Source organism: Mesorhizobium shangrilense (assembly GCF_040537815.1).
GTDB lineage: Bacteria > Pseudomonadota > Alphaproteobacteria > Rhizobiales > Rhizobiaceae > Mesorhizobium > Mesorhizobium shangrilense.
This window is the reverse complement of sequence record NZ_JBEWSZ010000001.1, coordinates 1,453,594-1,508,903: the sequence shown is the minus strand read 5'-3', so window position 1 is coordinate 1,508,903 and position 55,310 is coordinate 1,453,594. Positions and strand designations below refer to the sequence as shown.

The following is a 55,310-nucleotide window of genomic DNA, read 5'->3' as shown; positions in this document are numbered from 1 at the left end:
CCGCCTGTTCGACATAGTGGAAGCGCGAGCGGAATTTTTCGTTGGTGCCGCTGAGTGCGGCTTCGGAATCGACCTTGAGGTGTCGACCGAGATTGACGACGGCAAACAGCATGTCGCCGAACTCATCCTTGATCGACGCCGTGTCGCCCTTGGTCAGCGCTTCGCGCAATTCGCCGATCTCTTCCTCGATCTTGTCGAGGATGGGGGCTGCCTCGCTCCAGTCGAATCCGACGCGGGCGGCCTTCTCCTGAAGCTTCAGCGCCCGGGTCAGCGCGGGCAGGGCGACGGGCACGCTGTCCAGAAAGCCCTTGCCGTTGTCTTCGGGATCAAGCCCACGGGCGAGGCGGGCGCTTCGCTTCTCGGCCTTCTCCTCGGACTTGATCTTTTCCCACATGCCCTTGGCCATGCCGGCATTGCGGGCTTCCTCATCGCCGAAGACATGCGGATGGCGGCGGATCATCTTGGTCGTGATCGCCTGGACTACGTCGCCGAAGGCGAACTCGCCTGCTTCCTCGGCCATTTGCGCGTGGTAGACGACCTGCAGCAGGAGATCGCCGAGTTCGTCGCGCAAATCGTCGAGATCGCCGCGCGCTATGGCATCGGCCACTTCGTAGGCTTCCTCGATCGTGTAGGGCGCGATGGTCGAGAAGTCCTGCTCGATATCCCACGGGCAGCCGGTCTTCGGCGCGCGCAGCGCCGCCATGATCTCGATCAGCCGGGAGATGTCTTCCGATGGCTTCATACGCGGAATGCTATCCTGCGGCCCGTCGCACGGCCAACGCTGTCAGCCGGCGAGGGGGCCTTGTCCACAGTTGGCCTTAATCCAGCACGGACACGATCGCCTTGGCGAGCGCATCCATGCCGTCTTCCGGCAGGCCCGCCACATTGATGCGGCTGTCGCCGACCATGTAGACGCCGTGCTCGGTACGCAACCGCTCGACCTGGGCTTCGGAAAGACCCAGCCGGGAAAACATGCCGCGATGGCTCGCGACGAAATCGAAACGGTCGGAATTGGACTGACGCCGCAACGCGTCGGCGAATGCGACCCGCAGCCTGAGCATGCGCAGGCGCATCTCTTCGAGTTCCGCCTCCCAGTCGGCGCGCAATGTGGTGTCTTCGAGCACGATGCGCACGGCGGCTGCACCGTGGTCCGGCGGCATCGAATACATCGCGCGCGCCGCCGAAAGCATCTGGCTCATCGCAACATCCGCCTGGGCGCTGTCCTTGGCCATGACCATGGCCGCGCCAACACGGTCGCGGTAGACGGCAAAGTTCTTCGAGCAGCTGGAGGCGACGACCATTTCAGGAACCTTCGCAGCCAAAATCCGCAAGCCGGCCGCATCGGCGTCCAGTCCTTCGCCAAAACCCTGATAGGCGATATCGACAAAGGGCAGCAGGCCGCGCTCAAGCAGCAACTCAGCAACCTCAGCCCATTGCGCTTCGCTCAGGTTGGCGCCCGTCGGGTTGTGGCAGCAGCCATGCAGCAGCACCACATCGCCGCTCTTTGCGGTCCGCAGCGCCGCCAGCATGTCGTCGAAGCGAACGGCGCCCGAGGTGGCGTCGAAATATGGATAGTCGCGGATCTGCAGGCCGGCGGCGCGCATCACCGGCAAGTGGTTCGGCCATGTCGGGTCCGACAGCCAGACGGTCGCGTCGGAACGTGTCCGCTTGAGCAGTTCCGCCACCAGGCGCAGCGCACCGGAGCCACCTGGCGCCTGCGCCGCGCGAATGCGCGTCAAATCGGCTGCCGGGCCAAAGGACAATTTGGCCATCGCCGTGTTGAAGGCGGTGTCGCCAGCGAGGCCGAGATAGGTCTTTGTATCCTGGCTCTGCAGCAGACGCTTTTCAGCCTCGCGCACGGCGCGCATCACTGGCGTCTTGCCATCGCGATCCTTGTAGACGCCGACGCCGAGATCGACCTTGTCGGGGCGCGGATCGGCGCGATAGAGCCCGATCAGGGCGAGGATCTTGTCGGCGGGGGCTTGCTGCAGGTCTTCGAACATTGGCATGGTTCCGTTGGCGCGGCGGAGTGATACGAAAATTGGTTGCCGTTCACCAGTGCTTTCAACGGTCCCAAGCTGAAAGCGCGCGAATGTTGTTCCATCATCGTTGGTGTTTGGCCGTGGCGGCGCGACTAGCTTTGAGTCCGGCGAGGCTTTTGCTAACCTTGGTCCTCTTGCGGAACCCAATCGACCGACCCAGCGAGGACATGTGGGACAGGACAGCCAGACGCTTCACGGTGACGGCATTTCGGCGACCATAGTCGCACAGGGAGCGGAGCTTGTTTCCCTGCGAAGCGCGGAGGGGCTCGAACTCCTGTGGCAGGCAGGACCGGAGTGGAGGCGCCATTCGCCGGTGCTGTTTCCCATCGTTGGCCGGCTGAAGGGCGACCAATTGCATCATCGCGGCCGAACCTATCCGATGACGCAGCACGGTTTTGCCCGTGACAGGCAGTTTGAATGGGCGGAGAGGGGGCCGAGATCCTGCACGCTGGTTCTCACCGACGATGCCGACACCCGGTCGCACTATCCGTTCGCCTTCCGTCTGGCGATCAACTATTTGGTGGCGGATGGAGACCTTTCCATACGCTTCGAGATCACCAACACCGGCGACGAGACCCTGCCGGCATCGATCGGCGCCCATCCTGCGTTCAATTGGCCGCTGCGGCCGGACCTGGCCAAGACGGACTACAGGCTGACCTTTGCCGAAGCCGAGCGCGCTCCAATCCGCCGCCTGAAGGATGGTCTGCTGCTGGCAGCACCGCAGCCGACGCCTGTTGAGGGCAATATCCTCGAGCTTTCCGAGCAGCTGTTTGTCGACGACGCCGTCATTCTGGATCGGCGAGAAAGCGCTAGCGTGCGCTACGCCGCTGAGGTCGGTCCGGCCATCGAGATGTCGTGGCACGGATTTCAGGAACTGGGCATCTGGTCCAAGCCCGGTGGCGCGCCATTCCTTTGCATCGAACCTTGGCACGGCATTGCAAGCCCGGTGGATTTCGACGGCGAATTTCTCGACAAGCCGGGCCTGATGCTGATCGCGCCGGCGGCAAAGCATATTCTGGCTTACCAGATCCGCCTGCGGCAGACGCAGCACGGGTGATGGCGCGGACCCTTTGATGCGTGGCCTCTATAGAGGCGCCAGGCGGACTTTATCGTGGGGAGAGGCCATCCAGCAGGAAGCCGAGGCCTTTCCGGAAAATACCATCCCAATCATCATCCAACAGCAGCCGGGAGCGTTCGATCGTCGCGTAGTGTTCGCTGAGGCGTGTAAGGCGCTGCTGCGCGGCGGCCCTGTCGTCGTCCGAAAGGTCGAAGCTCGCCCTGGTGATGGTGGCGCCCATCACATAGGTCCAGAGCGACCATATCGCGACGTTCATATCCGCGGCCGCTACGCCGGCCCCGGACAAGGTCTTGCTTAGCAGTTCCAGCCGACTGAGCATGTTCGGGCCGAGTGCGCGGCGCGGCAACAGCGATACCGACCAAGGATGGCGCAGCATGCTGGCGCGCCAGTCCTCGAGCAGATACACGACTTTTCCGCGCCAGTCTTGAGACGCAACCATTTGCGGCGGTTCGCGATATTCGAGCACCGAATCGAGCGCCAGATCAAAGACATCCTCTTTGTTGTCGACATGCCAATATAGGCTCATCACGCCCGAGCCAAGTCGATCAGCCAGCCGACGCATCGTCAATCCATCGACCCCTTGAGCGTCCAGCAGTTCTACCGCGCCGGCCACGATACGTTGCCGAGAGAGAGGCGGTTCACCGGATAACTCCTTCCCGGGCTGGAGCGATCCACTTGCCCGTTGAGATCGTTTGCCTCGCGCGCCGCTACCTTTGGCTGCCATTCGTCTTACTCGGTGGTCGGAACCTCGGATTTTGGCAGGCAGCGTCAGGAATGTCGATGCCGGCTGGTTGACTCGTACCATGTACCATAAGATGACTCGTGCATCGTACGAGTCATCTTATGGTACGGGCCAGAATTCGATCATGCCGGCCGCGAGCGTACGTTGCTCGCCGTCAGCAGAGCCACGAGAAAATCATGTCTCGCTCAATCAAGCATCTGCTTATCGGAGGACTAGTCACCATGACCATGGGAGTTCCCACTGCGACGACGGCGAATGAGAATGATCGCAAGCTGACCATCGTCAATCCACAGAACCTCTACGACCCGTCGCCGAATGGCTACAGCACGGTGGTGATCACGCCCCGCGAAACCCGGGTGGCCTATATCTCCGGGCAGGGCGGCCAAGATAGCACAGGCGCCTTGTCGCCCGACTTCGCTGTCCAGGTCGAGCAGGCCTACGCAAATTTGCGCACCGCCCTCGATGCGCTTGGTGCCAAGCCGGATCAGGTCGCCAAACTCACGGTCTTCGTGGTCGATCACGATATGTCCAAGCTTGAGGTGTTGGTCAGGAACGTCAAGGAAATGTTCGGCGAGGCGCTGCCGGCGCAGACGCTGGTTCCCGTTCCCAAGCTTGCAATTGACCCCATGCTCGTCGAGGTGGAGGCAGTGGTCGTGCTTGACTAGCGGGGCGGTCCGCATCGCCTCGGTGACTGTCAGCAGCGCCAGCAAGTTAGAAATGCGACAACCTCTATGCGTTGCAGCTCGCGTTCGCTCATCAACACCAATCCCACCTACAGTCTCCCTCGCTATCGGTGCCGGGGAGAATGGCATTCAGCAAAGCGGAAGCGACATTCCTACTTTTCAGAAGTGGGACACTTTAACTTTGCGCCTACAGGAAAAAGTCGCATAAGATAGATTATGGAACTAACCGATATGGCGGCTGGTCGAAATTCTGTAGAAATGTCAGCAGCTTGATCCTGATGGCGTTGCGGCCGATATCATCAGAAGCAGCGCATCTATGCGCCATCCCTCAGGCCGACAGGTCCGCTACCACAGCCTTCGCGGCGTTGATCATTGCATACGGCTCGGCGGCAAACACCGCATCATGCGCACCGGCAGCAGCCCAGATGCGATCGAAGCCCAGCAGGACTTCATCGGCGAATGCCGGCATCACAATCAGGTGCCCGATGGGCGCGACGCCGCCAATGGCAAAGCCGGTTTCGTCGCGGATGTGTCTTGGATCGGCGCGCTTGAGCGGCTCATTGGTCAATGCCGCGGCCTTGGCAAGATCGAGCTGGTTGCTGCCGGACACCAGGAACAGAAACAGCTTTCCGCTGTTTTCTCCCTGGAAAATCAATGATTTGACGATCTGTGCCACCGTGCAGCCGCATTGCATCGCAGCTTCTTCGGCCGTGCGCGTCGAGGCACCCATGCGCTTGATCTCGATGTCGAGGCCGGCGTCAGCCGCCGCCTGGGTCACACGATCAATGCTGCCAGCCATGAACAGTTATTCCCATCACATTGATTCAAAAGGAATTTCAATGATCATGCCGTCAAAGGCCGGCTCGACGTTGGCCGGCGTCTCGGCCATGACCGTGGCATAGTCGAGCGGCACATGCATATGCGTCAGAACGGAGCGTCTGGGTGCCAGTCGTTCGATCCAGCCAAGCGCCTGGTCGAGCGACAGATGGCTTGGATGCGTCTTGTACTGCAGCGCGTCGATGACGAGCACCTCAAGGCCCTCCAGCCGCTCGGCGGTGGTCTCCGGGAAGTCGCTGATGTCGGGGCAGTAGGCCAGCCCGCCAATGCGAAATCCCAGCGATATGATATCGCCATGGATTTGAGGCAGCGGTTCGAGGGTGAGGGCACCGCCCTCTCCTTCAATGGTCACCGGCCTGCCATGGTCGATGAGATGCGGCGTGACGATGGGCGGATAGGAACTGCCTTGCGGTGTCTGGAAGCAATATCCGAACGCTTCTCGCAACCTCAGCATGGTGGCTTGGTCGGCATGGACGTTGATCCGCTCGCGCTGGTCGAGCACGAAGCCGCGCAAATCGTCGATGCCGTGGATGTGGTCTGCATGCGGATGGGTGTAGACGACACCATCGATGCGCCTGACGGACGCCAGCAGCATCTGTTCGCGAAAGTCAGGCCCGGTGTCGATGACGACCGTGGTCCTGCCACCATTCGCCGCAATCCGCTCGACGAGCGCGGCGGTGCGCATGCGCCGGTTCCTGGGGTTCGCCGGATCGCAATTGCCCCAGTCGCCGGTGATGCGCGGCGTGCCGGGCGACGAGCCGCAGCCGAGAACGGTGAGGCGCAGCCGGTCGGTCATGCTTCAGGCGACCCGCACGTCCGGGCGCGGCATTTTGCGGAACAGCCGGAAGAAATTGTCCGTCGTGGCAGTTGCGATCTCCGTCTCGGTGATCCCGATGGTTTCCGCCAGCACCTTGGCCGTATGCGCGACATAGGCGGGTTCGTTGCGTTTGCCGCGGAACGGTATCGGTGCGAGATATGGCGCGTCGGTTTCCACCAGCAGGCGGTCATGCGGCACATCAGCGGCAATGGCGCGGAGCTCGGCCGAATTCTTGAAGGTCAGGATGCCCGAGAAGGAAATGTAGCCGCCGAGCGCGACGCCCACTTCGGCCAGCCTGCGTCCCGACGAAAAACAATGCAGGATGAAGGGGAAGGCGCCCTTCCCTGTTTCGTCCGTGAGGATGCCAGCCATGTCGTCGTCGGCGTCGCGGGAATGAATGACCAGCGGCAGCCCGGTCTCTCGCGCTGCGGCGATATGGGCGCGAAAGCCCTGCGCTTGCGCATCGCGCGGCGCTTTGTCGTAGAAATAGTCGAGCCCGGCCTCGCCGATCGCCACCACCTTCGGATGGGCGGACAGGCGCACGAGATCGTCCTTCGTCACGTCCAGCTCTTCGGCGGCATTGTGCGGATGGGTGCCGACAGAGCAATAGACTTCGTCGAAAGTCTCAGCGATTTCAAGTATTTGCTGGAAACGCTTTACGCGGGTCGAGATCGTCACCATGCGGCCGACACCGGCTGCTTTGGCGCGGGCGACGATGGCCGCCCGCTCCTCAGTGAAATCTGGAAAATCCAGATGGCAGTGGCTGTCGACAAGCATCAGGCGTTCGCGTCCGGCTGTTCGACATAACGCGGAAACACGCCTTCCGGCAAAGGCAAAGCAGCGCCGGGAACCAGCGCATGGTCCGCGTGGACATGAACAAAGTCGCGGCTTTCCATCGCCACCGCTAGCAGGTCCAGCAGCTTCCTGGCCGATCCCGGAATGAAGGGCTGGCACAACAGCGCCACACGGCGGACGACTTCGGCGGTCGTCCACAGCACCGTCTCCATCCGCGCCGGATCGGTTTTCTTCAGCGCCCATGGCTCCTGCGAAGCGAAGTAGCGATCAGCGTCCGCCACGACGTTGAAGATTGCTGCCAGGGCCAGATGGATGCCCTGCTCCGACATTGCCTTGCGCGCCATGGCAAGAGCGGCCACCGCCTGATCCAGGATCGCCTTGTCGGCCTCCGTCAGGTCGCCGCGCTTCGGCACCACGCCGCCGCAGTTCTTGGCGATCATCGACAGCGAACGCTGCGCCAGATTGCCGAGGCCATTGGCAAGATCGGCGTTGGTGCGGTTGACGATCGCTTCATGGCTGTAGCTGCCATCCTGGCCGAACGGCACCTCGCGCAGGAAGAAGTAGCGCACCTGGTCGACGCCGTAATGCTCGACCATGGTGAACGGGTCGATGACGTTGCCGACGGACTTCGACATCTTCTCGCCGCGGTTGAACAGGAAGCCGTGGCCAAAGACACGCTTCGGCAGCGGGATTCCCGCCGACATCAGGAAGGCCGGCCAGTAGACGGCGTGAAAGCGGACGATGTCCTTGCCAATGATGTGCGCATCCGCTGGCCAGAAAGGCCATTTGTCAGCATTTTCATCGGGATAGCCGACAGCGGTGATGTAGTTGGTCAATGCATCGACCCACACATACATCACATGCTTGTCGTCGCCTGGGACGGGCACGCCCCAATCAAAAGTGGTGCGCGAGATCGACAGGTCCTTGAGGCCGGACTTGACGAAGCTCATCACCTCATTGCGGCGCTCGGCAGGGCCAATGAAGTCAGGCTGGCTTTCGTAGAGTTCCAGCAGTCGGTCCTGATAGGTCGACAGCCGGAAGAAATAGCTCTCTTCCTCGACCCATTCGACGGGTGTGCCCTGAGGGCCGTAGCGGATATCGTCCGCACGGACCTCTGTCTCCTCCTCGCCGTAATAGGCTTCGTCGCGCACCGAGTACCAGCCGGCATAGCCGCCCTTGTAGATGTCGCCATTGGCGGCCATCGCCTTCCAGATCGCCTGGGACGACGCATAGTGCCGCTCTTCCGTCGTGCGGATGAAATCGTCGTTGGAGGCGTTCAGGGCCGCCGCCATGCGCTTGAAATCGGCTGAATTGCGGTCGGCAAGCTCGCGCGGCGAGATGCCTTCCCGCTTCGCGGTCTGCAGCATCTTGATGCCGTGCTCGTCGGTACCGGTGAGGAAGAACACGTCCTTGCCGTCGTGGCGCTGGAAGCGAGCGAGCGCGTCGGTCGCGATCAGCTCATAGGCGTGGCCGATATGCGGCTTGCCGTTTGGATAGGAAATCGCTGTCGTGATGTAGAATGTGTCGCGTGACATGGATGAACCGTCATGAATGTCTGAATGTCAGTTGTGGCGGTGGATATCGCATCGGGACGGCGATTGCCATCCCGAGGCCAATGCATGCCGCCCGAAAGTGCCCCGGTTTGGGGCAACGGCATGTATAGGAAACCGTCACATTCGCATTGCAGAATTCAAGCGGTCGATCATGATCAGGGCGTGCTGCTTCTTGTCGAGGTTGTAGGTTTCGGTCTCAGATACCGCGTCCAGCGCCTCATGCCAAGTATCCGACAGTGTTTTCGCGCGTACAAGATCGCCGGCCAATGCGGCCTGGCTTGCCGCGTCCGACAGCAGGTCCAGCGCGCGCCGGTTGAAGATGTCGAACTGGATCGCCTGGTCTCGGCCCGCCACCGCTTCCGCCAGGCGATAGGCGCCGGCGACATCGCTCTTCCTGCCGGCCACCAGGGCGTCCAGGGTGCTGGCGATTTCCAGTCCGCCATATTGCGTCAGCAGGATCGCCGTGCGCGCGCTGCCCCCTGCCCGTTCGGCCAATGCCGCGCGTGCGGCCGGATCGTCCGGCGGCGGCGGCTCGACGGTCTCCAGGACGGTCATGAGATCCTCGGCATCGAGCGGCGCAAGGCGCACCATCTGGCAGCGCGACCGGATTGTCGGCAGCAGGGTGCCCGGTGCGTGGACAATCAGGATGAACAGGGTGCGCGGCGGCGGCTCCTCGAGATTCTTCAGCAAGGCATTGGCGGCGTTGGTATTCATGTCATCAGCCGGATCGATGATCACCACCCGGTAGCTGCCATCATGCGAGGTCATCGACAGGAAGCGGCTGACCTTGCGGATCTCGTCGACGGTGACGACGGTCTTGAAGCTCTTGGTCTTGTCATTCGCCGGCCGGGTCAGATGCAGCACCGACGGATGCGCCCCGGTGGCAATCTGGCGAGACAGCGACGAGGATGGATCCGGAACCGCGAAGGACAGCGGCGCATGTTCAAAGGCCGGATGTTTCAGCAGATGATGCGCCAGATGAAAGGCCAGTGTCGCCTTGCCGATGCCGACCGGGCCGGCGAAGATCAGCGCATGCGGCAGCTTTCCGGAGCGATAGGCGGCGGCGAGCATGTTGGCCGTCTGCAGGTGGCCGACAAGACGGGGCGTTTCCGACGGCTCCGGCACGCCGTCCAGCGTGTCATGTTGTTCTGGTGCGATGCGTTCGAAAATCATGCCGGCGCGGCCTGTCTCTTGTTGGACGGCGTTCGCGTCTCCAGCGCCGCGAACACAGCGGCGGTGACGACATTCTCGACCGTGTCGGGATCGCCGGACGCATCGATGACGATGCAGCGCTCAGGCTCGGCCGCGGCGATCGCCAGGAATGCGGCGCGGCGGCGCTGATGGATGGCCAGGGTTTCCTTCTCGAAACGGTCGGCGGCTGCTTCCGTGCCACGCCGCACTGTCGCGCGCCGCAGTCCCTCGGTCGGGTCGATGTCGAAGATCAACGTCATGTCGGGCACCATGCCGTTGACGGCCACCTTTTCAAGCGCGTCCATGAACGCAGGGTCGATGTTGCCGGTGACGCCCTGGTAGACGCGCGAAGAGTCCATGAAGCGGTCGCAAAGCACGATCGAGCCGCGCTCGACCGCCGGGCGAATGACCTGCTCGACATGGTCGGAGCGAGCGGCCGCAAAAAGCAGCGCCTCCATCCTGGGGCCGAACGGCTCGGCAGCACCGGAAAGCAGCACATGCCTGACAGCCTCGGCGCCGGGCGATCCTCCCGGTTCACGCGTAACGACGACATCGTACTTCTTGGCGCGCATCTTCCTGGCCAACCGCTCGATCTGCGTTGACTTGCCTGCTCCTTCGCCGCCTTCGAAGGTGATGAAAAATCCGCTCGACAAACGAAAAGCCTTTATCCACGCCTGCGGTGAACGTAACGCATGAGCCCGAAAATCGGAATCGGTTTTGCGTGCGCAAAATATCCTGATGGTTGCGACCTAATAGTCCGGGCCTGGCAAAAGGTCCACGCCGTTGGCGCTATCGCAGCCAGCCGACAGCCAATTCCTTGACCGCATCGAGCGCGCGCTGCGGCAGAGTGCCCGTGGCCACCGATTCTGCCGCGAACAACGGCGTTTCCTGGCTCAGCGTATCACCGATCCAGACTCGCAGCGCGCCCACCGCCTGCCCCTCCTCTACCGGTGCGGTCACCGGCCCGTCATAGACAATCCTGGCCGTCAGCTTGTCGCGGTTCGTGATAGGCAGGAATATGTTCACGGGCCCCTTTGCCTTCAAGGCCACGCCGGATTTCACGCCACCGAAAACCTGGGCCTCGCCGACCACTTCGTCCTTGGCGAAAATCTCGGTCTTCTCGAAGGAGCGAGCGCCCCAGTCGAGCAGCTTGCGTGCTTCCTCGGCGCGCTCTCGATCGCTCGCCAGCCCACTCATCGCCGCGATGACGCGGGAGCCATTGTGGCTGACGGAAGCGACGATGCCGAAACCGGCAGCTTCGCTCGTGCCGACCGCCAGGCCGTCAGCGCCGATATCCATGGCCAGAAGCGGATTGCGGTTCCGTTGCGAGATCTTGTTCCAGGTAAAATCCTTCTCGCCGAAATAGGCATAGAGATCCGGATATTCCCGCTGGATGTGCAGGGCCAGTTGCGCGAGTTCGCGCACCGTCGTCTGTTGCCCATCCGCCGGCAGGCCGGTTGAGTTGACGAAGGTCGATTTCCGCAAACCGATCTGGCGCGCGCGTTCTGTCATCTGCGCCGCGAAATTTTCTTCCGATCCGGCCATGCCTTCGGCGAGGATCATACAGCCATCATTGGCTGCCTGCACGGTGACCCCCCGGATCAGATCCTCGACCCGGATCGAGGACTTGAGTTTCGCAAACATCGTCGATGTTCCGGAGGGAGCGCCGCCTTTGCGCCACGCATTCTCGCTGACCACGAATGTGTCATCGAGCGTCATGCGCTTGGACTTGATCGCGTTGAAAACCACTTCCATCGTCATCAGCTTGGCCATCGATGCCGGTGGAAAGGGCTTGTCGGCATCCTTGGCAAACAGCACCGTTCCGGTCTCGGCGTCGACCATGAAGGCCTGTGCGGCCTTGGTCTCGAAAAGTTGTGCGCTGACCGGTGCCAACGAGAGCAGCAGAAGACCAAACCCAAAAAAACCGACCAAAGGCGCCGAAAAGCGAAATTTCATGAAGTCGACCCGTTTGCCGGTATTCAATGCATGTCGCCCACAAAAGACCTACGGCGCGCCGCATGAATCCGTTTCGACGCGACGCGCTTTAGCAGGGCAAAGCTATCAGGCTTTTTCCCGGCGGATCAACCGCGGGACGCAAATACCGGGAGACTTTCGGTGTGTCCGGATCAGTTGCGCACAACGAGCGCGTCTGGCGCACCATGCGACCATGCCGCCTGCAGCATTTCGTCCAGGCTGCGGTGGCCGTCCGGATAGAGATTGACGGAATACCAGTCCTCGCCGTCGAGTTCGGAACGCTGGATTTCGGTCTTGCCGAATTCGGATAGTTGTGCGGCCACGCGCTTTGCCTCGGCGGCATTCTCGAAGGATCCAGCGGCGACGTAGTCCGAGGCTGAACTGGCCGGCGGAGCCTGTCGCTTCCACGATTGCAGCACGTCGGCTGGTGACATGCCGGTCCCACCCAACGAGGCAAAGACGTCCGAGGCGCGATGCACACGCTCGTCCGCATAGGACAGGGACGCCATGGCAAACGGCGATTGCGCCGGCAGGCCGAATTCCGGGCGTTCCGGCACGATTGGGCCAAAATCGGGCAGTGCGAGATCGCCGAAGGCTGGCGCCTGTGCCGACATAGCAGGTTGCAGAGGAGCGGAATTCGTCAGCTGACCAGGAAACGGCACGGCCGCGGCACCTACCGGCACACTCGGCGATGGTCCATTCATGGCCACCATCACGCCGGTGGGCAACCCGTCCGAAGGGTCCGGAATCCTGTTTCCAGGATGGTAGGACGCCATCAGGTACTGGTCGTCATTGCCATCGAGCGGCGCGCGTCCGACATATTCCACCTTCACCTCGGCCGTGCCGATATTGGCATAGTCGAGCATCTGCGCGGCGCGCTCGGACACGTCGATGATGCGGCCTTCGTGATAGGGGCCGCGATCGTTGACGCGAACAATGACCGAACTGCCGGTCTTCAGATTGGTGACGCGTGCGTAGCTCGGCAACGGCATGGTCGGATGCGCCGCGGTGAGATGCGTCATGTCATAGACTTCGCCATTGGCGGTAAGCCGGCCGTGAAAGGCATCACCGTACCAGGATGCCAGGCCGACCTTCTTGTAATTCTTCTCTTCCTTGGGATAATACCACTTGCCGCGAACCTGATAGGGCTTGCCAAGCTGGTCACGTCCGCCGCCGCGCAATCCTGCCATCCGGGCGACGCGCGGGCTGGCCTTCACGCCATATTCGGATTCGGAAAAGTATTCCTTGGAGCGCGGCCTCTTGTCGATCATGGCCTTCGGCTGCGGTGTCCCGCAGGCCGACAGCATGGCGGCCGACACGACGAACAACGCGACAGCGGAAGCACGGCGAAGACGCGGGCGCGCCGTAGTCTGCATATTCCGATTGTCCCCTACAGTCTCGACAGAGACATCGCTGCTTGAACATCATCAGGGCCGATGCACTCACTTAAATGCTAACGGCGCCTGAACCCCTATCCTTTGTGCGCAGGAATTGTTTATCAGCGTATTAACCGATTGTGTCCGAAACCGGGCAAGATTGTGACGCGCCGCCACGCTGCCGACCCAATTGAAAAGTAAGGGTTTTTCGGCCATCGGCGTAGAGGCGGCAGCCGCCAACTCGCTGCAAGCCGTCTAAACCAACCATCTGCCACGGAGATATGATCCTGTCTCGTCGTTGTTACCGCGAACGCCGGACGCGTCAGCCGCCGGCGTTGAGAGCGTGAACAACACGCGGCATTCCAACGGAGCGGGCCGATGACGATCCTCGCCGGCCGAGCCTTGGTCAGTCTGAAGTCAAGTCAGCACATGACTCTTATTGCGGCGTCGATCCCGACTGGTTCGACTGCGCCGTCACCAAAGACAATTTCTCACGTTTTGTCAGAACTGGCTTTTCGTAGACTTTCTTCATGGATTCCCCCGAAAAGAACGCACGCGACCAGTTGGCCAGCACATCACTGCGCTGTCAACCGCAAGGCTTGTACGGATGGTGCCGGTTGACAGGCCTTTGCCGAGCACACTAGAGCAGTGGCGCGCGACTGATCTGAACGTGCGGGATTGCCCGCAGGCGGCCAGGGCGGGCACTCGTGATCGAACGATCACCAGGAGGAATGGCCGAGCGGTTTAAGGCACCGGTCTTGAAAACCGGCGTGGGTGCAAGCTCACCGTGGGTTCGAATCCCACTTCCTCCGCCAGGTATTTTCTTAAGAGATTGGTATCATTGGGTAAATCGTCTTACCCTAACTTGGCGCCTGACTTGTTTGTGCGGTGGGGACGACAGCTGCTAGCGCGAATATCCGCGTTTGATCATCACCATGTCCGCGCCCCCTTCTTCGGCCGCTTCGGGTTCATGAGGTGCCGGCGCTTCCAGTCAATCGATTCGCTTAAGGTCGTTGCCTCCCATGGATGCTTCGAGCGATAGCGTTTTTGAAGCTGTCGTACTGACTGTTGTCGCGACCAAGGTGGCCTTTGAGCGGCGGCAGAAGCGCGAAAAGTGTGCGTCTCATAACCATGCCCTGCCCTGCCCGGTTCGAAGGTAGGCGTTGTCGACAATGCCACTGATGACCCTTTTGTGTCGGCCCTTACCCCATTTGGGGGATGCACGGCGAAGGTTCCCGGCATACGGCGCCGGTCGAATAGCGATCATTTGCCAAGGAGTTGGTCGTGGGTGTTTTGTCTGCGGCACGCAATGCAGCGCGCGAAGTTGGACCCTCGGTAACATTTGCTGCCCTGCTTGCAGTAGCCTTTTGGGGCTTCGTCGCGTTTGAAGTGTTCGCCGCGCTTTTTGAGTAACCTGCTGCTCGGACGCTGACCGTGCTGGCGTGGCCTGCGCGAAGGGGTCCAAATGTTCCGGGCCGTTCGGATCATCGAACTGAAGGCGACGGGCACGAGCTTCCGTCCTCGCCGTGTCGACGCAAGCCTCAAAAAGTCGGATTCCATGCCGGGCGGCTATTCAGTTCGGCGAGAAGATCGCGGAGCAAAGCGGCGCACGTTGACGGTTGAGCGGTCCAAACGGGAGGACGGCTTTCAATTGTCCGCTGCCTCAGTGTGTAGCTTAGACGTCCTCATCATCGTCGGGCGCAGCCCGCGACTTCGATCTAAATCGGCAACGCTGGTTTCCACCAGCTTCCTGGCTCGAAATCACCGCTTCACCAAGGGACGGTTCGGCCGAGATAGTCGAGATATTCCAGTCCAGGCTTTCCCTGCTTCGACAGAAGGACGTTCACCAGGCTCGGCACGCTTTCCTCGATACTCAGCCGTCCATCCGGACCCCCCAGTTCGGTGCGGACCCAGCCCGGAGCCATTGTTACCATCGCACGCGATGTCCCCGAATGGCGGGCCGCGAAGCTGCGCATGAACATGTTCAAGGCCGCCTTGCTGCCCCGGTACACCTCACGCTGCCCGGTTTCATTGTTGGCAATGCTGCCCTGCCCGGATGACATCACGCCAATCAGACCCGTGGCAGGCACATATTGCTCCAGGCTCTCGATAACCCGCATGGGGCTCAGGGCATTTGTGACCATGACTCTCACGAACTCGTCGGTCGTCACATCCGCGATCGTTTCAGCCGGGTTGTTGGTCACGCCGGCGTTGACGAAAAGCATCTCGAACACCCTGTCCGACAGGCGGTCACGCAACGCCGCGACCTGATCCGGCTCGCAAATGTCCACGATCTCTATTTCGACCCGGCCTTCGAACTCGTCAGCAAGATCGTGCAGCTTGGTTCGGCTTCCGCCGCCTCGGACCGTGCCGACGATGTCCCATCCTTTCTTCAGGAATTCGGCGGCCATGGCATGGCCAAGACCGCGCGATGCGCCGATGAGAAGGATGGTACCGGCAGCAGCACTCAAAGCGGTCTTGGGCATGGACAATGTCCTCGTTGGTCAGGTTCAACACAAACATAAGCGGCCCCACGACAGGCGCCAGACGCATCAAAATCAAAATATAGTTGCACCAAACGCTGTGTCGGACGAAGCAGATGAGATAGACTCGATCGATGAACGACGCGGATGTGGATCTGAACCTTCTCGTTGCGCTGGACATATTGCTCGCCGAAGGCAGTGTCACAGGCGCTGCCCGCCGTCTTGGCCTGAGTACCTCCGCGATGAGCCGGACGCTGACACGACTTCGGTCGGCAATACGCGATCCCCTGCTCGTTCGGGCCGGGCGTGGGCTTGTGCCGACACCCCGCGCCGCCGAGCTGCGCGATCGCGTCCATGAGCTGACCCGCGATGTGCGAGCTGTTCTCCGGCCGCAAATCAATGATGCCGACATGGCCGGGCTCGAATTGACGTTCGTCATTCGCGCCAGTGAAGCGTTCCTGGAGTTCCTTTCCGGCCTCGTCGTTGCCGCCGTAACGCGAGCGGCGCCGCGCGTCCGCCTCCGTTTTGTATCCAAGCCCGACAAGGATGCGCGCCCGCTTCGGGAAGGCCTCATCGATCTTGAGATCGGCTTGCTTGGAACGTCCGCGCCGGAAATACGCACCCAGTTCCTGTTTTACGATAGATATGTCGGCGTCGTCCGGATCGGGCATCCGCTTCTGGTTGGCGCGGGCGTTACGCCAGAACGATATGCCGCCTGCAACCATGTCGTGGCGTCACGGGAAGGCAAAGTCACGGAGCCGATCGATGACGCTCTGGAGGCGCTTGGCCTTGGACGGAAGATAATGGTTATCGTGCCCGGTTATCCGGATGCGATGCGGATCGCGAGCCAATCGGAATTGGTCGCGGTCGTGCCGCTTTCATGTGTTGGCCACGCAGCCACGGCGGGGCTTGAGAGCTTCGATCTCCCGATTCCGATGCCTGAATTCAAGATATCGGCGATGTGGCATCCTCGCACGGACGCCGACCCGGCACATCGCTGGCTGCGCGACACCGTGATGTCGGTTTGCCGGGCAGCGTATCCACGGCGATGAATTTCCGTGGCATAGAAGGGCCCGCCCCTGCAGCCACAGGGTGCTGTTGCGTGGAACAGATCCGTGATCGAGGCCGCTGACGGCTTTGTGTACATCCGGACCCGGTTGATTGGATAATTCTGCAATCCATTGAAATCAAACGGGCTTTACGGTTAAGCTGCACAGATCGCTCGCTCGTTTTCTTGTCGAAGGTGAAATCGTTCAAAACAGCCCTTGGTTGATTTTTCCGACAAAATATGCTGCTTGTCTCGCCCATGAAAAAGCTTTTCATCGCCGCCCTGGCATCCACAATACTGGCTTTGCCGGCACAGGCCATGGACAGCGCTTTGCGCGCCGGCTTGATGAAACTTGATCCGCAGACCCGGCTTGAGCAGCGGTGCGATGCCGAAGTCCTCGACCGGATCACGCATGACGATCACAAATTCAAGGCGGATCGGGTCGTCGCTTACGCTTTCGCAACACCCGAAATGGGCACCGATGCAATCCGCAGCCCGGGCGCCGCGTTTCGCAGCAAGGGGCAGTGGTACCGTCTGAAATTCAAGTGCCAGACGGCTCCGGACCATATGGAGATTCTGAACCTTCGTTACCGCATCGGCGACGAGATTCCAGAAACCGACTGGTCCAAATACAATCTCTACAACTAAGATCCTGCAGTTAGATTGTTCTCGACACGATGATCTGCGATCGTGTTGGCAATGCAATTGTTTCAATCCTATTTTGCAACCGGGATAAGGTTGCAGCATTGATGCAATCTCTTGACGCGTATCAATCGTACACGGTAGGGCGTGCGCCTATCGGGCGCGGGTAATCGGCGAACAGCAAGGGGCTTCCAGTCGATGGAAATTTTCACCGCCGCAGGCATATCGGCCCTGCTCCAGGTCATCGCCATCGATCTCGTGCTTGCCGGCGACAACGCCATCGTCATCGGCCTCGCCGCGGCTGGGCTGCCGGCCGAGCAGCGCAAGAAAGCGATCCTGATCGGCGTCCTGGCGGCGACGGTGCTGCGCATCTGTTTTGCGGCAATCACCGTCAAGCTGCTTGCCATCGTCGGCCTGTTGCTGGCCGGGGGCATCTTGCTTCTGTGGGTCTGCTGGAAGATGTACCGCGAGCTGCGCACATCCCACGCCGATGAGCTGGAGGCGACCGAGGCGCTGTCGAATTCGGCTGGCGCCACTGCCAGCGCAAAGGGGCCGCGCAAGACATTGGGTCAGGCCGCATTGCAGATCGTCGTGGCGGATGTGTCGATGTCGCTCGACAATGTGCTGGCCGTGGCGGGCGCCGCGCGCGACCATTTCACGGTGCTGATCATAGGCCTGGTGCTGTCGATTGCCTTGATGGGGCTCGCGGCGAGCTTTATCGCCAAGCTGCTGCACCGCCATCGTTGGATCGCCTATATCGGCCTGCTGATCATCCTCTATGTCGCCGTGGACATGGTCTATCGCGGTGCGATGGAAGTGTGGCCGCACGTCAACAACGCGGTCAGTTGAGGTTGACCAACCATACTGGAAAAGTCGGTTTCGCAGGGCAATCGCCGTGCGTTTTGCCGCATTGAAGGCGTGACCATACCAATGCCGCAATAAGTGTGGTACTGCGCCGCCAATCCTGAAAAGCCCGGAAACCCTATATGTCCGCTCCTCGCGTGAGTTTTGTCAGTCTTGGATGCCCGAAAGCCCTTGTGGATTCGGAGCGCATCATCACGCGCCTGCGTGCCGAAGGCTATGAGATCGCGCGCAAGCATGACGGTGCCGATCTCGTCGTCGTCAACACTTGCGGCTTCCTCGATTCGGCTCGCGACGAGTCGCTCAACGCCATCGGCTCCGCCCTTTCGGAGAATGGCAGGGTCATCGTCACCGGCTGTCTTGGCGCCGAGCCCGACGTCATCCGCGAAAGACATCCCAACGTTCTCGCCATCACTGGCCCGCAGGCCTATGAAAGCGTGATGGCCGCCGTGCATGAGGCCGCGCCGCCGAGCCATGATCCCTATATCGATCTCCTGCCGCCGCAGGGCGTCAAGCTCACGCCGCGCCACTATGCCTATCTCAAGATTTCGGAAGGCTGCAACAACCGTTGCACCTTCTGCATCATTCCCGCACTGCGTGGCGACCTCGTTTCGCGCCCCGCCGCAGACGTCTTGCGCGAGGCCGAAAAACTGGCCAAGGCCGGCGTCAAGGAACTCCTGGTCATTTCCCAGGACACCAGCGCCTACGGCATCGACATCAAATATCAGACCAGCATGTTCGGCGACCGCGAGGTGCGGGCCAAGTTCCTCGATCTTTCCGAGGAACTGGGCAAGCTCGGCATCTGGGTGCGCATGCACTATGTCTACCCCTACCCGCATGTCGCCGACGTCATCCCGCTGATGGCCGAGGGAAAGATCCTTCCCTATCTGGACATCCCGTTCCAGCATGCCTCGCCACAGGTGCTGAAAAACATGCGCCGCCCGGCACACGGCGAAAAGACGCTCGAGCGCATTCGCGGCTGGCGCGACGTGTGTCCGGATCTCGCCATCCGCTCGACCTTCATCGTCGGCTTCCCCGGCGAAACCGATGATGATTTCGAAATGCTGCTCGATTGGCTGGACGAAGCCAGGATCGACCGCGCCGGCTGTTTCAAATACGAGCCGGTCAGGGGCGCCCGCTCCAACGATCTCGGCCTCGAACAGGTGCCGCAGGAGATCAAGGAGGCGCGCTGGCATCGCTTCATGCAGCGCCAGCAGAAGATCTCGGCGACACAGCTTGCCAAGAAGGTGGGCAAGCGCCTGCCTGTTCTCATCGACGAGGCGCATGGCACCTCGGCAAAAGGCCGCACGAAATACGACGCGCCGGAAATCGACGGCTCGGTCCATATCCAATCGCGCCGCCCGCTGCGTGCCGGCGACATCGTCACCGTCAAGATCGACCGCGCGGACGCTTATGATCTCTACGGTTCGGCCGTTTGAGCCTCCCTTAGTCTAGTTTTCCAAATAGCCACAAATAAAAAAGGGCGCCGCGAGGCGCCCTTCCCTTTTTGGTACTTCCGAACTGCTTACTGCGGCAGCTTGTCGTCGACGCCCTTGACGTAGAAATTCATGCCGAGCAGCGTGCCGTCATCGGCGACCTCGCCCTCCTTCAGCCACGGCGTGCCGTCCTGTTTGGCGATCGGCCCGGTGAAGGGATTCCAGCCGCCGGCGATCTTCTTCTCGGTTGCCTCGGCCATCGCCTTCACGTCCTCGGGCATGTTGGTGTAGGGCGCGAGCTTGACCGCGCCGTCCTTGATGCCAAGCCAGACATTGTCCGGCTTCCAGGTGCCGTCAATGGCTGCCTGGACCCGGCTGATGTAGTAGGGTCCCCATTCGTCGGTCAGCGACGTCAGCTGCGCTTTCGGCGCGAACTTGATCATGTCGGAGGACTGGCCAAAGCCCTGCAGCTTGCGCTCCTCGGCCACCTGCAGTGCGGCGGTTGAATCGGTGTGCTGGACGATGATGTCGGCGCCCTGGTCGAACAGCGCCTTGGCGGCGTCCGCTTCCTTGCCCGGATCGAACCACGAGTTCACCCAGACGATCTTGGCCTTGAAGTTCGGGTTGATCGACTGCGCACCGAGCATGAAGGAGTTGATGCCCATCACGACTTCGGGAATCGGAAAGGAAACGATGTAGCCGGCAACGCCAGCCTTCGATTGCTTGGCGGCGATCTGGCCGAGTACGTAGCGGCCTTCATAGAAACGCGCATTGTAGATGCCGAGATTATCACCCGTCTTGTAGCCCGTCGCGTGCTCGAATATTATCTTGGGAAACTTCTTAGCGACCTTCACTTCGGCGTCCATGAAACCGAAGGACGTGCCGAAGATGATCTTGCAGCCTTCGCGCGCCAGGCGCTCGAAGGCACGATCGGCATCGGGGCCTTCGGAGACGTTCTCCAGATACGCGGTCTCGACCTTGTCGCCGAGCGCCTTCTCGACTTCCAGGCGGCCCTGGTCATGCTGGTATGAGTAGCCGAAATCGCCGATCGGGCCAGTATAGACCCAGCAGGCTTTCAACTTGTCCGCGGCCTCGGCGGTCGCCGCCAGCGAGAGCGCGGCCGTCGTGGTCATCAGCGCAATAAGCAGTTTTTTCATTGTGTTACCTCTCTGTGTTGAGCCTTGGAGCTTCCCGTTTGTTTTTATTGTCAACGATCCGGAACGAATGGCTGCCCCAAGGAAGCCGGCGTGTTCATCATCGTAAGACGCTTGTTGCGCGAGATTAGAACAAGAACGACGACGGTTGCCAGATAGGGCAGTGAAGAAAGCAGTTGTGAAGGCACCGGAATGCCAAAAGCCTGTGCATGAAGCTGGCCGATCCACACCGCGCCAAAGATGTAGGCGCCGGCCAGCACCCGCCACGGCCGCCACGAGGCGAACACGACCAGCGCCAGCGCGATCCAGCCGCGCCCAGCCGTCATGTTCTCCACCCATTGCGGCGTGTAGACCAGCGACAGATGTCCGCCCGCGAGACCGGCACAGGCGCCACCGAAGATCACCGCGAGATAGCGATAGCGGATGACATGGATGCCAAGCGCATGGGCGGAGGTGTGGCTGTCGCCGATTGAGCGCAGTGTCAGCCCGGTACGCGTCTTGAACAGGAACCACATGACGGCGGCGGTCAGCGCGATCGAGATGTAGAAGATCGGGTCCTGGCCGAACAGCAGCTTGCCGACCACCGGAATCTCGGTCAGGCCCGGAATATAGAGATTGGGAAGTCTCTGGCCCGGCTGGCCGACGAAACTCGTCCCCATCATGCCGGAGAGGCCAAGACCGAGCAGCGTCAGCGACAGGCCGGTCGCCACCTGGTTGGTGGCCAGCGACAATGTCATGACGGCAAATAGCAGCGAGAACAGAGCGCCCATGGCAATTGCGGCCAGCAGGCCGAGCCAGGGCGACCCGGTCAGGTAGCCGGCGCCGAAGCCGCCGACCGCGCCCATGATCATCATGCCCTCGACACCGAGATTGAGCACGCCGGAGCGTTCGACCACCAGTTCGCCGATCGCCGCGATCAGCAGCGGCGTCGCCGCCGTGGCGATGGTCAAGAGGATGTTTACGGCGATATCCATCAGCGTGCTTCCTTCAACTTTGGCGCGGCTTCGAGCTTCGCCGCGCCCTGCGGTTTGGTCAGCGCCATGCCGATCAGGCGAATGCGGTAGTGAATGAGCGTGTCGCAGCCGAGCACGAAGAACAGCAGCATGCCCTGGAACACGCGCGCCACCTTGTCGGAGATGCCGAGCGCGCTTTGCACCGCTTCGCCACCGAGATAGGTCAGCGCCAGCACCAGGCCGGCCGCGATGATGCCGAGGGGATTGAGCCGGCCGAGGAACGCCACGATGATGGCGGTGAAGCCATAACCGGGCGAGATCACGGGCTGCAATTGGCCGATGGCGCCGGAGACCTCCGAGATGCCGGCAAGCCCGGCCAGCGCACCCGACAGCAGAAAGGCGAAGAACACCATGCGGTTGAGGCCGAAGCCGGCGAAGCGCCCTGCCCGTGGGCTTGAGCCGAGAACGCGCACCTCGAAACCCTTCAACATGCGGCTCATCAGGATCCAGACCAGCACGGCGGCGACCAGCGCGAAGACGAACCCCCAGTTCGCCCGGCCAGCGTCGGGCATCAGCTGCGGCAATGTGGCCGAGTCGCTGAACTGGATCGTCTGCGGAAAGCCATGGCCTTGCGGGTCGCGCCATGGGCCACGCACCAGCCAGTCGAGAAAGAGCTGCGCGACATAGACCAGCATCAGGCTGGTCAGGATCTCGTTGGTGCCGAAGCGCGTTTTCAGAAAGGCCGGGATCGACGCGTAGGCGGCACCGCCGACCATGCCGAACAGAAGCATCAGCGGCAGCACCAGCGGGCCCTCGAACTGCGGAAACAGCACCGGAATGGCCGAGCCGACGATGGCGCCGAAGATGAACTGGCCTTCGGCGCCGATGTTCCAGATGTTGGCCTTGTAGCAGACCGACAGGCCGACAGCGATCAGGATGAGCGGCGCTGCCTTGATCGCCAGTTCATGCAGCTGCCAGACCTGGCTGATCGGCTCGATGAAATAGATGTGGAAGGCGGTCAACGGATTGACGCCGAGCAGCGCGAACATGATGGCGCCGGCGATGATCGTCAGCGCGAAAGCGATGAAAGGCGACAGCGCCGAGAACAGCACGGAGCGTTGCGGGCGTTTGACGAGTTCGAGGCGCATCATGCGGTCTCCATCGTATGTTCGGCGTGGCCGGGTTCAGCGCCGCCCATCAGCAGGCCAACCTTCTCGAAGGTCGCTTCGGCGATTGGCATCGGCCTGGACAACTCGCCATTGTGCATGACCGCAATCGCGTCGGATATCTCGAACAGCTCGTCGAGATCCTGGCTGATGACCAGCACCGCCGATCCGCTGCGAGACAACTCGATGAGCGCCTGGCGGATATGGGCGGCCGCCCCGGCATCGACGCCCCAGGTCGGCTGGTTGACCACCATGACGCTTGGCCGGCGATCAAGCTCGCGACCGACGATGAATTTCTGCAGATTGCCACCCGAAAGTGCGGCCGCTTCGGGGTCCGGTGCGCTCTTTCGCACATCCATCGCTTCAATGATGCGTTGAGAGGCGGCGTAGATGGCGCCACTCTTGACCATGCCGCCTGTGCCGACAAAAGCCTTGCCGTCGGTGGCGTGGCGCGACAACAGCAGGTTCTCCGAGAGCTTCATGCGCGGCGCGGCACCATGGCCGAGACGCTCTTCGGGCACGAAGGCGGCACCCAGCAACCGGCGTCCGGTGATGGTGAGTCCCCCCGCGTCCTTGCCGCGGATGCGCACCGAAGCGGCATCCTGCTGCAAGACTTCGCCGGAAACGGATTCAAAAAATTCGCCCTGGCCATTGCCGGCGACACCTGCAATGCCGATCACCTCGCCGGCGCGGACGTTCAGGTTGATGTTGGTGAGCGGGATGGAGAATGGCGTCGCCGGCTTGCGGCTGAGCGAGCGGATTTCGAGCAGCGGCTGTGCGGTTTCGATCCCCTCTACCGGCGCGCGCACCACGGCCTTCACCTCGTTGCCGACCATCATGCGGGCCAGTGACGATGCGGTCTCCTCACGCGGGTTGCAGTGACCGACCACCTTGCCGTGGCGCAACACCGTGGCCCGGTCGCAGATGCGCTTCACCTCTTCCAGCCGGTGCGAGATGTAGAGGATGGATTTGCCTTCCGCCCGCAGTCGCTCCAGCGTCTCGAACAGCTTGTCGGCTTCCTGCGGGGTCAGCACCGAGGTCGGTTCGTCCAGGATGATCAGCTGCGGTGTCTGGAGCAGGCAGCGGATGATCTCGATGCGCTGACGCTCGCCGACCGACAGGTCGCCGACCAGCGATTCCGGATCGAGCGGCAGGCCATAACTGAAGGAAAGCGCCCTCGCCTTCGCCGCGATGCTGCTGATCGGCGAGCCGTCGTCCAGCGACAGCGCGATATTCTCGGCCGCGGTCAGCGCTTCGAACAGCGAGAAATGCTGGAACACCATGCCGATACCCAGCTTTTTCGCCACGCCGGGGTTGGTGATCCTGACCGCTTGGCCGTTCCAGAAAATCTCGCCGGAATTGGGCTCCAGCGATCCGAACAGCATTTTGACAAGCGTCGACTTGCCCGCGCCGTTCTCGCCGAGCAGTGCGTGGATTTCACCTTTTGCGATGTTGAGATCGATATGGTCGCACGCCGTCAGCGTGCCGAATATCTTGGTAAGGCCACGAACCTCAAGCAGGTTCGCGCCATCATGATCTGCACTCACAGTGCCTCCCATCTGGTTTGCCAGATATGTTCTGTGTTCCCGCAAGCATGGTATGCGCGGCCTGCTCTTGTCGGAAAGCGGCACGCGCCTTGAAAGAGCTTCAAGAAACTCAAGGGGTAATGTGACCCGGATAAAACGCCAATTCGCGTGGCTTTTCAACCAACGAACGCTTGCCGCAGCAAAGGAACCATGACGCGCTCCCTAGGGGATAAGAATGGTTGTTCCCGTCGTTCGGCGCCCTTCAAGATCGGAATGCGCCTTGCCGGCGTCCCTGAGCGCATAGCGCTGGTTGATCTTGATCTTGACCGCACCGCTGAGCACGACGTCGAACAGCGCGGCGGCGGATGCGTCGAGAGCTTCACGCTTGGCGTTGTAGACGAACAGCGTCGGCCTTGTGGCGAACAAGGAGCCCTTCTGCGCCAGCAATAACATGCTGAACGGCGGGATGGGTCCCGAGGACTGGCCGAAGCTGACGAACATGCCGAGCGGCTTGAGGCAGTCGAGCGAGGCCGGGAATGTGTCGTTGCCGACTGAATCATAGACGACGTCGCACTTCTTTCCGCCGGTAATTGCGGCGACGCCGGCGACGAAATCCTGCTCCTTGTAGTTGATGACATGATCGAAACCGTGCGCCTTGGCCAGTTCGATCTTGTCGGTCGAACTGGCGGTGCCGATGACGGTCGCGCCGAGATGTTTTGCCCATTGCCCCAGGATCAGCCCGACCCCGCCGGCAGCGGCGTGGTACAGGATCGTGTCCCCGGCCTTCACCTTGAATGTACGACGCAGCAGATATTCCGCCGTCATGCCTTTGAGCATCATCGCTGCTGCCTGTTCGTCACTGATGCCATCGGGCACTTTCACGACATGGCTGGCGTCGACCAGGCGTTGCTCGGCATAGGCGCCAATCGTCATGGCATAGGCAATGCGGTCACCCGGCTTCAGCCAGTCAACGCCCTGGCCCACCTCCAGCACAATGCCGGCGGCTTCGCTGCCCGGAATGAGCGGGAACCCACCTGGCGGCGGATAGAGCCCGGAACGATAATAGACGTCGATGAAGTTGAGGCCGATCGCGGTATGCCGGACCAGGATCTGACCCAGGCCTGGATGGCCCGGTTTGACATCCTCATAGTTGAGAACCTCCGGGCCGCCATTGGCGTGGATGCGGATCGCTTTGGACATTGAAAGGCTCTCTTCGGATCAGGTTTTCTTGGCGCCGAGATTTGGAAAGAACTGCATGGCGCCGCCAATGCAGGCAAGGTAAAGCCCGGTGACCGTGATGCCGATCTTGGTGAAATCGCTGACTTGCTCGCCCAGCACGCCGATCTGGTCATAGAAGGCGGCAAGAGCGGCCTGCGCGAGCGCGAGCGCGCCGAACGCGCACCACAGCAGCGTCATGGAAAGGTTTATCCGCCGCAGCCGCACCACGCGCACCGGATGGATGAAGTTGATCGGCAGGAAAGTCAGGATGCCGGCCGCCACCACCACGCCGAATGACACCCATTGGCCCGGGTCGATGACGAAAAGCGTGAAAACCACCATGTTCCAGACCACCGGAAATCCCTTGAAGAAATTCTCCTTCGTCTTCATGCCGGTGTCGGCGTAGTAGATCGCGCTCGAAACGACGATGATCGCCGCCGACAGGAACGACAGCCCCTCGCCCATGAAACCGCGCTGGTAGAGCGCGAAAGCTGGAATGAGGACATAGGTCACGTAGTCGATGATGTTGTCGAGGAGCTCACCCGACCATGTCGGCAGGATTTCCTTGACCTCGAGCTTTCTGGCGATCGGCCCGTCGATGCCGTCGACGAACAGCGCCAACCCCAGCCACCAGAACATGGCCGTCCAGCGTTGTTCGCTGGCCGCCACAAGCGACAGGAATGCCAGGAAGGAACCGGACGCCGTGAGGAGATGGACCGAAAACGCCCGCGCTTGCGGCCATGTCACCTTCTTCTTCGGCCTCGGGATACGGTCGGCGATTTTCTTGGCCGTCGTTTTCTTGGTCACGGGCCCCGCCAGTCCAATTTGCAGATTTCGGCCGAACGGCCGGCAAGATTCCAGTTGCGGCCGAAAGCCCGCATCTTGCTCTTGTCGGATCGCGCGACGATGATTTCCGGCGCAATCCAGTATTCCGAATTGCTGATGACGGTATCCTTGTCGCGGTCCTTGCCGGGGATCGGCGTTACCGCTCCGTCGATGATCTTCGGTATCTGGAATATACGCGTCTTGTCACGCGTCTCATAGGTGATCGGCACCTGTTCGACGCCAAGGAATTTTCCAACCAGGATGGAGAGCAGCGACGTGGTTCCACCGGCCTTGCCGGTAAAGATCTTGGTCAGCGCTTTCACGGCATATATCGAGGCACGCTCGTCGATGAACAGGCCAGCCGTCCAGTTGCCACGGCTCATATAGCCGGGGATTTCCATGACAAGCCCAAGATTGAGGCCGGAGAGGTCGACCTCACCGAAATGGCCGGCATCGATGCGGAAACCCGCCCAGGTCTGGCAATAGCCTTCCGTCGGGGGATGGCTGCCAAGCGACAGCACGCAAGGACAAAAAACCGTGCAATTGCAGGAGAGTACGAGCTCTCCTTTCATTGCCCAGCTCTGGTCTGTCATTGAATCCCCCCTAATCAAGCCGAGACTACTAGCAGCGCGGCTGCCCAGACAAGCAGTATCGCACCGGCCAATCGCGTTGGAAGCCTGCTTGCGGTTTGTTTTTCGATCAAGGTGAACAGCCCGATGACAGCCATCCAGAATATGTTCATCACCCCAACCGCGAACATCACCAGCATCAGCGCCCAGCAACAGCCGAGACACCATACGCCTTGCACCATGCCAAGACGGAAAATGCGGAGAGGTCTTGCGCTCCAGTTGGAGAACAGGATCGAGAACGGGTTTTTGCACTTGTTGAGGCAGGCTTCCTTGAGGCCGCTGAACTGGTAGAGGCCGGCAATCAGCAATGCCAGGGAGCCGGCAATGCCCACCGCCGGATCGAGAATCTGCGCGGTTGAGGCGAATGCATGGACCGCGAGCGTCAAGGCCGCGAACGCCACGGAAGCCACAAACCAGACGCTCAGATACCCCGCGACCAGCACCAGCGGATGGACGACCGGCTCACCCTTGATGCGGGCCGTGTCGGCGATCTCGCAATAGGTGCGGATCATCGGTGCGGCCGACGGCAGCATCGTGGCTATCGCCATCAGGAACCACATCAAGACCAGCGCGACTGTTTGTTGACCGGCATTCGCGCCAACCGGCAATGGCGCAAGGCAGAGGCCAAAGAACCGTTCGAGAACGTCCGGCAGCGGCAAGCGCGGAAGGTGTCTGAGCACAGCATCTCCAGGAGCATCGACGCCCGGCAGCCTGCTCTCCGCACCGCGAATCGCCATCGCGCCGAGCAGCAACCAGGCCAGCGCAATGCCCGCCCCAATGGTGACGTTCGCAGTGATTTGCGGATTGCGCGCGACGTTTGCCATGGCGCGGCCGGCTCGGTCGAGGTGGCTGAAATCGTCTGGGTGGCTGCTCATGGCAATCGAATGGGCCGAATCGCCGCGTTGATCAAGCCGCTTGATGTGACCTATATGCTCATCAACTTGGCCGGTCAGGCAGACCGCCTTTAACGATAAACCGGAAGCCGATCTTGGAGCACAACGAAACAGGGCGGATATTGGTGGCCGGTACAGGGCCAGCAGGGTTAATCGCGGCGCTTGGCTTCGCGGCAGCCGGGTTTCCGGTCACACTCGTTGGAACGGAGGCCAGCGTCCAGGACAGTCGCACCACCGCCCTGATGAACCCTGCCCTGAAGGTGCTCGAGCGAATAGGCGTCCTCGATGGGCTAAGGCCGATGGCCGCGCCCCTGAAGGTGATGCGCATTGTCGACGCGACCACCCGGCTGATCCGCAGTCCGGTTGTCACGTTTCGCGCCAGTGAAATCGACGAGGAGCAGTTCGGGCTGAATTTGCCCAACAGCGCGCTCTATCCTGCGCTCGTTGAGGCTGTCGCCGCGCATTCCGGGATAGAGTGGCGAAAATCATTGGTGGAAACCTGGCATCTCGACGCCGGACACGTGCAAGCGACTCTGTCTGACGCAAGCGAGACTTCGGCATCGCTGGCGGTTGCCGCCGACGGACGGATGTCGCCGGCCCGCGAGGCTGCAGGCATCTCCACGTCCGCCCGGTCCTATCCGCAGGCAGCCCTGGTCCTCAATTTCGGACATCGCGGCGATCACGGCTTCACGTCGACCGAGTTCCACACCGAGACCGGTCCTTTCACGCAAGTTCCCCTGCCCGGCAATCGTTCAAGCCTCGTCTGGGTCGTGAGGCCGGAAACCGCCCGGGAACTCGCGGCGCTGGATGACCTCACCCTGTCGACACGGGTCGAACAGCGCATGCAGTCGGTGCTGGGGCGGGTATCTGTCGAGCCCGGCATGCAGATCTATCCGCTTTCGACTGTTACGCCCCGGCGCTTTGCCCGGGATCGGGTGGCGCTTGTCGGCGAAGCCGCCCACGTCTTCCCACCGATTGGTGCGCAAGGCCTTAATCTCGGCATCAGGGATATTGATGATCTAATTGGAATTGCTTGCGAAAATCGAACTGACCCAGGTGCCGCGAAGGCCTTGGCCACCTACGATTTCAAGCGCCGGCCAGATATTCTGGCACGCAGCAGCGCGGTCAACCTGCTCAACATGTCGCTGCTCTCCGACATGCTGCCGGCCCAGGTTGCGCGCAGCGCCGGTCTTGGTATGCTCGGCGGCTTCTCACCGCTTCGCGCCTTCTTCATGCGCGAGGGCCTGCGGACTGGCAGCGGTTTTGCAGCGCTCTCGGGTGGCCTGAGGAAACAGGTCAAGCGATAGCGCCTGCCGCACTCGACAGCCGATGATATTTGACATTTTTGCAGCCGCCCGAAACCCTGGAAGCGGGTTGGTGCGTAGCTTGATCAGGCGCTGGGCACTTCGGGATTGAATTGATGCGGCACCTGCGCCAAATAAAGCTAAGGATTTCAAGTGGTGAGTACGATGAAAACAGCCAAATTCTCGATCGGACAGGTGGTTCGCCACCGGCTGTTTCCATTCCGCGGCATCATTTTCGACGTCGACCCGGAATTCGCCAACACCGACGAATGGTACGAGGCGATACCGGCCGATGTTCGTCCGCGCAAGGATCAGCCCTTCTACCATCTGCTGGCCGAGAACTCGGAGACCGAATACATCGCCTATGTCTCGGAGCAGAACCTGCTTGAGGATCGGTCCGGCGAGCCGGTCCGGCACCCGCAGATCGGCGAAATGTTCGACAAGATGGCGGACGGACACTACGAGCCGAAACGCCAATCCAGGCACTAAGCCATCAGGTCGGAAACAAAAAAGCGGGGACTGGCCCCGCTTTTTTGTTGGCTTGAACTCTGTCGGCTAATCAGTTGGCAGTCTTCGCCTTGTCCTGCTCGTCCTTCAGCTTCTTGGCGAAGTCCTGGTTGTTCTTGGCCACGAAATCCTGGAGCTTCTTCTGCCGGTCTTCGATGTCCGACTGCTGCAGCGCCGGGCCGTCATAGGCGCCGCTGAAGCCTTGCAGCGCGATCTTGATCGGGTTGGCCTGGTTCTGGAAATTGATCGAGGTCAGTGTGATCGCCTGTCCCTTCTTGAAGGACGCGACAAGCGGGTCGGTCAACGGCACTTCCGCCACGCACCGATCCGGGAAGCAGATCACATAGTCGAGCTTCTGCGCCTTGCCGGTGTCGATCTGCAGGCCGATGCCGGGAGGAATCAGGCGGCCGGTCGGAACCGTCACCTGGAACACCTTGCGGTTCACCTTGCCCTTCAGTTCGATCAGGCTGACACCGGTGACGAGTTGGCCGTTGCCGGCAGTGACGATGTTCTGGACGTTGCAGATGTCGACGTCTTCCTGCTTGGTGCAGGCCTTGAACCAGCCTTGCGGGATCTGTGGCTGCTGCTGTGCGGAAGCAGCGGGAAGTTCGGCGCCCAGAAAGCCGACCACGCCAGCGGCCATGACCGAAAGGCGGTATGCGTTGCTCTTCAGGCTCGTCATGTCGTGCATTTCCTCTCAAATGATCCCAGGACCGGCTTGTTGGTGCCGTGCGGTCCAGCTACCTGTTGCCGAAATGAGGCAACAGAATGACTTCGGTCGGCGTGTTACACTGCAAGCGATGCCGAATCCAGCCCGATACTTGTAATTCTTAAAAGGGCGATCGGGCAGCCTGCCGCCGCATCGTGGTAGGGTACGCCCCGAATCATCAAGCCGACCCATTAAGGAGACGGTCATGGGCCGCGTTCTTGTCGGGCTGATCACCGCGATATCATTTGTCTTCTTCTCACTCCAGCCGGCCGTTTCGGAACCGAAGCATGGCATCGCGATGCAGGGCGAGCCGGCGCTGCCGCCCGACTACCAGCATTTCGACTACGTCAATCCCGACGCGCCGAAGGGTGGCAACATCACCTATTGCGTGGTCGGCAGCTTTGACAATCTGAACCCGTTTATCCTGAAAAGCCTGCGCACCACGGCACGCGGCATGATGGATACGATTTTCGGCAACCTCGTCTTCGAGCCGCTGATGCAGCGCAACGCCGACGAGCCGTTTGCCCTCTACGGCCTGCTCGCCGACACCGCCGACATGGACCCGGAACGCAAGACGATCGAATTCCACCTCGATCCCAAGGCGAAGTGGTCGGATGGCCAGCCGGTTACTCCCGAGGATGTGCTGTTCACCTACGAGGTCTATACGGACAAAGGTCGCCCACCCTATAGCGAACGCATGGCCAGGGTCGCCAAGCTGGAAAAGACCGGCGATCACAGCGTGCGCTTCACCTTCAACGACAAGGCCGATCGCGAGTTTCCGCTGATCATCGCGCTGACGCCGATCATTCCCAAGCACGCTTTCGACAAGGATACGTTCGACAAGACGACACTGAAGCCGTTGATCGGCAGCGGGGCCTATACCATCGCCCAAGTGTCGCCCGGCCAGCGCATCGTCTTCAAGCGCAACCCCGACTATTGGGGCAAGGATATCCCGTCTAAGCGCGGCTTCGACAATTACGACCAGATCACCATCGAGTATTTTCTCAATGCCAATGCCAAGCTCGAGGCGTTCAAGAAGGGCATCTGCGCCGTCAATGACGATAGCGACCCGGTCAAGCGCGAGCGCGATCTCGATTTCCCGGCGTTCCACAAGGGTGAGGTGATCGCCGAAACCTTCGATACCGGCATACCGCCGGTGGTCACCGGGTTCTTGTTCAACACCAGGCTGCAGAAATTCTCCAATCCCGTCGTTCGACGCGCGCTCGGCATGCTCTACGATTTCGAATGGGCAAATAAAAACCTGTTCGGCGGCAAATACACGCGCACGATGAGCTATTGGCAGAACTCCGAACTCTCGGCGCTCGGCCATCCCGCGGACGAGCGGGAAAAGGCGCTGCTGGCGCCCTACCCCGGCCGCGTCCCGCCTGATGTCATGGACGGTACATACCGCCCGCCGGTCACCGATGGGTCCGGCCAGGATCGCAAGATTTTGAAGACCGCCTTCGATCTGCTGAAGAGTGTCGGCTACAGGGTTCAGAACGGCGTGATGCTGGATCCCCAGGGGCAGCCTTTCGGCTTTGAGATCCTGACCTCGTCGCAGGACGAGGAACGCCTGGCCGGCATTTATCAGCGCACGCTGGAGAAGATAGGCATCAACGTCACCATTCGCAGTCTCGACGGCGACCAGATCCAGTCCCGCAAGCAACGCTTCGATTTCGAGGTTCTGGTTGGTGCGAGCGGGTTCAACAATTCGCTTTCGCCCGGCATCGAGCAGATCGGGCGCTGGGGATCTTCGGCGGCCAGGGCCGAGGGTTCGTTCAACCTTGCCGGTGTTGCCGATCCGGCCGTGGACGCGGCGATCGAAGCGATGCTCAGGGCCCGCGAGAAGCCGGACTATGTCGCTGCCGTCCGCGTTCTCGACCGGTTGTTGATCTCCGGAAATTACATGGTGCCGATGCAATACAACACGCAGCAATGGATTGCGTATTGGAACTATCTGGAACACCCGCAAAAGACGCCCATATACGGCTATCAATTGCCGACCTGGTGGCGCAAGCCGAACTGAGCCTGGTCTGGCGAACCGGGATCTATCCGGTTTCGGATAGGCAATGTCCAAGGAAATGAGTTCTTGCCGGACAGGAGATCAAGAATGAGCGAGCTGAACTCCATCACCGTCGATGTGGTGTCCGATGTCGTCTGCCCCTGGTGTTTCATTGGCCAGAAGCGGCTGGACAAGGCGATTGCGTCGGTTGGCGACGTCGAGATTCACATACGCTGGCGGCCGTTCCAGCTTGATCCCACGATCCCGCCCCAAGGGCAGGATCGTCGCGAATATATGATGGCCAAGTTCGGCAGCGCGCAACGCATCCGCGAGATTCATGCCCGGATCGAACCGCTGGGCGAAGCCGAAGGCATTTCATTCGCCTTTGACGCGATCAAGGTCGCTCCCAACACGCTGGATGCGCACCGCCTGATCCGCTGGGCCGGGGCTGTCGGAGAAGATGTGCAGAACCGGTTGGTAAGACGCCTGTTCCAGCTGAATTTCGAGGAGGGCGCCAATCTCGGCGACCACGGTGTGCTGACAGAAGCCGCTCGTGAGGCCGGCATGGATGCGTCGGTGGTCGAAACACTTCTGCCGACGGACGCCGATGTCGATTCTGTCCGGACTGAAATCGCCACGGCTTCACGCATGGGCATCACCGGTGTGCCCTGCTTCCTGCTCGAAGGAAAATACGCGGTCATGGGCGCACAGGACGCCGATACCCTGGCCGATGCCATCCGTCAGGTCGCCGCTGCCAAGGCAAAAGGCGAGTTGGAACGCGTGGACTGAGCGGAAGCCATGGCTGCCGCCGCGATGCTTCGTGCGCACAGCCGCGGCGATGGCGGTCACCCAAAACGCTTCGCCCGGGGGCTGATTTGACCCGATTCGTAAGCTCCGGAACCGGCCGCCGGCGGCCCAAACAATGCAATCAATCTCTGCATTTTTCATGCATTTCAGTCAGTTCGCGGCAAGAAGAATCGCCAAACAGTCCGCAAAAAGCGTTCACGAAACCGTGTCATCACCTTCCCTAAGGTAAACCGGACGACGCCTGCGGATTCCATCACCAAGCCGTTGAAATAATTAAAAATAACCGAACTTTGAAGTCCGACCGTCGGGCTGGGCGCCTGCTCGATCTGTTGCAGCGCGGCAACGGCTCGCGTGCATCGTTTCACAGTCACCGGGATAAAATTAATAGAAAATGATCAATTGGTGTTACCCTTCGTAACAAAGTAAAAAAAGGTTTGGGCGGGATTGTGATTCGGGTCGGTAGACCACCGCGACAGTCAGTGACGGAAGGAATGCCCCGCGATGCCGAGAGGCCGTCGCCCTTGACCCCGGTGTCCTCGATGCGGACCTTCTGGGGACTGATGCGGGCCTACTGGCTCTCCGACCGGTGGAAGGAAGCCTGGACGCTGACACTGGTGATCGCGGCGCTGACTGCGCTCTCCAGCAAGGCCGATGTCTGGTTCACCAGAGCGTCGGCGGAGTTGATGAACTCGATCAGCTTTTTCCACGACGCGGCGAATGTAACCCCGGTCCAGACGCTGCTTGGTAACGCCGCCCTCCTCGTTTTCCTGGTTGTGCTGAAGGACGCGGGTATTACGGGGATCCGCAACCTTGTGTCGACCACCCTGCATCGCAAATGGCGCGGCTGGGTGAATGGCCGCTTCAACGACGCGCTGCTCGATGGCAATCACACCCATTTCCACGCGCAACATGGGTCGCCCGCGGCGGCGGCGCCTGACAACATCGACCAGCGCGTCCAGGAATCGATCAAGGACATGACCGCTGGCGCGATCGGCCTGGCCATGGGGGCCTTTGGCGTTGCCACGGCGCTATATTTCCTCGGCGGGGAATTGTTGCGGAACTCTGTTGCCGTCAAGGGGCTCGATTTCCTGGGCGATTATGGCACAGCCGTTCTGGCCTTGATCGCGGTTGCGCTCTACGTGCCATTCAATACCTGGATCGCTGTCAAACTGGGCGGCATGCTCGAGCGATTGAACATCAGGATGCAAAAGGCCGAGGGCAGCTACCGTGGCGAGCTGACGACCTTTCTGCGTCGGAGCTTCCATGTCGCGGCCTCGAAAGGTGAGGTCGTCCAGAAGTCGATGCACAATCGGCTCTACGACGATATCGACACCACGTGGTCATGCCTCAACATCATCAACACAATCTATATGGGCTTCGAGCTGGTCTACAATTTCGTCGGCGCCCGGATCGTTGCCTACGGCCCCGGGCTTGTGCCGTTCATTCACAACGGCCTCGATCTGAAGGGTTACCTGACTGGTTCCGAACAGATCAACGCGCTGATCCAGCGCTGCTCATACTTCATCCACGTGATGCCAGCCATCGCCACGCTGCGTGCCAACAGCCAGCGCGTCACCGAACTGGCCAATGCAATCGAGAACGTCCAGCATCCGCAGGAGTTCTACAGCCAGACCGGCCGCTCCGATTTCCGCTATGATCGTCAGAACCCGGTTTTCGGCCTGACCATCCAGAAGCTCGAACTGACGCATCAGGGCGAGGACGCGACACCGTTCCTGAGTGCCGCGAACCTGCGCTTCCGTCGCGGCGAGTGGACCTTCCTGAAGGGCGAATCGGGCTGCGGCAAGACCTCGCTGATCAAGGCGATCAATGGCCTTTGGCCCTATGGTCGGGGCACCATCGTCTTCCCGGACGGCGCCCGAAGCTTTTACGCCGCCCAGGAAGTGAAGCTGCAGCAGGTTTCGCTGAAGCAGCTGGTCTGCCTGCCAGGCACCGAAAACGACCATTCCGATGCACAGGTCGCTTCGGCATTGTACAAGGCCGGTCTTGGCGACTTCATCTCGCACATGGCCGATGAAAGTCGCGACGGCAAGATCTGGGATCAGATCCTGTCGGGCGGTCAGAAGCAGAAGCTGGTCGTTGCCCGCATTGTGCTGCAGCAGCCGGGTCTGTTGTTCCTCGACGAGGCAACCGGCGCGCTCGATCCAGAAGGCAAGATCGCGTTCCATCAAGCGATCAGGGACAACTGTCCGGACGTGACGGTGATCAGCGTGATGCATGAAGCCGTGGCGCCAAGATCGCTTGCAGGCGCCGAGTTCTACCACAGCGTGGTCACCATCGCGGACGGGATTGCAACCAAGAGACCATTGGTTCCGAACCTGCCGGTCGAGCTCACCACAATCCTCGCGCATCCGAAGCCCGTTGAGGAAAGATGGCTCAAATTTCCTCGCCGGATGAAGCAGAAGTAACGGCAACGCAAGGGCGGCCAGAATATTGTGGTGTCTGGCATTAGCTGTCGTTGCCGGCAGCAATCACAGTCTAGCGATTTTCCTTGTCCGCCAATGCTTTCCGACGTCATTGTGATTGACTCGGCAAGGCGCGCTCCTATGTTGCGCCAGCTTGCAGAATTCGCCCAGAACCCGCGAGCGGAAAGGTTCCCGCGCCATGCCTGGCGACAGTCACAGTCGAACGCAATCGCCGTCCGCCTAGACGTGAGCTGAGTGGTTCACGTCCTGCCGGACGGCAAGGAGTGAGCCATGAATGAATTTTCCACCGTAGCGGACGACGATGCCGTGGCGATCGCCCGCATCCTTGCGAACGATCATGTCGCCGATGTCGTCGAGGCTCTCAACCGGGAATCGCGTGAAACGGCATCCGAGCTCCTCAGCGAAGTGCCGTTCGAGCGGGCGGTCGACATATTCGACCAGCCCGAGTTGGACGGAGCGCCTGAACTCATCGAGGCGCTGCCTCGTGCCAAGGCCGGCAAGCTGCTCGCCGCCATGTCTGTCGACCGTGCCGCCGACATACTGCGCGAGATGGAGGAGCCCGCACGTTCCGAACTGATCAGCGGGCTTGCGCCGCCGCTTCGCGCCACGCTGCTCGCCATTCTCGGCTATCCTGAAGGCAGTGCCGCCTCACTGATGACCACCGAGTTCGTCAGCGTGCCATCAGACTGGACCGTGGGCCGGACACTGGACTACATCCGCAAGGTGGAACGGACGCGCGAGACCGTCTACGCGATCTACATTACCGATCCCGAGACGCATGTCCTGCTGCGTTCGACCGGCCTGCGCCGGCTCATCACGGGCGAGCCGGACGATCTGATCACAACGGTCGCCCCGGACCGCACGCCGGTGACAGTTTCGCCGCTGGCCGACAGCGAAAAGGTGGCCCAGCTCATCTCCAAATATGACCTTCTGGCCGTCCCCGTTGTAGAAGGCGGCAAGATCCTCGGCATCGTCACCGTCGACGACATCATCGATACCATGATCGAGGAGACGACGGAGGACGTGCATCGTTTCGGCGGCATGGAAGCTCTGGACGAGCCCTACATGAAGATGAGTTTTCTCGCCATGATCCAGAAGCGTGGCGGCTGGCTCTGCGCGCTCTTCATCAGCGAGATGCTAACCGCCAACGCGATGCAAGCCTACGAAGCCGAGCTGGAAAGGGCCATAGTGCTGACCTTGTTCATTCCGCTGATCATGAGCTCGGGCGGTAATTCCGGCTCGCAGGCGACATCGCTCGTCATCCGGGCACTGGCCCTGCGTGAGATCGGGCTCGGCGACTGGTGGCGGGTGGCGCTGCGCGAACTGCCGACGGGGCTTGTGCTCGGATCGATGCTTGGCGTGGTTGGTATCTGTCGGATAGCGCTCTGGCAGTATATGGGCTTTTACGACTACGGTCCGCACTGGCCGCTGGTCGCGGCGACGGTTGGCACGGCCCTTGTCGGCATCGTTACCTTCGGCTCGCTGTCGGGATCGATGCTGCCGTTCGCCCTGAAACGGATCGGCTTTGATCCAGCCAGCGCATCGGCGCCGTTCGTCGCCACTCTGGTCGACGTCACCGGACTGGTGATCTATTTTTCAGTGGCGCTGGTGATCCTGCGCGGAACGCTGCTGTAGCAGTCCCGATAGCGGCATATCCGCCGTTATCATTTCCCTCACGCATGTCGCCAAAACGGCCGCGGTCTTTGGCTCGATGCACGGGGTCAATCAACCCGCTGGCCGTCTTTCACCCGGTAGGTCGGCTTGTACATGGTCACGAGTTCCTCGGCAGCCGTCGGATGCACGGCCATGGTGCGGTCGAAGTCGTCCTTGGTGAGCCCCGCCTTCAACGGGATGCCAAGGAGCTGCGCCATTTCGCCGGCATCCGGTCCCAGAATATGGGCGCCCAGTACCTTTCTCGAAGCGCCGTCGACCACCAGTTTCACCAGCATCTTTTCATCGCGACCGGACAATGTGTGCCGCATTGGCCGGAACGTCGCGCGGTAGATCTCGATGTCGGAAAAGCGCCTGATGGCATCGTCCTCCGACAAGCCGACCGTGCCGATCTCGGGCTGTGAGAAGACAGCCGTGGCGATGGTCTCGTGATCCGGTGCGGTCGGATTGCCCTTGAAGGCGGTCTCGATGAAACACATGGCCTCGTGGATGGCCACCGGTGTCAATTGCACGCGATTGGTGACGTCGCCGATCGCCCAGACATTCTCGAGATTGGTACGGGAATACTCGTCGACTTTTATGGCGCCGGTGCTGGTCATCTCGATGCCGACGCCTTCCAGGCCCATGTTCTCGGTGTTGGGGATACGGCCGATGGCGAGCATGACCTGATCGACGGTCAGCACCGTGCCGCCGGTGACGAGTGCGTCGAGCCGGCCATCCGGCCGTTTCCTGACCCACTCGGACACTGCGTGGGTCAGGATCCTTATCCCCTTCTTTTCCATCGTATCGTGCAGCATGCGCCGCAGATCCATGTCGAAACGGCTGAGGATCTCCTTGCCGCGATAGACCAGCGTGGTGTCGACACCCAGACCATGGAATATGTTGGCGAACTCCACGGCAATGTAGCCGCCGCCTTCGATCATGATCGCCTTCGGGAGCTGCTTGAGATCGAAAGCCTCGTTGGAATAGATGCAATGTTCGTGGCCAGGCAGCGCTGGATGAGCTGCCGGCCGGCCACCGGTTGCGATCAGGATCTGGTCGGCGGTGACGGTGCGGTCATCGCCCAGGAGATGTACCACGTGCGGGTCGACGATCATGGCGCGTGAATGAAAGGTCTCGCCGCCGGCGCCCTGCACATTCTTCTTGTAGATGGCCTCCAGTCGGCTGATCTCGCGATCCTTGTTGGCGACCAGGGTCGGCCAGTCGAAACTGGCTTCCGGCACTGTCCAGCCATAGCCGGCTGCATCGGCAAAATGCTCCGGAAATTGCGAGGCATAGACGTAGAGCTTCTTCGGCACACAGCCGCGGATGACGCAGGTGCCGCCATAGCGATATTCCTCGGCGATGCCGACGCGCTTGCCGAGCGCGGCGGCGACGCGCGCCGCCCTCACCCCGCCCGAGCCGCCGCCGATGACGAAAAGATCGTAGTCGTAACCGGCCATCATGCAGCTCCTGGAGAGAGAACAGTTCGCGTCACAGGTAGGCTGCAAACCAGCAAAAGAAAAGCCCGGACGAGGCCGGGCTTTTCTGAATGGGATCGCGGCCTAGCCGCCTGAAAACTCAGGATCAGTTTTGCGAATCGTCGGCGGGAGCCGAACCATCGGCGGGTGCAGCGCCATCTGCAGGGGCTGCCGCACCGTCCGCGGGAGCCGTTGCATCGGCCGCCGGCGCTGCCGGCGCCTTGGCCTTGGCCGCGGCGGCCAGCGTCTCTCCAACCTGCTGGGCGAGATCACGGCCAACGCCATTTTGCCAGATGTCGGCGGCCTTCACCAGTTCACGCGTCACATTCGGGCCGTTGTCGAGCAGCTTCTTGCCCGCATCGGAGCTGTAGAAAGCGGCGATATCCGTCAGCTCCTTTTCGGAAAACACCTTCGCATAGGCAAGAGCGGCTTCCTTTTCGAGGTCGGCGCGCCGCGCCGCCATGGCCATCGCCTTCTCGGCGATGGTCTTGCTGATCAGCTCCTGCAGGTCCGGGTTCTTCTGGATCAGCTGCGACTCGAGCGCGCCCGCCGCGTTCGGCAGGATGTTGTCGAACGAGTCCGTTGCGTGAATCGCCTCGACGGCGGCGCGGGCGGCCTTCAGGTGCGACTCCGTGACATCCTGCGAAAACGCCGGCGAGGAAAACGCGAAAACCGCCGAAGCCGCCACAATGGCGGAAAAGCGGCGAACCCGGTTATGCAACATCATGATCGATAGAACTCCCTGGTTTTCGGGCGGCATGGACGGTTTGGATACCGTCGCCGCCGGCGATGATGGCCGCTGACGCCAGCCCGATGAAAAGACCGTGTTCAACCACACCAGGAATGGCGTGGAGAGCATTCGAAAGCGCTCTTGTATCCGGAATGCGGCCAAAAGATGCATCGAGGATAAAATGGCCGCCGTCTGTAACAAATGGCTGGCTCCCCGTCATCCTCAATGTAACGGGACCGGAAAGACCGAGGCTTTTGGCTGCCGCGCCGATCGCGATCTCGGTGGCACGCAGGCCGAATTTGTTGACTTCGACGGGCAAGGGGAAGCGCCCAAGCGTTTCGACCATCTTAGAGCGATCGGCAATGACGATCATGCGGGCCGAAGCGGCTGCAACGATCTTTTCGCGCAGCAGCGCACCGCCGCCGCCTTTGATCAGGGTCAGGGCAGGATCGAGCTCGTCGGTGCCGTCGATGGTCAGGTCAAGCTCGGGCGTTTCCTCGAGCGTCGACAGAGGCACACCAAGTTCGCGGCACAGTGCGGCCGTGCGCTCCGAAGTGGGGATGCCGATGATGGTCATGCCCGTGGCGACCTTCTCGGCCAGAAGCCGCACGAATTCCTCAGCGGTGGTGCCGGTGCCGATGCCGAGCCGCATGCCATCCGTCACATGCGCAAGGGCCGCCCGCGCGGCCTCGACCTTCAATTGTCTCGCATCCATACCGTATATTGCCCTTGGCGACCGCCTGACGGGGCTCCTAGCATTTTTGCCCGCCCGGTCAAAGCCTTTGGGCTGGTCTTGCCGAGCCTTCTTGCCTGAAAGGGCCACAGCCGCTATCGCCTGCCGGTAACGCAACTGTCACAGGACTGGCCATGCCTCGCCCGATCATCGTGTTCGACCTCGACGGTACGCTGATCGATACAGCGCCCGATCTGCTCGACAGCCTCAACCACAGCTTGGCCGCCAGCGAGCTCGCGGCGGTCGACCAAGCCGGCTTCAGGCGCTTTGTTGGTCATGGCGGCAGGGTCATGATCGAGCGCGCCCATGCCGCGCAACAGAGGTCCCTGGCCGTCGAGGAGCACGACCGGTTGCTGAAGCTGTTTCTCGACCACTACACCGACAATATTCCCGGCAAATCGCGCCCCTACCCCGGTGTCGTCGAGGCGATCGCCCGGTTCGAGAACGCCGGCTATCTGCTGGCCATCTGCACCAACAAGTACGAGGCCAACTCACTGGCGCTGATCGAGGCACTCGGGCTGAGCAGGCATTTCACGGCGATCTGCGGCCAGGACACGTTCGCGTTCCGCAAGCCCGATCCGCGCCATCTCACCCAAACCATCGCGCGGGCAGGCGGCGATCCGAATCACGCGCTGATGGTCGGCGATTCGCAGACCGACATCGACACGGCCAAGGCCGCCGGCATTCCGGTTGTGGCTGTGGATTTCGGTTACACCGATCGCCATGTGCGCGAATTCGAGCCCTCGGCGGTGATCTCGCATTTTGATGCGCTGACGCTGGAACTGGCGGAAAGGCTGATCAACGCGGCTGCCGGGCGCTAAGGTGCGGTGACTGCGGGGGGGTCATCGAGGCCGCGCGATATACCTCTTCAGAATGCCGGACATCGCCTTGACTTCGCCAGCCTGCCTCCCTTATATCGCGGCTCGCTTGGCCTTCGGGCAACGAGCGGGCGATTAGCTCAGCGGGAGAGCACACCCTTCACACGGGTGGGGTCGCAGGTTCAATCCCTGCATCGCCCACCATCTGCCTTTCCGATTTCTTCTCATCTTCCGCGGCCCGGCAATCGTTACTCTTGCCAGATGCAGGATCGTATTCCCGGCCGGTGGAACCAATCGGCATGGAAGCGAGTTTCTACGCGACGAAGTCTGAGGGATTCCACATGCAAAAACTTGCCTTGGCGACAAGCGTCGCAGTTCTGCTTGCCGGTGGGGCCGCGTTTGCAGCCGATGAAAAACCGTTGCCTCCGCCGGACGCCAAGAAACTCTCGGAAATCATTGCCAAGGTCGAACAGCGCGATGGCTTTCGTTATGTGAAAGAGGTCGACTGGGACAGTGGCGCCTATACCGTCACATACTACACCGCGGACAAGGCGAAGGTCGAAATCACCTATGATCCGGTGACCGCCGAGCCAAAATGACAGCGCGGCGCGTCGTCATCCTTTCGGCAATTCCGTACAGAGCATTTTTTCCCTAAGGTGTGAGTGACCGGTCCACTTCTCGCCGCAGGGCAACCATGCCATCTTCCAGCCGCACCGCAATCTGGCTCGCTCTTGTCCTAGTCGGCACCGGCTCTGGTTCGGCAAGAGCCGACGGACCATCTTTCGACTGCCGGAAGGCGAGCCTGCCCACTGAGAAGGCTGTATGCGCCGACCCACAACTGTCTGCCATCGATGCATTGGTCGCCAAGGCCTTCAAGGATTCCGAGCCTTCCTTTGGCGGCGACAAGCGCAAGATCGCCCGGGCGCTGGTTGCCGACAGGAATGCGTGCATGGACGACACCGCCTGCATCGTCAGCGCGCAGAACAATGCCCTGCAGACATATGGCCAGGCACCATCGTGGGTGCAGGACTACAATATCGCGTTGATCGGCAAGAAGGCGCTCGATACCGCCGCGCGCAATCCAGGTGCGGCCGATCAGCCCCTGCCCTCCTCTATCGGCCAATGCGCGCCCACCCACATCAAGACGCTGACCACGCGCCTCGGCGATGATCCTCTGGAAACCGCCAGCCCCGAAGCCGGCAGCGCCGCGACCTTCACCAATGGCGGCACGGCTGTATCCTATGATCGCGAACCGGGCCTTGCCAGTTCGAAGGTCGGCGATCCCGTCATCATGTGTCTGATCTCGATCCCAAGGGATTGCCCTAAGGATGATGAACGTGGCCGCATCTACTATTCCGTCGATCTCGCCGCGAAGGGTACATGGGCCTTGCCGGACTCCGAACATTTGTGCGGCGGTGCCTGACCGATTCGCAGCCGAACAGCCGACACCAACCAATCGCACGCTTCCGGCACCATGTGCACGCGCCCTTGCGCCGACACGTCTTTGATGGCTGACTGCGAACGACACTGCACCACATGGGAGGGTGGGCATGGCGGGGCACGTCTTGAAGCGCATCCTGATGATGCTCGCCGGCTATCTGGTCGCCGTGCTGGTCGGGCTCTTTGCCGTTGCTGGGATCTACGCCGTCCTCAGTTCTCTGCCGAACGCGCCGGAATATTTCGATGTCATGGGCGTCACGCCCATCGCCGCGCTCGTTGTGCCGCCGCTCGGCATGTTCATCTATTTCCTGACGATCATACTCACCGGCATGCAGACGCTATTCTTCGCGCTGATTGCCGAACTTTTCTCACTGCGCAATTTCCTGTTGCACATGATCTTCGGCGCCGCGTCCGCCGCGGGTGGCTTCGCTCTGATCTGGCCGGATGCCGACATCAATCCGGAGCGCTGGCCTGACATCGGCATCATTGCCGCATCCGGCCTCGTTGCTGGGCTGGTCTACTGGCTGATCGCCGGGCGGGATGCCGGCTTTCGGCGTCCGCTGTTTGGCCGCTAGGCCTAGCTTGCCGGCGAGCGCACCGCTTCCGTCGCGTCCAGCGCCTGCATCAACTTGGTGTCGCGGTCGTATACGTCATTGAAATACTCCACCTTGCCGGACATGTCCGGCCATGCAGTGAAATAGGCAACGTAGACGGGAATCGTGCGCGTGACATTCTCGGTCGAATGTCCGTGCTTCAGCGTCTCGGCGATATTATCGACCGATGTGTCAAGCACGGCTGCGGCCATGCCGCGCGGGTCCTGCAGGCGAACGCAGCCATGGCTCAGCGCACGCATGTCCTGTTTGAAAAACGATTTCTGCGGCGTGTCATGCATGTAGATGGCGTGCTTGTTGGGGAACAGGATCTTCAGTTCACCCAGCGCGTTCGCCTCGCTTGGCTGCTGGCGTACATTGTAGGGAATGTTCGAGCCATATGCCCCCCAATTGATCGATGATGAAGGGATGCGCTTGCCGCGCGTATCGGTCACCTCGTAGCCGGACCTGTCGAGATAACCTGGATCGCTGCGCAGGCGCGGCAGCATCTCATTGACGATGATCGACTGCGGCACGCCCCAGTAGGGGTGGAAATCAACCTGCTTGATCTTGTCGTAGAAGAACGCCGTCTGGTTGGTGGTCCTGCCTATGACCGCACGAGTCTTCAGCTTCTCCTCGCCATTGTCGATATAGCTTGCGGTGAAGGCCGGCTGGTTGATGAAGACGCGGGGACTGCCGAGGTCGGAAGGCAGCCAGCGCAGTTCTTCGAGCGCGACTTGCACCTTCTGAAGTCTGTCAGCCTTGGACGTTCCGGCGAGCGATGCCACCGTACGCGGCCCAATGACACCGTCACCCTTCATGCCGGCTCTTTTTTGCACTGCCTCGATGACCGGAACCAGCTCGGGAACATAGACTTCGCTGTTGACGAGCCTGGACAGGATCTCGCCATAGGAGCCGCCCATATCGTCGTCGAGATTGCGCGCGATGACCGTCAGGAGCTTCGGCAGTTCGGGGCTTGTCTCGCCGGGCTTCAACAGAAGCTTGGGATCGACGACGATCTCGTTCTCGGCGCTCGCCTGCAGCGATTCCAGTTCGACGCGCAGGGCTTGATATTCGGCATTCTGCGGATGACGGGATTCGAGATAGGTGCGCACCTCCTGGGTGTGCGCCAGCGTTTTCAACACACCTTCCATATCGATCGGCTTGGCTGGAAAATCATAATAGGCGGTCATGCGATTTGGATCGACGCGGCCGCTCTGGGCATCGTGAGCGTAACGCAACACGCGGGCGGAAAGGGCCATTTCGAAGCGAAGGAGCTGCTTCATTTGCGCTGCCGGGTCGGCTGCTGATGTTGCGGCCGCGGGCACCTCGACCGTGTAGTCAGCCGGCGCAAGGCCGTAGCTCGCAGCCTCGCCAAGCACACGCACCGCGTCCTGCGCGCGGCTGTTGGCGCTGGTTCCTGTCACCCAGATGAAATCTGGGTTGGCCGTGTAGTAGGTAATCAGCGCCTTCGCGATATCTGGCTCGGCATAGAGTTCATAGTCGCCAAGTCCGGCAACCGCGTCGCGGAAGGCGGCGCTGGTGGCCGAGGGCACAAAGGCGGCGTTCTGTAGAGATGTCTGCTGCGGTGCTGCCGTCAGCGCGGTGAAGTCGACACGAACGAGCTTGTCGGCCTTGTATGTGTTGTAGGTCGGACTGCTGATCCTGACCGCGCCGCCGCCTTCGGAAGCCCTGGGCTTCGGCTTGTGCATCGGCGGAGGCGGCGGGAATTCGCCCTGCGGCTGATGCCTGATGCCGCCGCCGAAAAGCATCTCAAACAGCCCTTGCGCGCTTGCCTGCGGTGCGCCGAGAGCCAACGTCGCTGCGATCGCGGCGAGCGGCATCACGGTTGATCTGTTTCCAAGAAATTTCATTAATCACCCGCTCCGGTAGCACCGGTTCCCGTTCTGCACCGTTAGACGGTCCCGCCCACCGCATGGCGGATGTAAGGCGCGACTATACCGATTCATACCGATTTCGTTAAGCTTTCATAAATTTTGGAAGCCCTGTTGCAGAACGGTTTCACAACATCGTGACGGGCCGGAGCGGCTTTCTCCACTCCGGCCAGAAAATCTGCAGCGCGGTAGCGAGTGGGCTATCAGGCGTTGGCGCCACCATCGATGGTTAGTGCCGCACCGGTGACAAACCGGCTTTCAGGACCGGCCAACCAGGCAACCATCCCCGCGATTTCTTCAACCTTGCCAAAGCGCGGCGTTGCCATCTTCTGCAGCTGGGGCTCGGCATGCGGCCCCTCAGCCGGATTCATGTCGGTGTCGGTCGAACCGGGATGGACGACGTTGGCGGTGATGCCGCGGGGACCGAGGTCACGAGCGAGCGCCTTGGTCAGCCCGGCGATCGCGGCCTTGCTGGTCGAATAGGCGCTGAGGCCGGTGTCGGTGACCCGCTCGGCCAGATTGCTGCCGATCGAGATGATCCGACCGCCCTCACCCATATGCACGGCCGCGGCCTTGGAGGCGACGAATGGCGCTCGCAGATTGACGTCCATGGTTTCATCAAAGTCGGCAAGTGAAAGCACATCGATCGGCGCCGTGCGCCAGATACCGGCGCTGTTGACGAGAATGTCGAGCCGCCCGAGTGCGCCGGCGGCATCGTTGACCGCCTTTTCGACGGCAACAACATCCCGGTTGTCGGCCTTGATCGCAATGGCTCGTCCACCAGCAGCTTCGATCTCTTCGACCACAGCGCGGGCCTGCTCTCCGCCGTTGACATAGGTGATCGCGACCTTGGCGCCATCGGCCGCAAGCCTGCGCGCAATCGCGGCGCCTATGCCGCGACTGCCGCCAGTGACGAGTGCGACCTTGCCGCTCAACGGATTGGATGACATCGATTTCTCCTTTATGTATCGATCAGCACATAAATAACTGTCAGCCTTGCCGAGTCGCGTCAACTGATTTATGTATCGATCGACAAAGAAAAGAGCGCCATGCCGGAACGAGGCCGCCCCCGCACCTTCGATCGAACCGCCACGTTGCGGCGAGCGATGGATGTGTTCTGGGCCAAAGGCTATGAAGGCGCCTCCATGAGCGACCTGACGGCGGCGATGGGCATCAAATCGCCCAGCCTCTATGCCGCCTTCGGCAGCAAGGAGGCTCTCTTCCTCGAGGCAACCGACCTCTACACACGTGTCGAAGGCGCGGACATCTGGTCGGCGCTGGAAGATTCGCCGACTGCTTCGCTTGCGATCGAACGCTTCCTTTGCCGGACGGCGGAAGCCTATTCGCAGGCCGATCGCCCGCAGGGCTGCCTGATCGCGCTCGGCGCGTTGCACCAGGATTCAAGCAAAGGCGCCATCTGCGACGATCTGCGCCGCCGCCGCGCTGAAAACCACATGGCCCTGCGCAAGCGTCTCGATCGCGGTATTGCCGAAGGCGAATTGCCGCCGGATTTCGACAGCCACGCCGCGGCGACATTTTTCGCCACGGTTCAGCATGGCATGTCGATCCAGGCGCGCGACGGTGCCTCGCACGCCGGCCTGTTGGCAACCGTGGCCGGCGCAATGGTTGCCTGGAAGGCGATGGCCGGCACAGACGCGGCGTGAAAAATGCCTGCCATTGTGCTGGAAATTCAAACAGCCAGCCTAGTGCGCGGTCGGGAGGAGAAGCCTGTGAAAAAGGGATATCGCGAGCTGCTGGACGAGGCAAATGCCGAGATCGAAGTGGTGTCGCCAGAGGAAGCAGCGGGGCTGCTCGACGACGAAGGCACGATCTTCGTCGATCTGCGCGATCCGCGTGAGCTGGAACGCGATGGCAAGATACCCGGTGCCCAGCATGTCACCCGAGGCATGCTCGAATTCTGGATCGACCCGGAGAGCCCGTATCACAAGCCATTCTTCGCTTCGGGAAAAAGCTTCGTCTTCTTCTGCGCCGGCGGTTGGCGCTCGGCGCTGGCCACCAAGACAGCGCAGGATATGGGCCTTTCTCCGGTGAAGCACATTCTTGGCGGCTTCACCGCCTGGAAGGCAGCCGGCTTACCGGTCGAGCCCAGCAGCAAGAAGAAATAGGCCGCTGGTCGACATTCAGTGCAACAGCGCCGATTCCGGGCGGCCGGCTACGAAATTGACGGCCTGTCCGACCACCCTCTTATCAGTCAGAATGCGGCGGTGGCCGAGCCCTTCAGCCCAGTAAAGCCGCACGTGATCGCCAGCGCCTGCGTAGAGCTCGGCATGATCGGCGGACACTTCGCGGTCGTCGGGTGCGTGGATCACCAGGGTTGGCAGTGGCGTGCGGGCAAGTTGCCGGTCGCCGACGAATTCGTGCAGTGGCCGTCCAGCGAGATGCTCGACCCGATCAGCCATCGCAACCTGCGAGCGCGGGCCGACATTCAGCATGCGGCTGAAGTCGGCGAAGATCGCCGGCAGCGAACTCGGCGCCGCGATCAGCACCAGCCGATCCGCGGCAAGCGGGGGGATATTCTTGACCGAACCGACAATGGCATTGGCGGCAACGGCGCCGCCGAAGGAGTGACCGACGACGGCCGTGAACGGGCCGAACCATTCGCCGGCCACGCGGGCCGCATCGACCGCGTTGACCATGTTTAGCCGGCGGCCAAGCGACTGGCCGTGACCAGGCAGGTCCAGAGAAACAACCCTGTAGCCAGCATCGCGATAGCCTTCGATCAGCGCGCGCATATATTCAGTGCGTGAACGCCAGCCATGGATCACGAGCACGGTGCCAATCATCTCCCTGCCCGGCTCGGGCCGGAATTCATGCACCGCCACGCAGCCCGTAGCGGTCTTCAACCGATGGTGGCGCGCCTCGGTCATGAACGCGGCGGCACGGTCGACGGCGCGTCGCTCGCCGTCCGTCAGACCCTTCGGGTTCGGCGTGCGGCAGAACAATTCGAATGCCGCGCGCCCGCTTAGCCGTGGCGCAACATGTTCAGCGGCGGCGAACACCCCCCGGATGACCTTCAGACCAAATGATGCCATAGTGGCGATCCATCCATTCGTTCAAGCATGAACATAATAGTTCAAAGATGAACATTAAACAAGACCTACCCTGGGACAACCCGCGTTTTCGCAACTGGGTCGCGGTCGCGCGCGCCTGCCATGTGATCGAAAGAGCCTTGGCGGTGAAGCTTGCGCCGCTGGACCTGAAGCCGGCGCAACTCGACGTGCTGATGAACCTTTATCGCCACCCCGGCATGTCGCAGCATGATCTCGCGCGACGGCTTCTGGTCGGCCGTTCCAACATCACCATGCTGCTGCCGCAGCTTGAAACGCGTGGATTGCTGCGCCGCGAGGGTGATGAAAAGGACAAGCGTATTCTGCGGCTGACCCTGACCGAGGCGGGTGAAGCTCTGCTGATGCAGGCGCTGAAAGTCCACATGGCGCTGATCGAGAAGGCGATGAGCCAGTCTACGCCCGAACAATGCGACATGATCGGCGAGCAGATGCGCAAGATTTATGACGCGCTGAAGGAAGCGTAACGGCTGTTTCAGCCCTGGTGCCTACCACATCGACTTTTTTGCTCGCTCCGGCCATTCCCTGTCGTAGGCCTCGCCGTCAATGTTCTTGCGGCTGGCCACTTCCAGGATTTGCCCGGGCGTCGGCAGCGACTTCGGATCGACATGCCTCGCCGGGTTCCAAAGCTCGGAGCGGACGATGGCGCGGGCACATTGGAAATAGACCGAATCGACATCAACGACGGTTACCGAGCGGGCCATTTTGCCGTCCACGGTGAACGTTGCACACAGCGCCGCGTCGGTGGTGATATGAGCGCGACCGTTGACGCGCAGCGTCGTGCCGGAGCCAGGCACGAGGAACAACAGGCCGACGCGCGCGTCGCGAATGATGTTCCTGAGCGAATCGGCGCGGTTGTTGCCGCGACGGTCCGGCATCATCAGGGTTTTCGAATCATGGATCCTGACGAAGCCCGCGAGATCGCCGCGCGGTGAGCAATCCAGCCCCTCTGGCCCGCTGGTCGCCAGGGCGACGAATGGCGAGGCCTCGATGAATGCTGCGTACTCCGGAATGACGTGGTCGAGTTCCTTGACCAGCGAGGCCTCGCCCGGAACGCCATAAAGCGCTTCAAGCTGCTCGACCGTGGTGATGAGGGACATCAGCTTCGTCTCCGAACTTTTTGCCGGCGCTACTCCAGATGTGTGACGTCTTCACGACGTCAGCGTGAGCATGATCCCGAAAGTGGAAGCCGGTTTTCGGAACGGATCATGCTCAGACAAAGAAGTAGAATTAGCGATCCCGGCTCAGACCCTTTTCCGCAAGCTCCGCGAGATAGGCGTCCCAGCGCGCCTCCTTCTCATGGCCAAGCGTGTGTAGGTAATTCCAGGTGAAGATGCCGGTGTCGTGGAAATCGTCGAAGGTGATGCGCACGGCGTAATTGCCGACCGGCTCGATCTTGAGTATGGTAACGTTGCGCTTGCCCGGAACGGTGACGCGCTGCTCCGGCGAATGCCCCTGCACTTCCGCCGATGGCGAGGCGACACGCAGCAGTTCCGCCGGCAGTTCGAACGGCTGATGGCCGGGAAAGGTGACGGAGAGCAGCTTGCGGTCCTTCGAGACCCTGAGTTCCTTCGGCGCCGTCATGGTGAAATATCCTGCTTTGTCGGCCTCCTCCCTACGCTGCTTCGCAAAGGGGGAAAAGGCCATTTGAAATCGGCCGACACGCAATGTCGGCCCGGGAATGTTACCAAAGATCAAGGCAGGCTATCTTGAATGGCGGATCGGATCGTATCACATAGCAGTATATAACGATGCCGTTCGCAGCCATGGGAAACGTTTAAGCATGGACATGATCGACCCATTCGGTCGCACGATCAGCTATTTGCGCGTGTCGGTCACCGACCGCTGCGATTTCCGCTGCACCTACTGCATGGCCGAAGACATGGCCTTCCTGCCGAAAAAGGATCTGCTTTCGCTGGAAGAACTCGACCGGCTCTGCACCGTGTTCATCGACAAGGGTGTCCGGAAACTGCGCCTCACCGGCGGTGAACCGCTGGTGCGCAAGAACATCATGCATCTGGTGCGCCAGATATCGCGCCACCTGGATAGCGGGGCACTGGAAGAACTGACGCTGACCACCAACGGCTCGCAGCTCTCGCGTTTTGCCGCGGAACTCGCCGATTGCGGGGTCAAGCGCATCAACGTTTCGCTGGATACGCTCGACGCCGACAAGTTCCACGCCATCACACGCTGGGGCCATCTCGGCAAGGTCATGGCGGGTATCGACGCCGCGCAGGCGGCAGGTCTGAAAGTCAAGATCAACGCGGTGGCGCTGAGGGACTTCAACGACGCCGAATTGCCGGAGATGATGCGCTGGGCGCATGGCCGCGGCATGGACCTGACGGTCATTGAAACCATGCCGATGGGCGAGGTCGACGCTGACCGCACCGACCAGTATCTGCCGCTGTCGCTGCTGCGCGCTTCGCTCGAGCGCCAGTTCACGCTTTCGGACATTCCCTACAAGACCGGCGGTCCGGCCCGCTACGTCCATGTCGCGGAAACCGGCGGGCGGCTCGGCTTCATCACGCCGATGACGCATAATTTCTGCGAAAGCTGCAACCGCGTCAGGCTGACCTGCACAGGCACCCTCTATATGTGCCTCGGCCAGGAGGACGCCGCCGATCTGCGCGCGCCGTTGCGCGCGTCCGAGGGCAACGAACTCGTCGCTGCCGCAATCGACGAGGCCATCGGCCGCAAGCCGAAGGGCCATGATTTCATCATCGATCGCCGCACCAGCCGCCCGTCGGTCTCGCGGCATATGAGTGTCACCGGCGGCTGATCTTTCCAACCATCCCGTGTTAGGATTTGCTTTCCGACCATGGGCTGGGGGCCATTCATGCAGCGGCGGTATTCAATCCTGGCTTTCCAGATCGTAGCTGCCGCGATCGCCTCCGGCGGTGCATATGCTGCGCCGTTCACTTACACCAACGCGCGCTTCGGCACGACCTGCACGTTTCCCGACGAAGTTTTCACCGACCGCCAGCCCGAGCCAGAGAATGGTGACGGACAGGAATGGTTGAGCACGGACGGCGCCAGCCTGATCTGTTCGGGCATCCTGAACATCGACAATGACACGCCGAAAGGTTTTGTTGCAGCCGAGAGAGCCGACAGCGAACCAGGCTACAAGATCACCTACAGCAAAACCGGCAAGGACTGGGCGGTGCTGTCGGGGACCAAGGACGGCGAGATTTTTTACGAGCGCCGGCTCTTCGGCAGGGATGGTGTCATCCGCACGGTGTGGATCGAATATCCGCCTGCGCTGAAAGCCCGATATGACGCGCTTGTTGGCTCCATCGCCGCCAGCCTGAAGGCCGATTGAGCATTTCGGCCACACCACGACAATATCGTTTTGCTTAAGGACTTACGCATTTACCGCCGTCCCCTCGGAGCCTAGTTTGACGGGGCAGCGGTTTTCGCTCGGTGGGGACTAACAACATGCGCAAACTCATTCTTTCTCTGGCATTGCTCGGCCTTTCGGCCTTGCCGGCGGCGGCTCAGTCGATCGGCGGTACCTACACTGTCGCCGGCACCAATTTCGACGGATCCTCCTATGGCGGCGAAGCGACCATCACGCTGACCAGCGAGACAACCTGCACAATCCACTGGGCGACAGGTGACTCGTCCTCGGATGGGATCTGCATGCGCAACGATGATGCTTTTTCCGCAGGCTATGTCTTGGGCAAGGACATCGGCCTCGTCGTCTACAAGGTGGAGGAAGACGGCTCGCTGCACGGCCTGTGGACGATCGCCGGCAAGGAAGGCAATGGCACCGAGGTGCTGACGCCAAAGAAGTGAGTTTCGCCGTCTTCCCTGAACTGTCGCGACACATTGCCAGTAAATGAGATGGCGCTCGGACCGCGCCGCAAGGCGGCGTGGCCCAGCCTTTTGACGTTGCTGTCCTGTGGCCGGCTGCTACAGGCTTTGGGCAAAGCAGAACGGTAGTCGCCTTGGCCCTTTCTCCCAACATTCGCAGCGCGTTGTTCATGTTGGTGGCCATGGCCGGTTTCACGTTCAACGACGCCATCACCAAATACTCATCCGAATCGATGAACATGGCGCAGGTCATGCTTGTCAGGGGCGCCTTCGCCTCGCTTTTTGTTGGTCTGCTTGCCTGGCGGAGCGGCGCGCTGAAACAGTTGGGCTCCATGCTGCAGCCGTTGGTGGCGATACGCGTGATTGGTGAAGCGGGTGGAACGGTGGCCTTCCTGATCGCCCTTGCCCACTTGCCGATCGCCAATGTCTCGTCCGTGCTGCAGGCGCTGCCGCTGGCGGTGACGATGGGCGCGGCGCTTGTCTTCAACGAGGGCGTTGGCTGGCGGCGCTGGCTGGCGATTGCCGCTGGATTTACCGGCGTGCTCATTATCGTGCGCCCCGGCTTCGAGGGGTTCAGCGTGTTTTCGCTGGTGGCGCTGGCTTCCGTCGCCTGCTGTACGGTGCGCGACCTCGCCACCAAGCGGATACCCGCGGCCATTCCGTCATTGCTGGTCTCGACGGCAACGGCGATCGCCATGACGATCGTCGGTGCGACCCTGCTGACACCGATGGGCGGCTGGACGCCGCTGACAGGACGAGCCACGGCCCTGCTGGCGCTCGCGGCCGTCCTCGTGCTCATCGGCTATCAATTCATCATCATGGCGATGCGGGCCGGCGAGATCTCATTCATCGCGCCATTCCGTTACACGTCCCTGCTGTGGTCGATCGTGCTCGGCCTGATCATCTTCGGTGACGTGCCCGACCTTCCGATGGTCACGGGCGCCACGATCATCATCGGTTCAGGCCTCTACGCGCTCTATCGCGAACGGGTCGTCGGCCGGCGCAGGATCGTCGCTGAAAGCACTGGACCCTCCATGGCGCCGGACGGCATATAGGCCCCACCGATCACCTGGAGGATTGGCCTGAAGGCCATGGGATGAACAGAGAGGTTGCAGGGATTATTCTGGCCGGCGGTCAGTCGCGACGGATGGGCGGCGGCGACAAGAGCCTGCTTGCGCTCGGCAGTGGTCGCCTGCTGGACCATGTCATCGAGCGATTCGCCCCACAAGTGGGACCACTGGCGCTCAGCGCCAACGGCGATCCGGTCCGCTTTACTGGAATATCGCTCCCGGTGCTTGCCGATACTGTGAAAGGTTTTGCCGGACCGCTGGCCGGAATCCTGGCCGGCCTCGAATGGGTTGCTGAAAACACCAATTGCCAAGCCCTTGTTACCGCCGCCGGCGACACGCCATTCCTGCCGGAGGATATGGTTGAGAGGCTGGTGTCCGCAGTTGCTGCTCGCCCTGGCTCGATGGCCGTTGCCTGTTCCGATGGCAAACGACACCCGACATTCGCGCTTTGGCCCATAGGGTGTCGCGATGGCCTGCGGCATTTTCTGGTCGATGAAGACAACCGGCGGGTTTCCGCATTCATAGACCGGCATGGTTCCGTCGATGTGGAATTTCCAATGCTGATATCGGGGCAGATCGACCCCTTCTTCAACGTCAACATGCCCGGTGACCTTGCCCACGCCGAGCGTCTGCTGCAGGCCATGAAATCATGAACAGACGCGTCTTCGGCATCACCGGATGGAAGAATTCCGGCAAGACCACACTGACCGAAAAGCTGGTTGCCGAGCTGGTCCGGCGCGGCTGGAAAGTATCGACGATCAAGCACGCGCATCATGACTTCGACATCGACAAGCCAGGCGCGGACTCCTTCCGCCACCGTCAGGCGGGCGCCACCGAAGTCGCCATCGTGTCCGGCAACCGCTGGGCCCTAATGCATGAATTGCGCGGCGAGGATGAGCCGACACTCGAAGCCATCCTGTCTCGGCTTGCCCCGTCCGATATCGTCATCGTCGAGGGCTACAAGCGCGAAGCGCACCGGAAAATCGAAACGCGGCGAATGGATGCCAAGGACCGGACGCCACTTTCGGCAAGCGATCCAAACATAGTCGCCATCGCTTCCGATTTCGCCGTCGAGAACAACAACCTGCCGGTGTTCGATCTCGACGATACGAAATCGATAGCCGACTTTGTCGAGCGAACGACCGGTCTCGTTGCTTGAGCGATGACGTAACGGCAGAATAGCATTGCGGATTTTGACGGTTTTGCAGTTGCTTTTTTCTTGGAAAGAGTGGGAGTATCCCACCAGCGGGCGGTCAAAAGCACCGCCCCACAGAGCCGTTAGGAACGACGGCCGGGACCTAAAGAGAGGACAATTATGCGTATTGCACTGCGTATCGCGCTCGCCGCATCGGCCGCGCTGCTGACGCTCGGCGTAGCACAGGCCCAGGAAAAAACCCTGAGAATCGGCACCGAAGGCGCCTACCCCCCGTTCAACAACCTCACGGCGGACGGTCAGCTCGTGGGCTTCGACATCGACATCGCCAAGGCGCTCTGCGATGAAATGAAGGTGAAGTGCACCTTCGTCGCCCAGGATTGGGACGGCATCATTCCCGCGCTTCAGGCCGGCAAGTTCGACGCCATCGTCGCCTCGATGTCGATCACGCCCGAGCGCAAGGAAAAGGTCGACTTCTCGAACAAATACTACAACACGCCGTCGGCGATCGCCGTGCCGAAGGACTCGACGCTGAAGGGCGTGACCAAGGCGGACCTGGCGGGCAAGACCGTCGGCGTCGCGACCACCACGACGCATTTCAACTATGCCTCGAAGACCTTTACCGACAGCACCGTCAAGGGCTATCCGAGCAGCCCCGAGGAACAGGCCGATCTCGCCAATGGCCGCCTCGACGCGATTGAAGATGATATCGTCGTGTTGAGCCAGTGGCTGGCCACGCCGGACGGCGCCTGCTGCAAGATCCTCGGCACACCGTCGCCGCAGCCGGTCGAAATCTTCGGACCAGGCGCCGGCATCGCCGTTCGCAAGGGTGAGACGGATCTCGTCAACAAGCTCAACGCCGCCATCGACGCCATTCGCGCCAATGGAAAATACAAGGAAATCAACGACAAGTACTTCACGTTCGACGTCTTCGGTAGTGCGTCCTGATAGGCACCAGGTCAAGGCGGCAGGGGCATTCCCTGCCGCCTTTGCATCCGTTTCAGGAACATCGGGGAGATAGATCTAGCCAATGCAAGGCCCGACCATATGGACGCTTCTCAGCTGGGGACCTGATGGCTGGTCGGACGATATCGCCTATGGTGCGATGGTCACCATTGCACTGGCGCTGGCGACGCTTCCCATCGGCCTGACGCTT

General features: G+C 61.2%; 56 protein-coding genes and 2 tRNA genes (2 of these 58 only partly in view). 29 read left to right on the top strand and 29 right to left on the bottom strand.

Annotation, left to right across the window (positions count from 1 at the left end; translation table 11 throughout):
• Both mazG and ABVQ20_RS07580 read right to left on the bottom strand, forming a co-directional pair.
• Positions 1–742 carry the 5' portion of a nucleoside triphosphate pyrophosphohydrolase gene (gene mazG, locus ABVQ20_RS07585; protein WP_354458924.1) on the bottom strand. 83 nt of this gene lie to the left of the window's left edge, so only the first 742 of its 825 coding nucleotides appear in the window; it begins with the start codon at positions 740–742; its stop codon lies off the left edge, out of view.
• A gap of 76 nt (positions 743–818) precedes the next feature.
• A complete protein-coding gene (locus ABVQ20_RS07580; protein ID WP_354458923.1) occupies positions 819–2,003 on the bottom strand; it encodes an amino acid aminotransferase in 1,185 nt (394 codons plus the stop codon).
• Positions 2,004–2,211: 208 nt separating this feature from the next.
• Between ABVQ20_RS07580 and ABVQ20_RS07575 the strand changes: the two genes are divergently transcribed.
• Positions 2,212–3,099: an aldose 1-epimerase family protein gene (locus tag ABVQ20_RS07575; protein ID WP_354458922.1), complete on the top strand. Its 888-nt coding sequence runs from the start codon at positions 2,212–2,214 to the stop codon at positions 3,097–3,099.
• 49 nt (positions 3,100–3,148) lie between these two features.
• Here ABVQ20_RS07575 and ABVQ20_RS07570 read toward each other — a convergent pair whose 3' ends face one another.
• Positions 3,149–3,844, bottom strand: a complete 696-nt coding sequence (locus tag ABVQ20_RS07570) for a TetR/AcrR family transcriptional regulator (protein ID WP_354458921.1) — start codon at positions 3,842–3,844, stop codon at positions 3,149–3,151.
• A 194-nt stretch (positions 3,845–4,038) separates the two neighbouring features.
• On the opposite strand from ABVQ20_RS07570, the gene ABVQ20_RS07565 reads away from it, so the two are divergent.
• Entirely contained in the window at positions 4,039–4,527 is a 489-nt protein-coding gene (locus ABVQ20_RS07565) for a RidA family protein (protein WP_354458920.1), read from the top strand.
• Positions 4,528–4,873: 346 nt separating this feature from the next.
• On the opposite strand, the gene ABVQ20_RS07560 is transcribed toward ABVQ20_RS07565, so the two are convergent.
• The 8 genes from ABVQ20_RS07560 to ABVQ20_RS07525 form a co-directional block, all read right to left on the bottom strand.
• Complete coding sequence (locus tag ABVQ20_RS07560; RefSeq protein WP_354458919.1) at positions 4,874–5,344, bottom strand: YbaK/EbsC family protein; 471 nt, start codon at positions 5,342–5,344, stop codon at positions 4,874–4,876.
• Positions 5,345–5,359: 15 nt separating this feature from the next.
• Positions 5,360–6,178 carry an MBL fold metallo-hydrolase gene (locus ABVQ20_RS07555; RefSeq protein ID WP_354458918.1) on the bottom strand — a complete coding sequence of 273 codons (819 nt, stop codon included), beginning with the start codon at positions 6,176–6,178 and terminating at the stop codon, positions 5,360–5,362.
• Between the two features lie 3 nt (positions 6,179–6,181).
• Positions 6,182–6,976: a TatD family hydrolase gene (locus tag ABVQ20_RS07550; RefSeq protein ID WP_354458917.1), complete on the bottom strand. Its 795-nt coding sequence runs from the start codon at positions 6,974–6,976 to the stop codon at positions 6,182–6,184.
• Positions 6,976–8,529: a methionine--tRNA ligase gene (gene metG, locus ABVQ20_RS07545; RefSeq protein ID WP_354458916.1), complete on the bottom strand. Its 1,554-nt coding sequence runs from the start codon at positions 8,527–8,529 to the stop codon at positions 6,976–6,978. The genes ABVQ20_RS07550 and metG overlap by 1 nt, the downstream gene beginning before the upstream one ends.
• Before the next feature lie 135 nt (positions 8,530–8,664).
• On the bottom strand, positions 8,665–9,720 hold the full coding sequence (locus ABVQ20_RS07540) for a DNA polymerase III subunit delta' (protein WP_354458915.1): 1,056 nt from the start codon (positions 9,718–9,720) through the stop codon (positions 8,665–8,667).
• Complete coding sequence (tmk, locus tag ABVQ20_RS07535; protein WP_354458914.1) at positions 9,717–10,391, bottom strand: dTMP kinase; 675 nt, start codon at positions 10,389–10,391, stop codon at positions 9,717–9,719. Before tmk ends, ABVQ20_RS07540 begins: the two co-directional genes overlap by 4 nt.
• Before the next feature lie 136 nt (positions 10,392–10,527).
• The gene (locus tag ABVQ20_RS07530; RefSeq protein ID WP_354458913.1) at positions 10,528–11,694 is read right to left on the bottom strand and encodes a D-alanyl-D-alanine carboxypeptidase family protein; all 1,167 of its coding nucleotides are present in this window, start codon (positions 11,692–11,694) and stop codon (positions 10,528–10,530) included.
• A 170-nt stretch (positions 11,695–11,864) separates the two neighbouring features.
• Positions 11,865–13,088 (bottom strand): septal ring lytic transglycosylase RlpA family protein, encoded by a 1,224-nt coding sequence (locus tag ABVQ20_RS07525; protein WP_354458912.1) that lies wholly within the window; start codon positions 13,086–13,088, stop codon positions 11,865–11,867.
• Between the two features lie 725 nt (positions 13,089–13,813).
• Between ABVQ20_RS07525 and ABVQ20_RS07520 the strand changes: the two genes are divergently transcribed.
• A tRNA-Ser gene (locus ABVQ20_RS07520) sits at positions 13,814–13,903 on the top strand.
• 954 nt (positions 13,904–14,857) lie between these two features.
• Here ABVQ20_RS07520 and ABVQ20_RS07515 read toward each other — a convergent pair.
• Positions 14,858–15,574: an SDR family oxidoreductase gene (locus ABVQ20_RS07515; protein WP_354458911.1), complete on the bottom strand. Its 717-nt coding sequence runs from the start codon at positions 15,572–15,574 to the stop codon at positions 14,858–14,860.
• Between the two features lie 131 nt (positions 15,575–15,705).
• On the opposite strand from ABVQ20_RS07515, the gene ABVQ20_RS07510 reads away from it, so the two are divergent.
• The 4 genes from ABVQ20_RS07510 to rimO all read left to right on the top strand — a co-directional run bounded on the left by ABVQ20_RS07510 (position 15,706) and on the right by rimO (position 19,561).
• Positions 15,706–16,623 carry a LysR family transcriptional regulator gene (locus ABVQ20_RS07510; RefSeq protein ID WP_354458910.1) on the top strand — a complete coding sequence of 306 codons (918 nt, stop codon included), beginning with the start codon at positions 15,706–15,708 and terminating at the stop codon, positions 16,621–16,623.
• 236 nt (positions 16,624–16,859) lie between these two features.
• Positions 16,860–17,267: a DUF930 domain-containing protein gene (locus ABVQ20_RS07505; RefSeq protein WP_354458909.1), complete on the top strand. Its 408-nt coding sequence runs from the start codon at positions 16,860–16,862 to the stop codon at positions 17,265–17,267.
• 192 nt (positions 17,268–17,459) lie between these two features.
• Complete coding sequence (locus ABVQ20_RS07500) at positions 17,460–18,110, top strand: TerC family protein (protein WP_354458908.1); 651 nt, start codon at positions 17,460–17,462, stop codon at positions 18,108–18,110.
• 137 nt (positions 18,111–18,247) lie between these two features.
• A complete protein-coding gene (gene rimO / locus ABVQ20_RS07495) occupies positions 18,248–19,561 on the top strand; it encodes a 30S ribosomal protein S12 methylthiotransferase RimO (protein ID WP_354458907.1) in 1,314 nt (437 codons plus the stop codon).
• An 86-nt stretch (positions 19,562–19,647) separates the two neighbouring features.
• Here rimO and ABVQ20_RS07490 read toward each other — a convergent pair whose 3' ends face one another.
• The 8 genes from ABVQ20_RS07490 to ABVQ20_RS07455 all read right to left on the bottom strand — a co-directional run bounded on the left by ABVQ20_RS07490 (position 19,648) and on the right by ABVQ20_RS07455 (position 27,904).
• On the bottom strand, positions 19,648–20,715 hold the full coding sequence (locus ABVQ20_RS07490; RefSeq protein WP_354458906.1) for a BMP family ABC transporter substrate-binding protein: 1,068 nt from the start codon (positions 20,713–20,715) through the stop codon (positions 19,648–19,650).
• A 50-nt stretch (positions 20,716–20,765) separates the two neighbouring features.
• A complete protein-coding gene (locus ABVQ20_RS07485) occupies positions 20,766–21,686 on the bottom strand; it encodes an ABC transporter permease (protein WP_354458905.1) in 921 nt (306 codons plus the stop codon).
• On the bottom strand, positions 21,686–22,816 hold the full coding sequence (locus ABVQ20_RS07480) for an ABC transporter permease (protein ID WP_354458904.1): 1,131 nt from the start codon (positions 22,814–22,816) through the stop codon (positions 21,686–21,688). Before ABVQ20_RS07480 ends, ABVQ20_RS07485 begins: the two co-directional genes overlap by 1 nt.
• Positions 22,813–24,390 (bottom strand): ABC transporter ATP-binding protein, encoded by a 1,578-nt coding sequence (locus tag ABVQ20_RS07475; protein WP_354458903.1) that lies wholly within the window; start codon positions 24,388–24,390, stop codon positions 22,813–22,815. The genes ABVQ20_RS07480 and ABVQ20_RS07475 overlap by 4 nt, the downstream gene beginning before the upstream one ends.
• Positions 24,391–24,579: 189 nt before the next feature.
• On the bottom strand, positions 24,580–25,557 hold the full coding sequence (locus tag ABVQ20_RS07470) for a quinone oxidoreductase family protein (protein WP_354458902.1): 978 nt from the start codon (positions 25,555–25,557) through the stop codon (positions 24,580–24,582).
• Between the two features lie 18 nt (positions 25,558–25,575).
• Positions 25,576–26,382: a phosphatidylcholine synthase gene (pcsA, locus tag ABVQ20_RS07465; protein WP_354458901.1), complete on the bottom strand. Its 807-nt coding sequence runs from the start codon at positions 26,380–26,382 to the stop codon at positions 25,576–25,578.
• Positions 26,379–26,993: a DUF1326 domain-containing protein gene (locus tag ABVQ20_RS07460; RefSeq protein WP_354458900.1), complete on the bottom strand. Its 615-nt coding sequence runs from the start codon at positions 26,991–26,993 to the stop codon at positions 26,379–26,381. The genes pcsA and ABVQ20_RS07460 overlap by 4 nt, the downstream gene beginning before the upstream one ends.
• 14 nt (positions 26,994–27,007) lie before the next feature.
• Positions 27,008–27,904, bottom strand: a complete 897-nt coding sequence (locus ABVQ20_RS07455) for a DUF2182 domain-containing protein (protein ID WP_354458899.1) — start codon at positions 27,902–27,904, stop codon at positions 27,008–27,010.
• 113 nt (positions 27,905–28,017) lie between these two features.
• Here ABVQ20_RS07455 and ABVQ20_RS07450 point away from each other — a divergent pair, with 113 nt between their 5' ends.
• Together ABVQ20_RS07450 and hspQ are read left to right on the top strand one after the other, a co-directional pair.
• Positions 28,018–29,229 carry a UbiH/UbiF family hydroxylase gene (locus ABVQ20_RS07450; protein ID WP_354458898.1) on the top strand — a complete coding sequence of 404 codons (1,212 nt, stop codon included), beginning with the start codon at positions 28,018–28,020 and terminating at the stop codon, positions 29,227–29,229.
• A gap of 162 nt (positions 29,230–29,391) precedes the next feature.
• A complete protein-coding gene (hspQ, locus tag ABVQ20_RS07445; RefSeq protein ID WP_354458897.1) occupies positions 29,392–29,715 on the top strand; it encodes a heat shock protein HspQ in 324 nt (107 codons plus the stop codon).
• Between the two features lie 70 nt (positions 29,716–29,785).
• Here hspQ and ABVQ20_RS07440 read toward each other — a convergent pair whose 3' ends face one another.
• A complete protein-coding gene (locus ABVQ20_RS07440; protein ID WP_354458896.1) occupies positions 29,786–30,415 on the bottom strand; it encodes an invasion associated locus B family protein in 630 nt (209 codons plus the stop codon).
• Positions 30,416–30,647: 232 nt separating this feature from the next.
• Here ABVQ20_RS07440 and ABVQ20_RS07435 point away from each other — a divergent pair, with 232 nt between their 5' ends.
• From ABVQ20_RS07435 to mgtE, 4 genes are all read left to right on the top strand, one after another.
• The gene (locus tag ABVQ20_RS07435; RefSeq protein WP_354458895.1) at positions 30,648–32,468 is read left to right on the top strand and encodes an extracellular solute-binding protein; all 1,821 of its coding nucleotides are present in this window, start codon (positions 30,648–30,650) and stop codon (positions 32,466–32,468) included.
• Between the two features lie 84 nt (positions 32,469–32,552).
• Positions 32,553–33,233: a DsbA family oxidoreductase gene (locus ABVQ20_RS07430; RefSeq protein ID WP_354458894.1), complete on the top strand. Its 681-nt coding sequence runs from the start codon at positions 32,553–32,555 to the stop codon at positions 33,231–33,233.
• Between the two features lie 557 nt (positions 33,234–33,790).
• On the top strand, positions 33,791–35,677 hold the full coding sequence (locus ABVQ20_RS07425; RefSeq protein WP_354458893.1) for an ABC transporter ATP-binding protein/permease: 1,887 nt from the start codon (positions 33,791–33,793) through the stop codon (positions 35,675–35,677).
• A 288-nt stretch (positions 35,678–35,965) separates the two neighbouring features.
• Positions 35,966–37,330, top strand: a complete 1,365-nt coding sequence (mgtE, locus tag ABVQ20_RS07420) for a magnesium transporter (RefSeq protein WP_354458892.1) — start codon at positions 35,966–35,968, stop codon at positions 37,328–37,330.
• Between the two features lie 86 nt (positions 37,331–37,416).
• Here mgtE and gor read toward each other — a convergent pair whose 3' ends face one another.
• The 3 genes from gor to rpiA form a co-directional block, all read right to left on the bottom strand.
• The gene (gene gor / locus ABVQ20_RS07415; RefSeq protein WP_354458891.1) at positions 37,417–38,808 is read right to left on the bottom strand and encodes a glutathione-disulfide reductase; all 1,392 of its coding nucleotides are present in this window, start codon (positions 38,806–38,808) and stop codon (positions 37,417–37,419) included.
• A gap of 124 nt (positions 38,809–38,932) precedes the next feature.
• The gene (locus ABVQ20_RS07410; protein WP_354458890.1) at positions 38,933–39,553 is read right to left on the bottom strand and encodes a DUF2059 domain-containing protein; all 621 of its coding nucleotides are present in this window, start codon (positions 39,551–39,553) and stop codon (positions 38,933–38,935) included.
• A complete protein-coding gene (gene rpiA / locus ABVQ20_RS07405) occupies positions 39,540–40,271 on the bottom strand; it encodes a ribose-5-phosphate isomerase RpiA (protein ID WP_354458889.1) in 732 nt (243 codons plus the stop codon). The genes ABVQ20_RS07410 and rpiA overlap by 14 nt, the downstream gene beginning before the upstream one ends.
• A gap of 152 nt (positions 40,272–40,423) precedes the next feature.
• Between rpiA and ABVQ20_RS07400 the strand changes: the two genes are divergently transcribed.
• From ABVQ20_RS07400 to ABVQ20_RS07380, 5 genes are all read left to right on the top strand, one after another.
• A complete protein-coding gene (locus ABVQ20_RS07400; protein ID WP_354458888.1) occupies positions 40,424–41,110 on the top strand; it encodes a phosphoglycolate phosphatase in 687 nt (228 codons plus the stop codon).
• Between the two features lie 126 nt (positions 41,111–41,236).
• A tRNA-Val gene (locus ABVQ20_RS07395) sits at positions 41,237–41,311 on the top strand.
• 95 nt (positions 41,312–41,406) lie between these two features.
• A complete protein-coding gene (locus tag ABVQ20_RS07390; protein ID WP_354458887.1) occupies positions 41,407–41,706 on the top strand; it encodes a PepSY domain-containing protein in 300 nt (99 codons plus the stop codon).
• Between the two features lie 95 nt (positions 41,707–41,801).
• The gene (locus ABVQ20_RS07385) at positions 41,802–42,530 is read left to right on the top strand and encodes a lysozyme inhibitor LprI family protein (protein WP_354458886.1); all 729 of its coding nucleotides are present in this window, start codon (positions 41,802–41,804) and stop codon (positions 42,528–42,530) included.
• Positions 42,531–42,657: 127 nt separating this feature from the next.
• Positions 42,658–43,122, top strand: coding sequence for a hypothetical protein (locus ABVQ20_RS07380; protein WP_435528327.1), 465 nt, complete (start codon positions 42,658–42,660; stop codon positions 43,120–43,122).
• A gap of 2 nt (positions 43,123–43,124) precedes the next feature.
• Here ABVQ20_RS07380 and ABVQ20_RS07375 read toward each other — a convergent pair whose 3' ends face one another.
• A complete protein-coding gene (locus tag ABVQ20_RS07375; protein ID WP_354458884.1) occupies positions 43,125–45,011 on the bottom strand; it encodes a L,D-transpeptidase family protein in 1,887 nt (628 codons plus the stop codon).
• 224 nt (positions 45,012–45,235) lie between these two features.
• On the bottom strand, positions 45,236–45,982 hold the full coding sequence (locus tag ABVQ20_RS07370) for a 3-oxoacyl-ACP reductase family protein (RefSeq protein ID WP_354458883.1): 747 nt from the start codon (positions 45,980–45,982) through the stop codon (positions 45,236–45,238).
• A gap of 99 nt (positions 45,983–46,081) precedes the next feature.
• Here ABVQ20_RS07370 and ABVQ20_RS07365 point away from each other — a divergent pair, with 99 nt between their 5' ends.
• On the top strand, positions 46,082–46,696 hold the full coding sequence (locus tag ABVQ20_RS07365; protein WP_354458882.1) for a TetR/AcrR family transcriptional regulator: 615 nt from the start codon (positions 46,082–46,084) through the stop codon (positions 46,694–46,696).
• 66 nt (positions 46,697–46,762) lie between these two features.
• Positions 46,763–47,158 (top strand): rhodanese-like domain-containing protein, encoded by a 396-nt coding sequence (locus ABVQ20_RS07360; protein WP_354458881.1) that lies wholly within the window; start codon positions 46,763–46,765, stop codon positions 47,156–47,158.
• Positions 47,159–47,173: 15 nt separating this feature from the next.
• On the opposite strand, the gene ABVQ20_RS07355 is transcribed toward ABVQ20_RS07360, so the two are convergent.
• The gene (locus tag ABVQ20_RS07355; protein WP_354458880.1) at positions 47,174–48,085 is read right to left on the bottom strand and encodes an alpha/beta hydrolase; all 912 of its coding nucleotides are present in this window, start codon (positions 48,083–48,085) and stop codon (positions 47,174–47,176) included.
• Between the two features lie 47 nt (positions 48,086–48,132).
• Between ABVQ20_RS07355 and ABVQ20_RS07350 the strand changes: the two genes are divergently transcribed.
• The gene (locus tag ABVQ20_RS07350) at positions 48,133–48,585 is read left to right on the top strand and encodes a MarR family winged helix-turn-helix transcriptional regulator (RefSeq protein ID WP_354458879.1); all 453 of its coding nucleotides are present in this window, start codon (positions 48,133–48,135) and stop codon (positions 48,583–48,585) included.
• A gap of 21 nt (positions 48,586–48,606) precedes the next feature.
• On the opposite strand, the gene ABVQ20_RS07345 is transcribed toward ABVQ20_RS07350, so the two are convergent.
• Both ABVQ20_RS07345 and ABVQ20_RS07340 read right to left on the bottom strand, forming a co-directional pair.
• Positions 48,607–49,218, bottom strand: coding sequence for a pyridoxamine 5'-phosphate oxidase family protein (locus tag ABVQ20_RS07345; protein WP_354458878.1), 612 nt, complete (start codon positions 49,216–49,218; stop codon positions 48,607–48,609).
• A gap of 130 nt (positions 49,219–49,348) precedes the next feature.
• Positions 49,349–49,702 (bottom strand): gamma-butyrobetaine hydroxylase family protein, encoded by a 354-nt coding sequence (locus tag ABVQ20_RS07340; RefSeq protein ID WP_354458877.1) that lies wholly within the window; start codon positions 49,700–49,702, stop codon positions 49,349–49,351.
• A gap of 199 nt (positions 49,703–49,901) precedes the next feature.
• Here ABVQ20_RS07340 and moaA point away from each other — a divergent pair, with 199 nt between their 5' ends.
• The 8 genes from moaA to ABVQ20_RS07300 form a co-directional block, all read left to right on the top strand.
• Positions 49,902–50,897 carry a GTP 3',8-cyclase MoaA gene (moaA, locus tag ABVQ20_RS07335; RefSeq protein ID WP_354458876.1) on the top strand — a complete coding sequence of 332 codons (996 nt, stop codon included), beginning with the start codon at positions 49,902–49,904 and terminating at the stop codon, positions 50,895–50,897.
• 57 nt (positions 50,898–50,954) lie between these two features.
• Positions 50,955–51,437, top strand: coding sequence for a hypothetical protein (locus ABVQ20_RS07330; RefSeq protein WP_354458875.1), 483 nt, complete (start codon positions 50,955–50,957; stop codon positions 51,435–51,437).
• Between the two features lie 116 nt (positions 51,438–51,553).
• On the top strand, positions 51,554–51,913 hold the full coding sequence (locus ABVQ20_RS07325) for a hypothetical protein (RefSeq protein WP_354458874.1): 360 nt from the start codon (positions 51,554–51,556) through the stop codon (positions 51,911–51,913).
• Between the two features lie 152 nt (positions 51,914–52,065).
• Positions 52,066–52,986 carry a DMT family transporter gene (locus ABVQ20_RS07320; protein WP_354458873.1) on the top strand — a complete coding sequence of 307 codons (921 nt, stop codon included), beginning with the start codon at positions 52,066–52,068 and terminating at the stop codon, positions 52,984–52,986.
• Positions 52,987–53,027: 41 nt separating this feature from the next.
• Positions 53,028–53,654 carry a molybdenum cofactor guanylyltransferase MobA gene (gene mobA, locus ABVQ20_RS07315; RefSeq protein ID WP_354458872.1) on the top strand — a complete coding sequence of 209 codons (627 nt, stop codon included), beginning with the start codon at positions 53,028–53,030 and terminating at the stop codon, positions 53,652–53,654.
• Entirely contained in the window at positions 53,651–54,160 is a 510-nt protein-coding gene (gene mobB, locus ABVQ20_RS07310; protein WP_354458871.1) for a molybdopterin-guanine dinucleotide biosynthesis protein B, read from the top strand. The genes mobA and mobB overlap by 4 nt, the downstream gene beginning before the upstream one ends.
• Positions 54,161–54,316: 156 nt before the next feature.
• Positions 54,317–55,102: an ABC transporter substrate-binding protein gene (locus ABVQ20_RS07305; RefSeq protein ID WP_227347459.1), complete on the top strand. Its 786-nt coding sequence runs from the start codon at positions 54,317–54,319 to the stop codon at positions 55,100–55,102.
• An 82-nt stretch (positions 55,103–55,184) separates the two neighbouring features.
• On the top strand, positions 55,185–55,310 hold the start of the coding sequence (locus ABVQ20_RS07300; RefSeq protein ID WP_354458870.1) for an ABC transporter permease. Its footprint extends 594 nt past the window's final position; the window shows 126 of its 720 coding nt (coding positions 1–126); the start codon lies at positions 55,185–55,187; the stop codon falls past the right edge of the window.

What these genes read in the sequence shown, in the direction of transcription:
- mobA (WP_354458872.1), top strand. Translation starts at nt 53,028, where the DNA reads ATGAACAGAGAGGTTGCAGGGATTATTCTGGCCGGCGGTCAGTCGCGA.
- ABVQ20_RS07325 (WP_354458874.1), top strand. Translation starts at nt 51,554, where the DNA reads ATGCGCAAACTCATTCTTTCTCTGGCATTGCTCGGCCTTTCGGCCTTG.
- ABVQ20_RS07470 (WP_354458902.1), bottom strand. Translation starts at nt 25,557, where the DNA reads ATGTCCAAAGCGATCCGCATCCACGCCAATGGCGGCCCGGAGGTTCTC.
- ABVQ20_RS07525 (WP_354458912.1), bottom strand. Translation starts at nt 13,088, where the DNA reads ATGCAGACTACGGCGCGCCCGCGTCTTCGCCGTGCTTCCGCTGTCGCG.
- ABVQ20_RS07530 (WP_354458913.1), bottom strand. Translation starts at nt 11,694, where the DNA reads ATGAAATTTCGCTTTTCGGCGCCTTTGGTCGGTTTTTTTGGGTTTGGT.
- ABVQ20_RS07480 (WP_354458904.1), bottom strand. Translation starts at nt 22,816, where the DNA reads ATGATGCGCCTCGAACTCGTCAAACGCCCGCAACGCTCCGTGCTGTTC.
- ABVQ20_RS07430 (WP_354458894.1), top strand. Translation starts at nt 32,553, where the DNA reads ATGAGCGAGCTGAACTCCATCACCGTCGATGTGGTGTCCGATGTCGTC.
- ABVQ20_RS07330 (WP_354458875.1), top strand. Translation starts at nt 50,955, where the DNA reads ATGCAGCGGCGGTATTCAATCCTGGCTTTCCAGATCGTAGCTGCCGCG.
- ABVQ20_RS07380 (WP_435528327.1), top strand. Translation starts at nt 42,658, where the DNA reads ATGGCGGGGCACGTCTTGAAGCGCATCCTGATGATGCTCGCCGGCTAT.
- ABVQ20_RS07370 (WP_354458883.1), bottom strand. Translation starts at nt 45,982, where the DNA reads ATGTCATCCAATCCGTTGAGCGGCAAGGTCGCACTCGTCACTGGCGGC.
- metG (WP_354458916.1), bottom strand. Translation starts at nt 8,529, where the DNA reads ATGTCACGCGACACATTCTACATCACGACAGCGATTTCCTATCCAAAC.
- ABVQ20_RS07515 (WP_354458911.1), bottom strand. Translation starts at nt 15,574, where the DNA reads ATGCCCAAGACCGCTTTGAGTGCTGCTGCCGGTACCATCCTTCTCATC.
- ABVQ20_RS07375 (WP_354458884.1), bottom strand. Translation starts at nt 45,011, where the DNA reads ATGAAATTTCTTGGAAACAGATCAACCGTGATGCCGCTCGCCGCGATC.
- ABVQ20_RS07365 (WP_354458882.1), top strand. Translation starts at nt 46,082, where the DNA reads ATGCCGGAACGAGGCCGCCCCCGCACCTTCGATCGAACCGCCACGTTG.
- rimO (WP_354458907.1), top strand. Translation starts at nt 18,248, where the DNA reads ATGTCCGCTCCTCGCGTGAGTTTTGTCAGTCTTGGATGCCCGAAAGCC.
- ABVQ20_RS07540 (WP_354458915.1), bottom strand. Translation starts at nt 9,720, where the DNA reads ATGATTTTCGAACGCATCGCACCAGAACAACATGACACGCTGGACGGC.
- ABVQ20_RS07425 (WP_354458893.1), top strand. Translation starts at nt 33,791, where the DNA reads ATGCGGACCTTCTGGGGACTGATGCGGGCCTACTGGCTCTCCGACCGG.
- ABVQ20_RS07435 (WP_354458895.1), top strand. Translation starts at nt 30,648, where the DNA reads ATGGGCCGCGTTCTTGTCGGGCTGATCACCGCGATATCATTTGTCTTC.
- hspQ (WP_354458897.1), top strand. Translation starts at nt 29,392, where the DNA reads ATGAAAACAGCCAAATTCTCGATCGGACAGGTGGTTCGCCACCGGCTG.
- ABVQ20_RS07455 (WP_354458899.1), bottom strand. Translation starts at nt 27,904, where the DNA reads ATGAGCAGCCACCCAGACGATTTCAGCCACCTCGACCGAGCCGGCCGC.
- mgtE (WP_354458892.1), top strand. Translation starts at nt 35,966, where the DNA reads ATGAATGAATTTTCCACCGTAGCGGACGACGATGCCGTGGCGATCGCC.
- ABVQ20_RS07410 (WP_354458890.1), bottom strand. Translation starts at nt 39,553, where the DNA reads ATGATGTTGCATAACCGGGTTCGCCGCTTTTCCGCCATTGTGGCGGCT.
- ABVQ20_RS07400 (WP_354458888.1), top strand. Translation starts at nt 40,424, where the DNA reads ATGCCTCGCCCGATCATCGTGTTCGACCTCGACGGTACGCTGATCGAT.
- ABVQ20_RS07570 (WP_354458921.1), bottom strand. Translation starts at nt 3,844, where the DNA reads ATGGCAGCCAAAGGTAGCGGCGCGCGAGGCAAACGATCTCAACGGGCA.
- gor (WP_354458891.1), bottom strand. Translation starts at nt 38,808, where the DNA reads ATGGCCGGTTACGACTACGATCTTTTCGTCATCGGCGGCGGCTCGGGC.
- ABVQ20_RS07505 (WP_354458909.1), top strand. Translation starts at nt 16,860, where the DNA reads ATGCTGCTTGTCTCGCCCATGAAAAAGCTTTTCATCGCCGCCCTGGCA.
- ABVQ20_RS07440 (WP_354458896.1), bottom strand. Translation starts at nt 30,415, where the DNA reads ATGACGAGCCTGAAGAGCAACGCATACCGCCTTTCGGTCATGGCCGCT.
- ABVQ20_RS07565 (WP_354458920.1), top strand. Translation starts at nt 4,039, where the DNA reads ATGTCTCGCTCAATCAAGCATCTGCTTATCGGAGGACTAGTCACCATG.
- mobB (WP_354458871.1), top strand. Translation starts at nt 53,651, where the DNA reads ATGAACAGACGCGTCTTCGGCATCACCGGATGGAAGAATTCCGGCAAG.
- ABVQ20_RS07385 (WP_354458886.1), top strand. Translation starts at nt 41,802, where the DNA reads ATGCCATCTTCCAGCCGCACCGCAATCTGGCTCGCTCTTGTCCTAGTC.
- ABVQ20_RS07555 (WP_354458918.1), bottom strand. Translation starts at nt 6,178, where the DNA reads ATGACCGACCGGCTGCGCCTCACCGTTCTCGGCTGCGGCTCGTCGCCC.
- ABVQ20_RS07510 (WP_354458910.1), top strand. Translation starts at nt 15,706, where the DNA reads ATGAACGACGCGGATGTGGATCTGAACCTTCTCGTTGCGCTGGACATA.
- rpiA (WP_354458889.1), bottom strand. Translation starts at nt 40,271, where the DNA reads ATGGATGCGAGACAATTGAAGGTCGAGGCCGCGCGGGCGGCCCTTGCG.
- ABVQ20_RS07390 (WP_354458887.1), top strand. Translation starts at nt 41,407, where the DNA reads ATGGAAGCGAGTTTCTACGCGACGAAGTCTGAGGGATTCCACATGCAA.
- ABVQ20_RS07580 (WP_354458923.1), bottom strand. Translation starts at nt 2,003, where the DNA reads ATGTTCGAAGACCTGCAGCAAGCCCCCGCCGACAAGATCCTCGCCCTG.
- ABVQ20_RS07345 (WP_354458878.1), bottom strand. Translation starts at nt 49,218, where the DNA reads ATGTCCCTCATCACCACGGTCGAGCAGCTTGAAGCGCTTTATGGCGTT.
- ABVQ20_RS07475 (WP_354458903.1), bottom strand. Translation starts at nt 24,390, where the DNA reads ATGGGAGGCACTGTGAGTGCAGATCATGATGGCGCGAACCTGCTTGAG.
- ABVQ20_RS07485 (WP_354458905.1), bottom strand. Translation starts at nt 21,686, where the DNA reads ATGGATATCGCCGTAAACATCCTCTTGACCATCGCCACGGCGGCGACG.
- ABVQ20_RS07550 (WP_354458917.1), bottom strand. Translation starts at nt 6,976, where the DNA reads ATGCTTGTCGACAGCCACTGCCATCTGGATTTTCCAGATTTCACTGAG.
- ABVQ20_RS07490 (WP_354458906.1), bottom strand. Translation starts at nt 20,715, where the DNA reads ATGAAAAAACTGCTTATTGCGCTGATGACCACGACGGCCGCGCTCTCG.
- ABVQ20_RS07460 (WP_354458900.1), bottom strand. Translation starts at nt 26,993, where the DNA reads ATGACAGACCAGAGCTGGGCAATGAAAGGAGAGCTCGTACTCTCCTGC.
- moaA (WP_354458876.1), top strand. Translation starts at nt 49,902, where the DNA reads ATGGACATGATCGACCCATTCGGTCGCACGATCAGCTATTTGCGCGTG.
- ABVQ20_RS07340 (WP_354458877.1), bottom strand. Translation starts at nt 49,702, where the DNA reads ATGACGGCGCCGAAGGAACTCAGGGTCTCGAAGGACCGCAAGCTGCTC.
- ABVQ20_RS07560 (WP_354458919.1), bottom strand. Translation starts at nt 5,344, where the DNA reads ATGGCTGGCAGCATTGATCGTGTGACCCAGGCGGCGGCTGACGCCGGC.
- ABVQ20_RS07350 (WP_354458879.1), top strand. Translation starts at nt 48,133, where the DNA reads ATGAACATTAAACAAGACCTACCCTGGGACAACCCGCGTTTTCGCAAC.
- ABVQ20_RS07305 (WP_227347459.1), top strand. Translation starts at nt 54,317, where the DNA reads ATGCGTATTGCACTGCGTATCGCGCTCGCCGCATCGGCCGCGCTGCTG.
- ABVQ20_RS07355 (WP_354458880.1), bottom strand. Translation starts at nt 48,085, where the DNA reads ATGGCATCATTTGGTCTGAAGGTCATCCGGGGGGTGTTCGCCGCCGCT.
- ABVQ20_RS07500 (WP_354458908.1), top strand. Translation starts at nt 17,460, where the DNA reads ATGGAAATTTTCACCGCCGCAGGCATATCGGCCCTGCTCCAGGTCATC.